This is a genomic window from Bacillus pretiosus, from assembly GCF_052947655.1.
The window spans coordinates 602,672-660,342 of the sequence record NZ_CM129593.1 but is presented as its reverse complement, the minus strand read 5'-3'; the positions used below and the strand labels follow the sequence as shown (position 1 = coordinate 660,342).

Genomic DNA, 57,671 nt, shown 5'->3' with positions numbered 1-57,671 from the left:
ACGTTATACATGCCTGTAATAATCATCATAAATGCTGTTGCTGAACAAACAAATAATGTATCAATGTAAACGGAAAATGCTTGCACTAAACCTTGTTTAGCTGGATGTGATACTTCCGCAGCTGCTGCTGCATGTGGTCCAGTTCCTTGCCCTGCTTCATTGGAATAAATACCACGTTTTACTCCCCAAGAAATTGCTAAACCGATAATACCACCGAAAGCCGCCTCTAATGCAAAAGCACTTCTTATAATTAACATAAATGCTTCTGGCAACTTTTCAATATTCATAGCAACAATAACGCAAGCTACTAAAATATAACCTACTGCCATAAACGGTACGACAACTTGTGCCACGTTAACAATTCGCTTTACTCCACCGAAGATGATAAGAGCTAATACAACAACTAATAAAGCCCCTGATACGGTAGTGTTAATTCCAAAAGCTGTTTCTAAACTTACAGCAATACTATTTGCTTGCACACCTGGTAGTAAAAGCCCTGTTGCAAGAATTGTCGCTGCAACGAATACTAATGCATACCATTTCACACCTAAACCTTTTTCAATGTAATAAGCAGGTCCACCACGAAACTGCCCTTGATGTTTCGTCTTATATATTTGTGCTAATGTAGATTCTACATAAGCTGATCCTGCTCCTAAAAAGGCCACTGCCCACATCCAAAATACAGCTCCTGGTCCACCGAATGCAACCGCTGTTGCTACCCCAGCTATATTCCCTGTCCCAACGCGCCCTGATAACGAAAGTGCTAACGCTTGGAATGAAGAAACACCAGCCTCTGATTTTTCACCTTGAAATGTCAGCTTCACCATTTCGCCTACATGCCTTACTTGTAAAAACCTCGTTCGAATGGAAAAATATAAACCTACTCCTAAACATAAATAAACAAGTGCTGGACTCCAAACAATATTATTTAACCAATTTACGAAAGCTTCCAACATTCCCCCTCCTCCTTTATAAAGAATATTCAGAATATATATAAAATTATAAGTGTATACCGAATCTATAACAATATTATTTTAATAAAACAAACATATTTTTGTATAAAAAAACAAAGCATACATTTATTCTGTATACTTTGTTTTCACAAAAATGTATTATATATTCACAATTGCTTCTCTTTTTATAATTCTTTCATATAGCTCTTCTGATAATTCTCGGAAGTTATCTGGCATATCTTTCCCCTTAAACTTCTTTTGAAGTGTACCGTATAAACCAACATCACGTAGACGTAAAAACAACGGTAACGATTCGTACCAACTATCCGCTAGTCTGTGCTCATACTCATAGCCTTTTCGTAACACTTGTAGCTGTTTACGAGCAAAGTCTGTCTTCTCTTCCGCTGTCCACGGTGTAAATAGAACAGAGTAATAGAGAACCATCGCTAAATCATGTATAAAGTAATTATAAGCCGCATCATCAAAATCAAAGATTGTTAGCTCTTTACCATCATAATGAAAATTACCGGGATGGATATCACCGTGCATAAGGCCGAACGTTTCTCTTTCGATTGGAAGAGCCTTTATTTCATCCATTAATACCGCTGCAATCTTTTTCACTTGATCATCTTCTAATTCATTAACAATCCCACTTTCGTCTTCTTCCCACGTATCACGATAGTCTGTTTTAGGATAGTTCATTGTTAGGCGATGCAGTTGGCCAATCGCTTTTCCCCATGCTTCAAAGTAAGTCTCTCCCCAATAAGGAGATTCTTCTCCTTTTACTTGCTCACCTTTTGCATATGTAAATAAGGAAGCGAAAAAGAAAGTTTCATCCTCTGCTCTAATTTCTTCTACAAGATTTTGAGACGTTGAATAAAGAGGTCCTGCTACCTTTGCCCCATTCTCCGCCACATATCGTAAAAAATCTAGTTCAGCTTCGACTCCCTTTTTAGAACGATGAGAAGAGTGAGTTAAACGTAATACGTAATCTTCACCACGATCGCCCTTCGCCTTAAAAATATAATTTTCAAAATCTCCAAGTGGCTTCTCTTCCACTGTTACATGAAACAAACTCGCTGCTCTTTTTAAAACCTCTTTTGTAAAAACACGTTCTACAGCTATTTCCATATGTATCCCTCCTATATATCTTCTTAATTCGACACAAATGTTAAAAGTACTGCTATGAAATTAAATAGTGCGTGGGCAATTATAGCTGATAAAATAGAATTTGTTTTCTCATATAACCACGCAAATACTACTCCACTTAAAAAATTCACTGGTAATGTGTTATATGTTGGAATATGAACAACGGTAAATATTATAGAACTTATAAGCACTCCATCCCATATACCATATCTATCACGAAAAAATGTATAAAAAACACCTCGATATAAAATCTCTTCATAAATTGGTGATATAACTGCTGCTCCAATTACCGCGATACAGAACGAATATATTGATTTATTATTTTGGACCGTCTCCGTTTTACTATTTTCAAAAGAAATACCCATTTTCTCCATTATCATTAATACAGCAACACTAACTACAATTAAGGTAATCAATGCTATAACTGTCCATAAAAAATCTTTCCATGAAAGCTTTCGGATTCCAATATCTTTCCAAGATAGTTGATATCTTTTTATACAAAAAAGATAAACTACAGTAGTAAATATCACTGCCATTATAAATCCCATTAATACTCCGGCATATAATGAGTTCCCTATTATTTTTAAAGCATAGTTATAAAAAAGAGATTCAACTGTTACTGGGACAATTAGAAATACGAAAACTAATAAATATAAAATTTCTTTCCATCCCCACATATTTTTCAAAATCATATACACCATCCCTCTACTCCGTATTTCCTTAAGTATAAAAGATGACGTAACGTAACTTTCAAGATTTTCCCCAAATAATCCAAGCATAAATTTCTCACAAAAAGCAAAAATTAACAGGAGTGACTTTATTCTAATAGAGGTGGAAATTATGACTGAACAGGAAAATTCACAACAAAATAATAGCAAAAAGCATATGTTTCCATCACTTCCGGAAAATATTAATTACATTGAAAATAAGCTCTGTCACTCAGATGATATAAAAAAATTAGATGTCCCTTTTCAAAACGGAAAAGGAACGATCATATATATTGAATCTTTAGCAGATCCAAATCTAATTCATCAATTAGCTCTTGAGCCATTATTAACGCGGTCGGATTTATCTTTAGATAAAGCTTTTTCTACGTTAAATATGAAAAAAGAAACGAATTTAAATTATGGGATACAACTTTTATTACAAGGTAAATCATTATATTTTCATGAACATGTCGTTAGTTTTTGTATTTTCGAAACAGCTTTATCTTTAAAGAGAGATATAGCAGAGCCTGATAATGAAGGGGTTGTGCGCGGTCCACATACTGGTTTTGTAGAGGACCTAGCAACTAATTTAACCTCTATTCGTAAACTCATTAAGAGTTCAAATTTAGTTGTTAAGTATTTTACAATTGGTGAAGAAATGCACACGAAAGTAGCAATTGCTTATATGCAAAATATAGCGAATGACGATTTAGTTACAGAAGTGAAAAGAAGATTAGAAACGATTAAAACGGATGCACTTATGCCACCAGGATACATACAAGAATTTATAGAGGATACGTCTTTCTCGCCATTTCCGCAGCAATTAAATACAGAGCGTCCAGATAGAGTCGCAGCAAATTTAATGGAAGGACGAGTTGCTATTTTATCTGACGGAGATCCAACAGTGCTCATCGTACCTGTTACGTTATTCGCTTTTTATCAATCACCAGATGATTATAATAACCGCTGGATTGTCGGTTCTTTTATCCGAATGATTCGCTTAGTAAGTTTTTTAATTGCCTTTCTCTTGCCAGCTTTTTATATTGCAACTGTCGCTTTTCATCCCGATGTGTTGCCGCTCGAACTTGTGTATACAATTAAAGCTTCATTAGAGAAAGTACCGCTTCCTCCTATTTTTGAAGCTCTCTTAATGGAATTAATCTTTGAATTGTTACGAGAAGCTGGTATTCGCTTGCCGAGCCGCGTTGGACAAACAATCGGTATTGTAGGTGGTTTAGTAATTGGTGATGCAATTGTAAAAGCTGGACTTGTTTCTTACACAATGATTATCGTTGTAGCTTTAACTGCAATTTCATCTTTTCTCGTTCCATCAAACGATATGAGTTCAGCAGTTCGAATTCTTCGTTTTCCATTAATGCTCCTTGCTGCTATATTTGGATATATTGGAATATCATTCGGTCTAATTATAACTTTCGTTCACTTATGTCAGCTTCATTCTTTTCATACACCATATCTTTCTCCTGTTGCCCCGATGCGGATTAAAGATATGAAAGATTCTTTCGTAAGACTACCAATTTGGTCATTTTGGGAACGACCACATGATCCAAAACCGAAAAAAATGCAACGACAACATGTAACGAGAGAGGATGAGGACGGTGACAAACACGCAAAGTAAAATCTCGCTAGTTCAATTTACCTTTTTCGTTATTCAATGCCAAATCGGAGTTGGTATACTTTCTCTCCCTAACCGTCTTCACCCAATTGCTAAAGGTGGTGGATGGATTTCTGCACTCATCGCTGGACTTGCAATTCAACTTATCATTTTACTTATGTGGCTTTTCTTAAAACGATTTCCTGATGCAGATATGTATGAAAGTGTTTGTATGCTATTTGGTAATAAGTTTGGAAAACTATTAGGTTTTGCTTATGTTTTTTATTTTACCCTTATCGGTATGACGGTTATGTTGAATGTTTGTAATGTCGTTAAAGTTTGGATATTACAAGCAACTCCGTGGTATGCCATTCTTATGTTATTTACAATAGCTTGTTGTTATGTAGCTTATAATACGTTTAAAGTCATGGTACGATTTTATGTCATGGCCTCTATTCTCATTTTACCTATGGCGCTTTTAATTGCCCTAGGGCTTTCCCGAGCTGATTTTTCTTATATTTTTCCCATTACAGAGGCTGGATGGTGGAATATTATTCAAGCATCGAAAGAAACAATTACAGCCATGTATGGTTTTGAAATTATTCTTATCGCTTTCCCAAAAGTAAATGGGAATTCTGTGGCAAAACTGAAGGCCATTTCTATCGCTAATGGATTTGTAACTCTTTTTTATACTTTTACTGTTTGGATTTGCTTTATCGTATTTAGTCCAAAACAAATTGAACTTATCCCAGAGCCAGTTGCTTACTTATTACGCTCCTTGCATATCGGGATTATAGACCGGACTGATTTACTATTCATTCCAATATGGATGATAACAGTTGTGGCTTCTATTGCGAGTTATTATTGCGCTGCTTCAATCGGAATTAGACATATCTTCAATCTTGCTAATCATAAAAAGGCTGTTCCAATCGTTGGTATTATTGCTTTTAGTGTAGCCCTATTTATAGATACACCTGAAGAATTAAAAGTAATTGCAACTTTCACTGATAAGTTCACCTATATTTTCATCGTTGTCCTCCCTCTTTTATTTCTACTCTATTCAGTAATAAGAAAGAAGAAAGGAGAACAGTATGTTCAAAAAAAGATTTAAATTACTTTTTATATTATGTACTAGTTCCCTCCTTTCTGGCTGTTGGGATCAAGAACCATTAAGGGAAGCAAGGTTAGCTTATAGTATTGGATCTGATATTACGGAAGAGAATAAACTCCAGCAAACAATCGAGCTCGTAAAAAGTTCGAGCGGAGAGCAATCTTCATTCGAAAATGAAATACATTCAGCAACCGGGCATAACATAAGGGATACAAGCGATGCCCTAAAAAAAAATGTGACTGGGAATATTCGCTATTTCAAATATGGTGTTCAATTACTAGGAACCAAAATTCTAAAAAAAGGTATACTACCCTATTTAGATGTCAGCTTTCGTGACCCAACAAACCCAACTGCTTTAGTAAAACTTATTGCAGTAGATGGTGAAACGTCCGAGATACTCGAAAAAAAGAAAGTAGGAAATTTACTAATTGGAGATTTTCTAAAGAAAAAAGTGAAAAGCTTAGAAGATATGAGTGTATTTCCAAAAGAAACTTTAGAAACAGCTGCTACAAAAATGTTAGATCCCGGGAAAGATTTCACCCTCCCGTCTATAAAAATAAAAGGAAAAGAAGTAATTACAAACGGGTTAGCTTTATTTAATAATGATAAATTAACTGGGCATTTACCTTTGAAACATTCTGTTTTATTCGTGTTATTAACCGGAAAAATGGGAACAAGTGCCCGTATAACCCAAAAACTTACTAGCGATGAATCAGAGAAGACATCTGATTATTTAACAATGGAAATTAGCAATCGAAAGTTAAAACGAGACTTAAAAATAACAACGGATAAAAAAGGAAATGTTTATGCTCACATTAAGCTTCAATTAAAAGTTATAGCGCTTGAAGCTCCGAGAGATAATCTTTACAAAATGGATGAAAGAGCCAAACTAAACAAAGAATTGTCTAAACAGCTTACGAAAGAAGCTAAAAAGATAACGAAAAAGTTACAAAAAGCAAATTGTGATGCTTTCGGTATTGGAAGACATCTTATCGCTTATCACCCTGACTTATGGAAGAAAAAAAATTGGAATAAAGATTATGCAAAAGTAAAATTTAAGCCTGAGGTAGAGGTAAGCATTTTGTATAGCGGTGTCTTAAAATAAAAGGTTGTATGCCACGCGGGCATACAACCTTTTATTTCGTATATCGATAGACAATTGCCTCATATGGTCTTAAGTTAAGTTTTGTAATATCCTTGCTGAAATCTTTATAATTCGACAGTAGTACTTCTTGCTTCATCCCATCTAATTGAACATGAGCTGGTACAGAGTACGTTATTTCTTCTCCATAGAAGTTATTAATAACAAGTAGCACTTCACTCTCTGTAGTACGAGTATATGCCCAAATCTTAGCATGATTTTCATCTAAAATAGCATATTCTCCTTCTGTAATTACATCATACGTTTTTCTAAGTTCTATTAACTTTTTATAATGATAAAATACAGACTCTTTATCTTCTAATGCTTTTTCTACATTAATCTCTTTATAATTCTCAGCAACTGAAATCCAAGGTGTACTTGTTGTAAAACCACTGTTCACCTTTTCATTCCACTGCATCGGAGTACGAGAGTTGTCACGAGATTTTTGTTTTAAAATCCCGATAATCTCTTCTTTTGATAATCCTTCTTCTAGCTTTATATCGTGTATATTTAACGATTCCACATCGCGATATTGCTCGATGGACTCGAATTTAGGATTCGTCATACCGATTTCTTCGCCTTGATAAATGTAAGGTGTTCCTTGCAACATATGCATAGCTGTCGCTAACATTTTCGCAGATTCATTTCGGTACTTTCTATCATCACCGAAGCGTGACACAATACGAGGCTGGTCATGATTACACCAGAACAACGCATTCCATCCTCCGCCCTTTTGCATTTCAATTTGCCAATTAGACATAATCTCTTTTAATTTAATGAAATCAAAATCAGCTTGCGTCCACTTATCTCCATTCGGATAATCTACTTTTAAATGATGGAAACTAAACGTCATACTTAATTCATTACGCTCAGGGTTTGAATATTTAATACAATTATCAATTGTCGTAGATGACATTTCTCCAACTGTAATTACATCTTTCCCTTCAAAAACCTTTCGGTTCATCTCTTGTAAATATTCATGAACGCGCGGGCCATCTGTATAATATTTACGCCCATCGCTTGTCGCCGTACTTCCGTCATCATTTAAGAACTGTTGATCTTTTGAAATTAAATTAATAACATCTAATCGGAATCCAGTTACCCCTTTATCAAGCCAAAAACGCATCATATCATATACTTCTTCACGAAGTTTTTTATTTTCCCAATTTAAATCAGCTTGTGTCTCATCAAATAGATGTAAAAAATATTGCTCTGTCTTCTCATCATATTTCCAAGCAGACCCACCAAACTTAGATTGCCAATTATTTTTTTCATCACGCCAAATATAGTAATTACGATATGGACTATTTTTATCTTCCTTTGCTTCCTTAAACCACTTATGCTCCGTAGAACTATGATTTACAACAATGTCGAGCATAATTTCAATGTTACGTGCCTTTGCTTCTTCTAAAAGCTCTTCAAACTCTTCCATCGTTCCGTAAGATGGATCAATACTGTAGTAATCACTTACATCGTATCCATTATCATTTTGTGGTGATTGGTATATCGGTGTTAACCAAATATAATCTACTCCGAGTTCTTTTAAATAATCTAGTTTCTCTGTAACTCCTTTTATATCACCGGTTTCTTTATTGTAATAGCTATTAAAGCTCTTCGGATAAATTTGATAAACTACACTTTTATGCCAATCCTTCATGTTTAACTTCCTCCTACTTCTGTTTTACTCGTTTTGCAAATAACCATGTTAACGTAAATGGGATTACAATCGCGATAATCATTCCTACAATAAACATTGGAATCGATTTCGGAATGATAGAAATAAATGCTGGTAATCCGCCAATTCCAATAGCAGGTGCTAATACACCATTTAACGTAATAAATATAGCTGCAATAGCCGATCCTATAATCGCTGCATAGAACGGGAATTTATTTCGTAAGTTTACACCAAACATAGCTGGCTCTGTAATACCGAAATATGCTGAGATTGCTGATGTAGATGCCATGCTTTTATCATTTTGATTTTTAGAAATCCAGAACATCGCAAGTGCCGCACTACCTTGCGCAATGTTAGAAAGAGCAATCATTGGCCAAATGAATGTACCACCGTGCTGTGCAATTAATTGTAAGTCGATAGCAATAAACATATGATGCATACCTGTAATTACAAGCGGTGCATATAATGCTCCAAACAATATTGCTCCAACTACTGGTACTGTTTCATATACACCTACTAATCCAGCTGTTAATAAATCTCCAATATGACGTGTAACTGGACCAATAATTCCTAATGCTAACACACCTGTTACGACAATCGTTGTAATTGGTACAACTAATAATTGAATTGCATTTGGTACATGTTTCTTTAAGAAGATTTCCACTTTACTTAATACAAATGCTGCTACTAAAACCGGTAGAATTTGACCTTGATACCCTACCTTTTCAATTTGAAATAATCCTAAAATATCGAAGTACTCAATCTTTTGTCCATCTAAACCAGTCGCTGCTTTTCCATAATCCCACGCGTTTAATAAGGCTGGATGCACAAGCATTAATCCCATAACAATCCCTAATATCGGGCTACCACCAAAACGCTTCGTTGCTGACCAACCGACAAGTGCTGGTAAGAATACGAATGCTGTATTCGCCATCATATTAATTAAATCCCAAAGCCCACTTAAGTTTGGATACACATCTAATAAATTTTTACCTTCAAAAAATAAGTCCTTTGCCCCTAATAGATTGTTAATTCCCATTAGTAAACCAGCTGTTACGATGGCTGGTAATATCGGCATAAATACATCTGAAAATACCTTTACAAACTTTTGAGCTGGATTTAACTTTTGGTTTCCAGAATCTTTTACATCAGCTACTGTCGCTTCCTTCATACCTGCAAGCGTTATCAATTCGGCATAAACTCGATCAACATCTCCTGGACCGATTACAATTTGAAATACTCCAGCGTTATGAAACGCTCCCTTCACTAATGAAACAGACTGTAATTTATCGTTATCTATTTTACTTTCATCTTTTAAAGCGATACGGAGCCTCGTTACACAATGTGCAGCTTGTTCAATATTGTCTTTTCCACCAATATACTGCAACACTTCCTCTGCTGTTTGACGATAGTCTTTCCCCATATTCCCGTCCCTCTTTTCTTTTTTTGATACCGTTTACAATTACATATTAACTCGTATATATAAGTTAGTCAACACTCGTATATACGAGTTTGTGATTTTTTTATAAAAAAAAGAGATGAAACGTTATTTCGTTCCATCTCCTTATTTTCTCCGCGCCACATCCGAAAAATGAAAAATATCTAAACGATGGCGTGATTCTGTATATTCGAACTGACTTCCATCATAAAAATGCGTAAAGTTTTTCACAACGACAACATAGTCTGTTCCATTTAAATCTAAATACTCTCTATCGTCCTCTGTACATGGCTGCACTTCAATTACCCTCTGTGAGTAACTAATATGAAGACCTAATTCTTTCTCAATGTATTTATAAATGGATTCCGCTGCAATTTCACTCGTTAATCCAGGAATATATTCCGATACAAAATGATTAATATCCAAAATTACTTTTTCTCCATCAATATTTCGTACTCGTTTAATATGATCTATTTCTGTTTTCTCTTTCACATTTAATAGCTTTGCAACTTCTTTTGTCGCTTTTACTTTCTCCATTTCCACGACTTCTGTAATACAATGGCGTCCTAAACGTTCATTTTCTTCTTGGAAACTTACAATACCACCAAAGTTGAATTCAATGTTTTTTCGCTTTAAAACAAAAACACCTTTTCCATGTATTTTTTGAACATATCCACGCTCTTGTAATAAATCTACAGCTTTTCTTACCGTACCGCGGCTTGCTTCATACTGCTTCATTAATTCAGTTTCGGATGGGATTTTGCATCCCTCTTTTAATCGCTTATTATCAATAGACTTACTGATTTCTGTATAAATTTGTTCATACTTACTCATCATCTACAATAGCCCCTTGTCACCTTCTAATTCTATATGTATTATACCATGCTACACTCTTCTGCCAATCTCTCACTTATTTTCCAGTATAGGAAAAATACAGGTAAATATTTAATCTCTAAAACGTATTTTTATAAAAATTTTTATATTTTTCTTTTCATTCAAAAAAACATGTAGTATACTAACTTCAAAATCAGAGGAGAAAGGGAGCAAAGAACTATGCTTACTTATACAACAATTGTAGTTACATTTGCACAAAAACATCATCATCATACGTAACCCTTGAAACCTAGCGGAAAAATTACGCGTAGGTACAAGGGTTATTCCCGTTGTACCTACGTTAGGCGAAGAGCCATGTAGGTATTTTTTATCTACATGGCTCTTTTTTTATTGCCAAAAAGCTAGTAAAAAATGATGTTTAAGCAAAACTTACTACAAAGGAGTTAACAAAAATGGAAACGAAAAAATGGGGATTATGGATTTTAACAGCTTTTGTAATCGGAAATATGGTTGGCGGTGGCGTATTTATGCTCCCAGCAAATTTAGCACACGTATCAGGTCCAATGGGTTCTACACTTGCATGGAGTATTACAGGTCTTGGCGTATTTATGATTGCACTCGTATTTGGAAATTTAGCAATCCGAAAACCAGAATTAAAAGCTGGACCACAAAGTTATGCTCAAGCGATGTTCCCTTCAAAAAAAGCGGGTAAAGTTGCAGGATATAGTATGGCATGGGGGTATTGGGCTGCGAACTGGGCTGCAACAGCATCTGTTATTATTTCCTTTGCTGGATATTTATCAACATTCTTTCCAGTTTTACAAAGTAAGCAAATTCTCTTTTCTACGAACGGATTTTCACTAGAACTCGGAAAAGGACTAACTTTCCTCGTATGTAGCCTTATGCTATGGGGAATTCAATATATTCTTTCTCAAAATATTGACCGAGCTGGAAATATGAATCTTCTTGCTACCATTGCAAAAATTATTGGATTTACAATGTTTATTGTAATCACATTATTCATTTTCAATGCCTCTAATTTCGGAGACGGTCAAACATTTATGAATGAAGCAGGACAATCAATTTCGTTAGGTGGACAAATCAATTCAGCTGCTATCGCAACACTTTGGGCATTTATCGGTATTGAATCTGCTGTAATGCTTTCTAACCGTGCAAAATCTCAGCGCGATGTAAAAAAAGCTACCATTTTCGGGTTGATTATCGCTCTTCTTATTTACATGTCAATTACTTTACTTACAATGGGAGCTCTCTCGCAAGATGCTTTAAAAGAATCTCAAAAACCATTAGTAGACGCATTAAATTTAGCAATTGGCAATAAAGGTGCCTATATCATGGCTTTACTTGCACTTGTATCTTTATTTGGATCTACAGTTGGCTGGATCGTTGTTAGTTCAGAAGTACCTTACCAGGCAGCCAAGAATGGACTTTTCCCTAAGTTTTTCGCGAAAACAAATAAAAAAGGTAGTCCTTCAAAATCATTATTTATTACAAATGTGATGACGCAAATTTTCTTATTCTCAACGATTTCTGGTACCGTATCAGAAGCTTATAATTTCGCTATCGTTGTAGCAACATTAGCTTATTTAATTCCATACCTTGTTTCTACGCTGTACCAATTCAAATTGGTTATTACAGGAGAAACGTATGATATAATGCCTGGCTCTCGAATAAAGGATGGGATCATTACCACATTAGCATTTGTATACTCTATTTGGGTTATCAAAACCGGAACTGCTGATTTAAAAACGTTCTTCTTAGGAATTGGATTGTTCGTATTAGGTCTTATTCTTTATCCAGTACTAATGAAAAACTCACAAAAAACGAATTAAAAAAAGAGAAGCTACCAGCTTCTCTTTTTTATTAAAAATCTGTAATTAACTTTTCTTTTAACTCTCCTACAGATAAAGGTTTCGCATAATAAAATCCTTGGACGTAATCACAGCCCATAGATTGTAATAAACTTTCTTGCTCTACTGTTTCTACTCCTTCAGCAACTACTGCTAAATTTAAGCTATGGGCAATTTCAATAACAGATTTTACAATCGTTCGCTCTGGCTGCGCGTGATCATAATGAAATTCACGAATAAAGTTACGATCAATTTTCACTATATCCAGTGGCAGTTGCTTTAAATAATATAAGGAAGAATAACCTGTTCCAAAGTCATCTAAAGCAATTAAAATACCCATATTTCTTAATTCTTGTAATGTAGCAATAATATAATCAAAATGGCGAACAGCGATACTTTCCGTTACTTCCAAAATTAAACGATTCGGTGGAAAGCCAGTTCTCCTTAAAATGCTACGTACAGATATAATAAAACGCTTTTGCATTAATTGTTGTATGGATAAATTAACAGATAACTTTAGTCCTTCTTCGTAATCTGGCAATGTTTTAAACAAGCGACATGACTTTTCTAATACCCAGTCTCCTAATTTTATAATAAGTCCAGATTCTTCAGCTACTGGAATAAATTCGCCTGGCGAAATAGGCCCTTCTTCTGTCGAACAACGTGCTAAAGCCTCAATACCGGTATATTTCTTCGTTTTCAAATCAATAATAGGCTGCAGTACCACATCTAATTCTTCATCACGGATTGCCTTTTGCAAAGCGAATTCAATTTTCATTCTACGATTTATTTTCGCACGTAACTCATCTGTAAAGAAACACGCGGCATTTCTGCCTTGTTCTTTCGCACTGTACATGGCTAAATCCGAATTTTTCAATAGAGTTTCTACATCTTGTCCGTCTTGCGGATATGCGCACAGTCCTAGACTAGCTGAAATGTATACTTCATGACCTTCAAGCATAAATGGGGCCTGAAAACATGACAACACAGATGTTGCTAACTGCCTCATTTCATCTTGTTTATGATTTTTTGTTAACAGCACAAATTCGTCGCCACCCAGCCTAGCCAGAACGTCTTTCTCTCCTAGCACATAATGCAACCGTGAAGCAACTTCGCTTAAAAGTAAATCCCCTATCATATGACCTAGCGTATCGTTTACTAATTTAAAACGATCCAAATCAAAATAAATCATACCAAATTCTTTTTTTCCTGCAATCATCTCGTTTACAGTCGTTATTAGCTGCAATCGGTTCGGTAAACTCGTTAAAGCATCATGATACGCAAGCTCCCTATAACGACTTTCACTTAACCGCAACCTCTGTTCTGCTTCTTTCCTACTACTAATATCATTTCGGATCGCGATAAATTGATACGGCTCTCCTTTTTCATTTAAAAACGGAACAATTGTTGTTTTAACCCAATAATACGTCCCATCTTTTGCTTGATTTCGAATCTCACCTCTCCATACTTTTCCGTTCAAAATGCGCTTCCATAGAATTTGAAAAAATGTTTTCGGGTGATACCCTGAATTTAAAATACGATGATCTTTCCCTATTAACTCTTCTCGTGTATATTTGGAGATTTCACAAAACTTATCATTTACATATGTAATAAGACCATTTCGGTCTGTAATCGCAACAATTGAAGACTCATCTAATGCTAACTTTAAATCTCGCAATGAAGAGTCATATAATGCATGACCTCTTTGTTCTAGCATGCGCATCTCTCCTTGCTTCCTATCTGACTAAAACACAACTTGTTTCTCTTCATAGAAATAGAGATATTTCATTTCTTAATAATAGCTATTTGCATTCATCACATTTTGAAATATGCCGATTAAAATAACATAATATTATTTGTAATAAAAAGCAATATAATACCGTTTCAATTATAAATAGTAGTTTCTTATCGCTATAATTAGCTTACTTTATTATAATTCATTCTCTTACATTCCTTTATAGCTAGCTCTATACAATGCCTATTCCCTATTAATCCCGCTCATATCTAACCTCTTTACTTTACTAGCGAAATAGAATTTCGAGCACACTATACAACTATTCACGGATAATAATATAAAAGTTAAAATTAGTATATATGTTTTTGAATTACAATAACAAAATATTAACATATTTTCACCTTTATTTTGGAAATATTTTATAAATACTTTATTAAACTAAAAAAAGAGGAAAGCCTCTTTTTTAGTTTAATACGGATATGGTATTTGCTGATACCCCGGATATGGAGTTGGATATGGTGCTGGGTATGGTGCTGGGTATGGCGCTGGATAAGTTACTGGGTACGGTGCCGGATAGTATCCTCCACTTGCTGCACCCGTTAATGCACCAGCTGTAAGTCCACCTAACACGCCTCCAGCAAAACTTCCTGGGAAAAATCCACCGCCCCATGAGCCGCCACCCCAGCCCCATCCACCTCCGTGATGGTGGTGATGATCATAGTGATTGTGCCCTCCATGATGGTGATGTCCGCCGTTATGGTTGTGCCCTCCATGAGGATGATGATTACGATAATACAATCCGTTATTTTCTATATAATTCATGTTTCCCCTCTCCTTTTCCATTTTCTCATCTTAATAGGTATTGTATGGATAGTACGGACCTTGTTAGTAACCTATATAATTAAGAAGAATCCGCGTAATAAAGATAACTATATCCTGGTCTTCATCATGCACCTGCTACAAATCCATGATATGGTTATCCCCTTTCCTATATAAAGGGCAAGGGTTTTGTCCCTCCTACACTGTTTATTAACCAGCAAATAGCTGGATAATAACGTCACAATATAATGTATGTAGGACAAATGCGGAAAGCATGGGGAAAATGTCTATATTTTGTAAAAAAAACAAAACACTTTATAATAAGAATGTCGGATTATACCTTTTTATATAAGAAGTCTATACTTAAGAAAGATTAGAGGAATTTTATAGAAATGAAGAAGCCTATCGTTCAATTACTATCAATATTTGTAATTATATCTATCGTTCTTTTCCTATTAAATACATCATTTATTTCGTTATATACATTTGTCGGCGCTCTCTGGTCCATCACAATCATAGGAATTTCATTCGTTATTTTCATCGAAAATAGGTCTCCTCAAAGCACCTTAGCGTGGTTTTTAGTATTAGCACTTCTTCCCGTTATAGGGGTGCTTTTATACTCTATTTTCGGTCGTAGCCGTTGGAGAAGAAAAAAACATCTCCATCGTTCAGAAGAACAAAGAAAATTATTCCGTGAAATATTAGAAGGAAGACGACTAGAATTAGCACTCACAGTCCCCTTACATGAACGTTCTGTACATTTAACAGAAGTCGTACAAAAATTTGGAGGCGGGCCTGCCGCAGATAGAACGACGACAAAACTTTTAACAAATGGAGATCAAACATTCTCAGAAATTTTGCAAGCTATCGAGCAAGCAAAACATCACATACATATTCAATACTATATTTATAAATCTGATGAGATTGGTACGAAAGTTCGAGATGCTTTAATAAAAAAAGCAAAATCTGGTGTTATTGTACGCTTTCTTTATGATGGACTCGGAAGTAACACTTTAAGAAGACGCTTTTTAAAACCTATGAAAGAAGCTGGGATCGAAATTGTAGAATTTGACCCTATTTTTTCAGCTTGGTTACTTGAAACAGTCAATTATCGTAACCACCGTAAAATCGTTATTGTAGATGGAGAAATCGGTTTTACTGGTGGACTCAACGTCGGTGATGAATACCTTGGTCGTTCAAAAAAATTCCCCATTTGGCGTGATAGCCATTTAAAAATAGAAGGGAAAGCGTTATATAAATTACAAGCAATCTTTCTAGAGGATTGGCTCTATGCATCTAGTGGGTTGAATACTTATTCTTGGGATCAATTTATGAATAGACAATACTTCCCAGGTAAAGAAATTTCAAATGCAGAAGGTGCTGTGCAAATTGTAGCGAGCGGACCAAGCTCAGATGATAAAAGCATTCGCAATACATTATTAGCTGTTATGGGATCTGCAAAAAAATCGATTTGGATCGCTACACCTTACTTTATTCCAGATCAAGAAACTTTAACATTATTACGTTTAAGTGCAATATCTGGCATAGATGTACGCATTTTATATCCTGGTAAAAGTGATAGTATTATTAGTGATCAAGCATCTCAGTCCTACTTCACTCCGCTTTTAAAAGCTGGTGCTTCCATTTATAGTTATAAAGATGGTTTTATGCATGCAAAAATTGTACTCGTTGATGATAAGATCGCGACAATTGGAACGGCAAATATGGACGTACGCAGCTTTGAATTAAATTATGAACTTATTAGCGTACTATATGAATCAGAAACCGTTCATGATATTAAACATGATTTTGAAGACGACTTTAAGCATTCCACTGAAATTAAATGGAACGCATTCCAAAAAAGAAGTATCAAAAAACGAATATTAGAGTCTTTCATGCGACTCATTTCTCCTTTACTGTAAGCAATCAATGTAACATTGATTGCTTTTTCTTTTCCATTTCCCCTCTCTCCTTTTCTTTGCATACCATATTAAAACAAGTTATCATAAGATGTATTACTTTATGAAAATAATGTTAGGTGGGAAATACATGTTAGAACAATTTCATATACATGCTGATTTAAAACAACAGCTCTCAACCATTCACGAAAAAAATAAACAAGAAGCTGGTGAAAATGCACATTTAATTGGAAAGAAAATATATAAAGCATCTGATAACAGCATTATTGAAGATGCTATTACAGCACTTCTTCTTGGCAAAAACATTCTATTAAAAGGGCCGACTGGTAGTGGTAAAACAGTACTAGCTGAAACTCTTTCTTCTTTATTCCAAAAACCAATGCATAGCATTAACTGTTCTGTTGACCTAGATGTAGAAGGTATTTTAGGATACAACACACTACAAACGAAAGATGGCGCATCTGAAGTTACATTCGTTAACGGCCCTCTTATGAAAGCAATGAAGAACGGTCATTTCCTATATATTGATGAAATCAATATGGCAAAACCTGAAACGTTACCACTTCTTCACGGTGCATTAGATTACCGTAAAATGATTACAAATCCATTTACACAAGAGGTTGTATATGGCGATGACGAGTATCGTGTAATTGCAGCAATTAATGAAGGTTACGTTGGAACAAGTGAACTAAACGAAGCATTAAAAAACCGTTTCGTTATTATTGAAGTTCCATACATTCAAGGTGACACATTAAAAGAACTATTACTATCTGAATCAAAATTAAATGATGTTGCAACAATTGAAAAGTTCGTTGCATTTGCAAGCGACCTTATGCCTTTAGCTCGTGACGGACGTGTAAGTGAAGAAGCAGCAAGTATTCGTGGCATTATCGACGCATGTGATTTAGGTGTATATATTCCTGTTATGCGTGCAATTGAACGTAGTATTATCGCAAAATTAAACGATGAAACAGAACAAATGACTGTCCGTGAATTAGCAGAAAGTTATTTCTTTGAGGGATAATTCATGAGACAAATTTTTAGTGACAAAAAAATTGATGCGTCGCTTTTTCTACAAATGGAAAACTTAATGTATGCTCTTCTAAAAGAAGACGATGCCTACCTTGAGTATGGCTATAAAGCATACTACGACGAAATTGAAAAAAAGGTTGTCATTAGTCACTTTTGGGATGATCGAAAAGAAGAGGATACAGTAATCGGATTAAAAAGCGAAGTGTTTTTAAAAGCACTTGGTAATAAACATTACTCGGACATGACTTTAATTCGTTCTTATGCGATTGAATTACAAGAATCACCCTTAAAAAAGTTTTTAACACAATTATTTGTTCTATTAGAAGATTTACGTGTTGAGGAAATCGTAAAAAACTTACGCCCTGGCACAAAGCATGTTTTTAAAAGAAGAAAAGAAATGTATCGCAATTACTTTGGTTCACAAAATGAAATCAATCGTGTTCGTAACTATCACGGTGATCGTCTATTTTGTCTCTGCTATCTTTCATTAACGAGCGATAAATATGAAATGTTTAATAATGAATATTTCGAGCAAATTGAAGCAATTTTGCATGAAACATTCCAAGCTCGTAATACAGAAGACATTATGTATATCGTTGAAAAAATTCGCTATCGTTTAGAAGGACTTCTTGAAAGTGATATGCTTAATAATTATTTCGGACATGCTCCGCTTTATTTATCTGTCATTGCAGACGAAAAGAACTGTCGCGTCGAAGATTTAGCAAATGATGATACGCAGCTCATAGATGACGATGAAAATAAAAACAAAATGGATGAAAGTTTCTCCACATGGCATCGTGAAAATAAAAATAACGAAAACGAGAATTTTTTACGCTTTGAATTAGAAAGCGGAACAAAAACAAACATGATGGGCGATACTGCTCGTGAATCAGAAGATGGCGACCAAGCACTTGGTTCTGTACAAGGTACTTCTCAAAAGAGTACACAATCCAACTTTGATGGCGCTGATACAGAAGAAGCAAGAGCTTCACACGCTTCTAGCCAAAACGAGGGTGCATACGGTAAGTATAACGTTGGTGCTTCTCATATATTTAAAGAAGCTCGCAAATCAAATCCTGATGAAAAAAAGGATTACCAAGCTATCAAATCAGTCGTTAATAAAGATGTAAAAGAATTAAAGAAAATTATCGAAAAAACGATTGAAAATAAAACGAATGCAAATAGTGATAAATATTACGGAAGACTTCGTAAGAAATTCCTTCGTATTTATACTGAAAAGCAGCCGCGCATGTTTTATAAAAAAGGACAAGAATCACAAGAACTTGACGTTGCATTCCAACTACTAGTGGACTGCTCTGGTTCTATGTATAACAAAATGGAAGAAACGAAAAAGAGTGTGGTCCTATTCCATGAAGCATTGAAATCTTTAAAAATCCCGCACGCCATTAGTGGATTTTGGGAAGATGCTTCTAGTGCTAAGCCTGAGGATAAGCCAAACGTTATCCATGAAGTTGTAACGTATAAAAACTCAACGTTACCAAACGTCGGTCCAGAAATTATGCAGCTTCGCGAAGAAGAAGATAACCGCGACGGATATATTATTCGTATCGTTTCTGAAAAGCTTGCAAAAAGACCAGAAAAACATAAATTCTTACTTGTCTTTACAGACGGTGAGCCTTCTGCGCTAGACTATCAACAAGACGGTATTTTAGATACGCATGAAGCTGTCAAACTTGCTCGTAAAAGTGGTATGGAAGTAATCGGAATCTTCATCGAAGAAGGCGAAGCGAAAGAAGCCACTTATCAATTAATGAAGAACATTTATAACCATCACTTCTTAGTTGCAAATCATGCTGAAGATTTACGTCTGAAGATTAAACCACTATTGAAAAAGTTACTACTGAAGACGATTGAATAGAAAAACAGGAGCGTTGTCGCTCCTGTTTTTTCTTTCAATCACTTTGTTTCTGATTGAAACTTATATGGAATGGCTACTTCTAATAATGCCTCGAATCCGCCATCGTAGAATGGGAATCGTTCATTTGCGATCGTTCGATTCACCCACTCTATTGCAGAAATTTCTTCTTCATCTCCCGCAATCAGTTCACCTTTTACTACATTTGCTCGGAATGTAAAAAGTATCGCATGATTCCCTGATTCTTCAAAGAATTTTTCATTGATCGCAACAAGTCCACCTGTCACGGCAGTTAAACCTGTCTCTTCTTTCACTTCTCTTATTAGTGCTTCCTCTAATATTTCACCTTTTTCAACAGCCCCACCCGGCAGTGACCAAACGTTTTGTTCTATATTATGTACCATTAATATTTTATCTGTTTCTTCATCATGTATTAGTGCATATACGACGTCAACTCTTTGCATAAGACTTCTCTCCCTCAAAAAATAAAGAAGAGCCAATTCCTAAGAATCGACCCTTCCTATTAATTTATCACTAACTCAGCTGTGAGCTTTTTTTTTAACTTAGCCAACATGTCAGTTGTCATTTTGTCTAAATCGTATTCTGCTTTAAAGCCCCACTCTTTCATTGCTGCTGTTGCATCAATAGAGTTTGGCCAGCTATCAGCGATTGTTTGACGAGCAGGATCTACAGCGTAATCCATTGTAAACGTCGGGATGTGTTTACGAATTGATGCTGCGATTTGCTCTGGCTCAAAGCTCATTGCTGTAATATTGAACGCATTTCTATGCACAAGCTTACTTGGATCAGCTTCCATTAATGAAATGATCGCTTGTAAAGCATCTGGCATGTACATCATATCCATGTATGTTCCTTCTGCAATGTATGAGGTGTATGTGCCTTTTTTAATCGCCTCATAATAAATTTCAACCGCATAATCAGTTGTTCCGCCTCCTGGAGGAGCTACGTAAGAAATTAAACCAGGGAAACGTACACCGCGCGTATCAACGCCAAACTTTTGATGATAATAATCACATAGTAATTCTCCTGCTACTTTGTTTACCCCATACATCGTAGTAGGACGCTGAATTGTATCTTGTGGCGTATTATCTTTCGGCGTTGATGGACCGAATGCACCGATAGAACTTGGCGTGAAAAACTTACAGTTTAATTCACGAGCTGCTTCTAATGCATTTACAAGTCCACCCATATTTAAATTCCAAGCAAATAACGGATTTTTTTCTGCTGTTGCTGAAAGTAAAGCTGCTAAATGAATAATTGTATCTACTTCATTACGCTTTGCGATATCATGTAGTTTTTGTCCATCTGTTACATCTAACGTTTCAAATGGACCAGACGTTACTACTTCACTATCTGTTTCACGAATATCTGTTGCAATAACATTTGATGCACCGTATACATCACGAAGTTTCATTACTAATTCAGAACCAATTTGCCCTAAAGAACCGGTTACTAGAATTTTTTTCATTTTCCCCACTCCTCATTTGCAAGCTATTCAAAAGATGTCTTTACTTAAATGATGCCCATTTCTTTCCCTACTTTTTCATACTTACGAATTGCTTCATCTAACATTTCTTTCGTATGAGCTGCTGTAGGCATATTACGAACGCGTCCTGTTCCTTTAGCTACAGTTGGGAACACGATAGATTTTGCATATACGCCTTCTTCATTTAGACGTTTACTAAATTCTTGTGTTAATACTTCGTCACCAATAATACAAGGTGTAATTGGCGTTTCACTTTCTCCAATGTTAAAGCCAAGTTCTTTTAACCCTTGTTTTAAATAGCGGCCATTTTCCCAGAGACAATCATGTAACTCTGTGCTTTCCATTAAAATTTCAATTGATCGCATACATGCAGCTGCATCAGCTGGTGTTAATGCTGTGGAGAATAAGAATGGACGTGAACGAACTTTTAACCAGTCAATTAAGTTTTGTTTCCCTGCTACATATCCACCAATTACCCCAATTGCTTTTGATAATGTACCAATTTGGAAATCAACTTTATCAGATAGACCGAAATGCTTTACAGTTCCTGCACCTTTTCCAAGTACCCCTGAACCGTGTGCATCGTCTACATATGTCATTAAATCTAATTCTTCTGCAATCTCAACAATCTCTGGTAATTTTGCAACATCTCCATCCATTGAGAAGACACCGTCTGTAATTACCATTAATTTATTGTAAAGACCTGATTCTTTCGCTGCGATTGCTTTTTGGCGTAAATCTTCCATATCAGAATGTTTATAAACGATGATTTTCGCTCTTGATAAACGACTACCATCAATAATAGAAGCATGGTTTAATTCGTCTGAAAGAATCGCATCATTTTTATCCATAACGGCTGAAATCGCTGCCATATTACAGTTAAATCCTGATTGGTAAGCAATTGCTGCTTCTGTATGTTTAAACTTTGCAATTGTCTCTTCTAATTTAATATGCAAATCTAAAGTACCGTTAATTGTACGAACAGCTCCTGCTCCAACGCCGTACTTATGAATTGCACCAATTGCTGCTTCTTGCAAACGGCTATCTGTTGCTAATCCAAGATAGTTGTTTGAAGATAAGTTAATATATTCTTTTCCGCCAATTGTAATGATCGGTCCATTTGAACTCTCAAGCGGATCAATTACGTTATAAAGCCCCTTTGATTTTAAATCCTCTAAATTTTCTTCTAAAAATTTTGCAAGTGTTTTACTAGACATTGTGAAGCCTCCCATCGTTCATGTAAGCGGATTATTGTCTTAATAGTTCTAATAATCCCTCTACTAGCTTAACACGTTTTTAGAATTTATTATAGAAAAATAGTTTAAAGTAACCGCTTACAATTCTAGATTATATATGATTCATTACAAGAAATCTATCATTTACTTTTCATATTTGGTAGAATAAAAAAAATATTTAAGGGGGCTTCAATCATGGCATTTACTGAATCTGATGTATATAATAACGAAGCATTTTTTGAACAATATATGAAACGAAGATACCGAGAAAATAGCCCAAATGAATCACTTGAAAAACCAGCCTTCTTTCAACTCATTGGTGATGTGAAAGGAAAGAAAATCCTCGATTTAGGCTGCGGTGACGCCAAGTTTGGCGAGGAATTATTAGAGAATGGCTGCCACTCTTACACTGGTATTGAAGGCTCCGAACTTATGTATGAAAAAGCTAAAAAACAACTAGAAAATAAAAATGGAACCGTCCATTGTTTAAACCTCAAAGACTACACATACCCTCCTTCTACTTTTGATTTAGTAACGTCTAGACTCGCCTTACATTATATTGAACATCTTCCTATCATTTTTCAAAATGTGTACGAAGCTTTAAAAACAAATGGACTCTTTACTTTTAGTGTTCAACACCCTGTTATTACTTCTTCATTTGAAAGCTTGCAAACGAGCGGAAAAAGAACAAGCTGGCTCGTCGATGATTATTTTAAAATGGGAAAACGCGTTGAACCTTGGATTGATCAAGAAGTTATTAAATATCATCGTACAACGGAAGAATATTTTACATTATTACAACAAGCTAGATTTACGATTACAAATATAAAAGAAGCTACACCAAATCAAACTTATTTTCAGAGCGAAGAAGAATATGAACGACGTTTACGAATTCCCCTCTTCCTACTATTCTCTTGCGAAAAATAAAAAAGACGATGAATCATCATCGACTTTTTTATTATCTCATTGCCTGAGCAACCTCTTTACGTACACGTCTTCCTTTTCCATGTGGAATACAAAGTGGCGTCCCAAATAACGGATCCGTACTAATTTGACATTCCATTCGGAACACATCACGTACTAGCTTCTCATCTACTACTTCTTCTGGCTTACCTTGTGCATATATTTGTTTATCTTGAATGGCTACAATATTGTCTGCATAACGGCATGCTAAATTTAAATCGTGTAATACCATAACAATTGTTCTTTGTTCTGTTTCATTTAATTCAAATAATAAATCTAGCACTTCAATTTGGTGAGTCATATCTAAATATGTAGTAGGCTCATCCAGTAAAATGATATCTGTATCTTGTGCAAGCGTCATTGCAATCCAAGCACGTTGACGTTGTCCACCTGAAAGAGCATGCACATCACGCTCAGCAAATTCTGTCATACCTGTTGCTGCAAGTGCTTTTTGTACCATTTCTTCATCTTTTTCTGACCATTGCTTCAGCCATGTTTGATATGGATAACGCCCTTGCTTTACAAGCTGCAATACTGTAAGTCCTTCTGGCGCTTGCGGTCCTTGCGGTAAAATTGCCATTTGACGAGCAATTTGCTTCGTTTGCATACTTTGAATGGCTTGATTATCTAACAAAATGTCACCAGTTGTTGGCTTTAATAATCTAGCTAGTGAACGTAATAAAGTTGATTTCCCGCAACCGTTAGAACCGATAAAGATTGTAATTTCGCCTTTTGGAATTTCTAAATTCAACTCATCAATAATAATTGTTTCACCATAAGACAACGTCAAACGTTTCGTCTCCAATGCTCTTTGCATATTCATCTCCCTTTATGAATTCCGACTTTTATAAAGTAAATAAATAAAATAAGGTGCACCAATTGCTGATGTAAATACCCCTGCTGGAATTTCAAGTGGTGTGAAAACTGTACGCCCAATTAAATCTGCAGCAAGTACTAAAATTGCACCAACAATAGCCGCAACTGGGAGTAATGCACCGTATAAAGAACCAACTAGTCTTCGTGAAATATGAGGTGCCATTAAACCGACAAACCCAATTCCTCCGGCAAAGGCAACTGCGCCACCAATTAAAGCTGTACTCAGTAATAACATGAATACGCGTGACTTCGTTAAAGGAACACCAAGTCCTACCGCAATATCATCCCCTAGCTCTTGTGCATTTAAATGTCTAGCAGCTATAAATGATATTACCGTTAAAATGAGAACCCACGGCGCAAGCACCATAACGTTTTGCCATGAAGAGCCGTAAACAGTACCTGTAATCCATACATTCGCTTGACTCGCTTGATAAATTGGCGCTAACAACATAAACAAAGTCGTTGCCGCTTTCGTTAATGCCCAAAAACCAACACCAATTAAAACAAGACTAATCGGTGATAATCCGTCATTTCTCCATGCAAATAAATATACAAAAAGTGCTACAATCGTTGCCCCAGCGAAGGCTGCTAACGGCATATAATGAATGCTTACGGTTAGCGCATTATTTTTATCACTGAATATAGCTAAAAATAATACAACTGCAACACTTGCACCACCTGTAATCCCGATGATATCAGGAGAAGCCAGTGGATTTCGAACGAGACCCTGTAAAATACATCCTGCTACAGCAAGTGCGATTCCTACAAGGATGGCAATCAAAATACGCGGCATACGAAACTTGTTTACAACCATATTTGACATTGCATCGCCATTTCCAGTAATCGCTTGCCATACATCATACGGAGGAATTTTCATGTCTCCCATACCTGCACTCGCAAAAAATACTCCTATTAAAACAACTAGTAAACTGAATAAGACGAGACAAGCTCGTTTATACATTAAAAACGAGAGCCCACCTTTTCCTATACGAAACGGAATATACTTCTTCATTTGCTAAGCCCTCTCTTACGTGCAATATAAATAAAGAATGGTGCCCCGATAAACGCTGTCATAACCCCTACTGGTACTTCTTGTGGCATAATGACATATCTTGCTGCTATATCAGCTAAGATTAATAGTATTGCACCTAACAATCCGCTATACGGTACTCTCCACCTGTGATCTACTCCAACAAGAAATCTGGCAAAATGCGGAGTAACAATACCAATAAATCCAATCGGACCAGCGACTGCAACTGAACCACCAGACAACAGGACAATAATAAATAGTACGAATGATTTCATTAAAATCGTTCTTTGTCCAAGTCCTTTTGCAACGTCTTCCCCCATCATTATTGTATTTACTTTCCCTGCCATCATAAGAGATGCGATCCAGCCTACTAATAAATATGGGAATACAGATTGTAAAATTTCTAACTTTCTTCCTTGCACAGATCCGGCAAGCCAAAACAGTACTTCTTCAAGCGCTTTTTCATTTAACACAAGTAATCCTTGCGTTAATGATGAAAATAACGCACTAATTGCGACCCCTGCTAACGTTAACTTAAGAGGCGTCGTCCCTTCTTTTCCTAAAGAACTAGAAGCAAATACGAGCACAGCTGCAATTGCTGCCCCTAAAAAGGCAATCCACGTGAAAGCTGATAATGATGTCACGGAAAAAATAACAATTGCTACAACTATGAAGAAAGCAGCACCTGAATTTAATCCAATAAAATCTGGAGAAGCAAGTGGATTCTTCGTTAAAGTTTGCATAAGACAACCGGCAATGGCTAAACTAGCACCAACACTAGCTGCAATTAATGCCCTTGGTAAACGCACATTTTGAATAATAATATGTTCATTGGAACCATTAAAATGAAAAAAAGCATCTAACGCTAATTTCCAGCTCGTATTTGTATATCCGAAAATAATACTTCCCCAAATACAAATAATGACTGCAATGATTCCAACAAATAATCCAATCCATTTTGCTTGATTTGTTTTTAATAACATGCAGCGTTTCCCCTTCAATGTATAATGATACGTTGTAAGTGTATTTCAACTTAATTCTCATTGTCAACGATAATGAGAACTATTTTCATTGATATGTATTGACAATCAAAAGATAAAAGCTTAATATCATGCTTGCTATTGAAAAAACTTCTCAGTATGTAGGGGGTACATAATGAATTTAACACGAAAGAAATCGTTTACAGTATTTGTATTTTTACTAGCCTTTTCATTACTTTTAAGTGCTTGTGGAAAATCAAATACGAAAGAGGAAACAAAAGAAGATACAAAAAAAGAAATGATTACAGTGGAACACGCAATGGGTAAAACAGAAGTTCCTGCTAATCCAAAACGTGTAGTCATTTTAACAAATGAAGGAACTGAAGCTTTACTTGAACTAGGTGTGAAACCAGTTGGGGCTGTAAAATCTTGGACTGGGGATCCATGGTATCCACATATTAAAGATAAAATGAAAGATGTAAAAGTTGTTGGTGATGAGGGACAAGTGAACGTGGAAACAATCGCTTCTTTAAAACCAGACTTAATTATCGGTAACAAAATGCGTCACGAAAAAGTGTACGAGCAACTAACAGCAATTGCACCTACTGTGTTCTCTGAGACGCTACGTGGTGAATGGAAAGATAACTTCAAATTTTATGCAAAAGCATTAAATAAAGAAAAAGAAGGTCAAAAGGTTTTAGCTGATTACGATAAAAGTATGCAAGATTTAAAAGCTAAACTAGGCGATAAAGTAAATCAAGAAATCTCTATGGTTCGCTTCATGCCTGGTGATGTTCGTATTTATCATGGTGATACATTCTCTGGTGTTATTTTAAAAGAGCTTGGATTTAAACGCCCTGGTGACCAAAATAAAGACGACTTTGCAGAGCGTAACGTGTCTAAAGAACGTATTTCTGCAATGGATGGCGACGTATTATTCTACTTCACATTCGATAAAGGAAATGAGAAAAAAGGCTCTGAATTAGAAAAAGAATATATCAATGATCCGCTATTTAAAAATTTAAATGCAGTGAAAAATGGTAAAGCATACAAAGTTGATGACGTTATTTGGAATACAGCTGGTGGTGTAATGGCTGCTAACCTACTATTAGATGATATCGAAAAACGCTTTGTTAAATAATATTTCCTTAACCAGCTCCCCTTCTATGGAGCTGGTTATTTTTCAATTCACTTAAATGTCACATTATTTCATTTTGTATTTTTATTCCCAATATGTTATATTATAAAAATAAATAGTATATATTTTCTTTATACCGAAATATATATTTTAATCTAAATTTTCTGATTAATCACTATTTTGAATTCGTTTAGAATTCAATTACTACATTTGAAAACGCTTATTATCGAGTTTTCAGGGCAAAATACAATAACGGTTGAAGGAAAATAGAACTTTTTTAGAAATTTTCTTTCTATTTCCATATAATTCTATTGACTTCTAAATATTTTGTAAATTAAAATGATTACATAAATATCCGTTATACAGGATTAGGGGGAAACAAAAATGGATGCAGCTTTAAAATTAGACAAAGCTGGAGAGCAACAATCACCAAAAAAACATCCACCAGGGTTATACTTGTTGTTCTTTACAGAGGCATGGGAAAGATTTAGCTATTACGGAATGCGTGCCTTAATAGTTCTTTATTTATCAACGAGCTTAATAAGTGGCGGTTTAGGATTTGATAAAGCAACTGCAGTACAAATTTACAGTATTTTCACAATGTTAGTATACTTCACGCCGATTATCGGCGGTTGGCTAACTGACCATTTCATATCGAAACGTCACGCCATTACTATTGGTGGTATCATTATGGCAATTGGTAACTTCGTACTATTTTCAATGAACACGAAAACTGGAGTTTTCTTAGGATTAGGATTATTAGTTATTGGTAACGGATTCTTCAAACCAAATATTTCGACTTTATTAGGTCAATTATATAGCGAAAATGATTCTCGCCGTGATAGTGCCTTCACTATCTTCTACATGGGAATTAACTTAGGGGCTCTTATTGCTCCAATCATTTGCGGTTATTTCGCAGATTATAAATATGGATTCTTAACAGCTTGTATCGGTATGGTTATTGGACAGATTATATTTAACTTATTAGCACCTCGTTACTTAGGATCAATCGGAACAACTGTTGTAGGGAAAAAATCTAAAGAAAAAAATGCAAAAGCAATTGAGAAAAAACCTTTAACAACACAAGAGAAAAAACGTACTACTGCAATTTTAATTTTAACTTGTTTCGTTGTATTCTTCTGGGCAGGATTTGAACAAGCTGGTAGTTCTTTAACACTTTACACAGATAAGTTCGTGGATCGTACAATTGGTGGATTTACAATTCCAACACCTTGGTTCCAATCTGTAAACCCACTATTCATTATCTTACTAGCATTACCTGTTTCTGCATTATGGATTAAACTTTCAAAAACGAAAAATGGTGACTTAAAAATCCCAACAAAAATGGCATTTGGTATGATTTTACTAGGGATTGGATATTTAGTTCTAACTTTAGCTGTATTAAAAACTGGTAGCGATGAAAGTAATATTGCAATGAAAGCAAACTTACTATTCATTGTATTCACTTACATGTTCCATACAATCGGTGAATTATTCTTATCACCAATCGGATTATCTATGGTAAGTGCAATCGCTCCGGTTAAATTAGCATCATTATTAATGGGTGTATGGTTAGCTGGTACTGGCTTCGCAAACTTATTAGCAGGACAATTAGCTGCCTTCACTCAATCTTTAGGCTATTTAGAAGTATTCGCAAGCATCGGTGTTATCGTAATCGTGCTAGGATTAGTACTTCTTATGTTCTCTAAGAAAATTGCACATATGATGGAATAGGAAATAAAAAGACGCTTCTAAAATTAGAAGCGTCTTTTTTATCATTTCTCCTCTAAAGCCGTCACGTTCACGTGAACGCTTTCCCCAGGATTAGATACATCATACACTTGAGCAACTCCACTCTGCTCGTCACAGCTCTCAATCCATACTGGTACGCCCTCATATGTAACGTCAATGCTACTTGAAGAAGATAAGATTTGTTTCACACGTTTTACATCCATACTACTATTCCTCCTTTTACTTACTACACTCCTTTCTATCTTTTCTTTTCCCTTTAGAATATATTCCATACAGTAGCATGTTAATTCGTAGCCTTTTCTTCCTTACATGCTAACATTTACTCTCATATCACCTTTCTGACAAATAAAAAAAGACGTATATCCCACACGTCTTTTTCCATAATATTCAAATTTTAAGAAAATAATGTTTTTACAACTTCACTTACTTTATCATTATGAATTTGATAATACACTTCTAGTCCTCGTCTTTCAAAGCGCACTACTTTATTTTGTTTTAATTTCGTTAAATGTTGCGAAACCGTTGATTGTGGAATTTCTAACACTTCCTGTAATTGTGTTACATTACAAGTTCCACGTTGCATTAGTTCCATTACTAGGCGTAAACGTAACGGATGCGCTAACGCTCTTAACATTTGTACATCTTCTTCTGAAATACGACATTCGAATTGATTTTGGCTCATAAAGTTCCCCTCATTTTCGTTTTTATTTTCTTTTTATTTATTTATATATCTGTTCTTATATTTCCTGTTACGACATAACTTTATCAACCTATAATGCTGAAAATTTTTTCCACCTTTATCAGGAAAGAATTCAGGAAAAATTCCTTGCTGATTTTGAATATTATACTATATGATATAATGAAAAAGCAAAAGTAAGGGCTATGAATACTTTGCTTACAAACGTTGTTTTATCAAGCTTTTTGTTATATTTTCACCTCACTGCAACGTACAGTAACGATATTGTAAAATACCGTCTATAATTGATAACCTATCGTAACGTATTCGGGTTATATTTAACCTCTTTGTTATGCTAAAAGGAATTTTCAGTAAAAAAAGATAATGTAATATTAAAAATTGACTTATTGTTGTTTTAATTCGTATTGTACTTGCTCAGACTGTTATTCAAAACTTCCTATTAAATGCATTTGGTTTCTCTTTCTTACTAGATCAACTCAGACCAGCATGTGACACCTATCAAATTTCAACATCCTATATACTTAATGCAAAGACGTCATCTAACATATAAGATTAATGATATACGAACAAATAAAACAATATAGAAATAACTTCAAAAAGCAAACTCAAATCTATTTGAGTTTGCTTTTTGTCTACTTTATGAACAAAGCATTTCTTTTAATACTATTATGGAATAATTATACTTTTTTACGTTGACAATAGTGTTGAAGGAGAATATACTAAGCATGTAAGTTGATTGTGAATTGTTTCACAAATAATGTGAATTTCTTCACATAAAATAGATAGGAGTTGTCATTATTATGAGTACTTGGACACAAATTTATGACCCATTAAACAATATTTGGTTATCTGCACTAATCGCAGCACTTCCAATTTTCTGCTTCATCATTTGTTTAATGGGACTGAAAATGAAAAGTTATATGGCTGGTCTTTACAGTGTGATTGTCGCTATTATTCTTGCTATATTCGTTTATAAAATGCCAGCAACCGTAGCTGTAGCATCTGCCGGATTCGGTGTTTTATCTGGATTTTATCCAATTTGTACTATCGTTATCGCAGCAATTTTCCTTTACAAATTAACTGTTAAAACAGAGCAATTCAACATCATTCGTGATAGTATTTCAAGCATTACAAATGATCAACGTTTACAAGTATTATTAATCGCTTATTCTTTCGGTGCTTTCTTAGAAGGCGCAGCTGGTTTAGGGGTTCCAGTTGCTATTACAGCTGCATTACTTGTGGGTATGGGCTTTAATCCATTAAAAGCAGCAGGTATTTGTTTAGTAGCTAACATCGCTGGTGGTGCTATGGGTGCTATGGGTATCCCAGTTACAGTACCAGCACAATTAACTGAGCTAGACGCATTAACTATCGGTCGTCAAACTGTTCTTATTTTACCATTCATTAGTATTGTTTTACCTTTCTTACTTGTTTCAATGGTTGATGGAATTAAAGGTATTAAAGAAACTTGGCAAGGTATTCTTGTAAGTGGTTTTTCTTTCGCTATAACTCAGTTCCTTGTGACTTACTTCTTAGGTGCAGAACTTACTAATATTTTCGCAGCCGTTGTAAGTATGGTTTCTCTAGCATTATTCTTACGTGTTTGGCAACCAAAATCTTCTTCTACAGAAGAAAAACAAGAAAAACAAGAATCTCATACATTCAATCAAATTTTATATGCTTGGTCTCCATTCGTATTCTTAACTGCATTCGTAACAATCTTTAATTTAAAACCAATTAAAGCTTTATTTGCTCCGGATGGCGCACTAGCAAACTTAGTATTTAACATTCAGTTCCCTGGTCTTCATAATGCTGTTATGAAAACTACACCAATTACAAAAGCTGATACACCTTTCGCGGCTGTTTTCAAGTTTGATGTATTCTCATCTACAACTACTGCAATCGTATTAGCAATTATTGTTTCACTTATCGTTTACCGCGTAAAAGGTAAAATGGTTAAAGAATTAATAGTAGAAACAATGAAAGAACTAAAAGCTCCAGTATATACAATCTGTAGCGTTATCGCTTTAGCTTACGTAGAGAACTACTCTGGTATGTCATCTACACTTGGACTGGCATTCTCTTCTACTGGTAATGCATTCCCAGTTCTTTCTCCAATCTTAGGATGGATTGGCGTATTCATTACAGGTTCAGTAGTATCAAGTGGTTCATTATTCGCACCGCTTCAAGCAGTAACTGCAGATCAATTAAACATCGTTCCTTCTACTCTTGTTGCATTAAACGTAGTAGGTGGTACAATGGCAAAAATGGTTTCACCACAATCTGTAGCCGTTGCTTGTGCAGCAGTTGGACTAGTTGGTAAAGAGTCTGCCCTATTTAAAACAGCGATGAAATACAGTTTAATCTTCTTAGCTATTATTAGCTTACTTCAATTAAACGCTGTATTTAATATCTTTTAAAAATAAAACACCGATCCAAATGGATCGGTGTTTTATTCATATTACATCTTCTTATTCTTTAATAAAGAAGCTCCAGCAATTTCAGGATGCGTCATTTCGAATGGATCTAAAATAATATCCAATTCTTCTTCTGTCAGTACACCATGTTCTAAACATAGCTCCCTAACAGATTTTCCTGTTTCAATTGCTTCACGTGCAATACGAGATGCTACTTCGTAACCAATATGAGGGTTCACCGCTGTAATAATTCCAACACTTTTCTCTACATATTGCTTCAGCAATTCTTCATTTGCTGTAATTCCTTTAATACAATATTCACGGAATACACGGAATCCGTTATTCATAATACTAATAGATTGAATTAAATTAAATACGAGTACAGGCTCCATTACGTTTAACTCTAATTGTCCTGCTTCTGATGCTAAGCAAATTGTATGATCATTACCAATTACTTGGAAAGCAACTTGATTAATTACTTCTGCCATAACAGGATTTACTTTACCTGGCATAATAGATGAACCTGGTTGGCGAGCTGGTAATTGAATTTCCGCCAATCCAACACGTGGACCAGATGCCATAATACGAAGATCATTTGCAATTTTAGACATATTCATCATACATACTTTTAATGCCGCAGATACTTCTGTGTATGCATCTGTGTTTTGCGTTGCATCAACTAAATGCTCTGCACCAACAAGTGGGAATCCGCTAAATGTTCGCAAGTGTTTAACCACTTGTTCAATGTACGTAGGGTTTGCATTTAATCCCGTACCAACAGCTGTCGCCCCCATGTTCACTTCATATAAATGTTGGCGAGACTGTTTAATTCTTTTTATATCACGTTCAAGCACTCGGCTATACGCTTCAAATTCTTGTCCAAGACGAATCGGAACAGCATCTTGTAAATGTGTACGTCCCATTTTAATGACGTGGTCGAACTCTTTTGCTTTTTCACGGAAAGCAGCATGAAGTTCTTCCATTGTAATAAGAAGTTCTTCTAACATCATAAGAGTTGCAATATGAATTCCCGTTGGAAACGCATCATTCGTTGATTGAGCCATGTTCACATGCGTGTTTGGGCTAATTTTCACATACTCGCCTTTTTCACATCCCATACGTTCTAAAGCTCGATTAGCGATTACTTCATTTGTATTCATATTAATAGAAGTTCCAGCACCGCCTTGGATTGGATCCACGATAAATTGATCATGGAATTTCCCATCAACAATTTCTTGCGCTGCCTCTGCAATTTCATATCCAATGTCTTTAGCTAAGTAACCAGTATCCATATTTGCAAGTGCCGCCGCTTTTTTCACAATTGCCATTGCCGTAATGAGTGACGGATGAATGCGATATCCTGTAATCGGGAAGTTTTCTACAGCACGTAATGTTTGTACCCCATAATAAGCTACACTCGGTACTTCCTTTTCACCTAAAAAATCTTTCTCTATACGTATATCCTTCGTTGCTATCATTTTCATCACCTATACTTTTCATTCTAAATCCTTATCTAAAAAATTCGCCTCTAAAAAAACGAGTATCATTCAGAAGAATTTTTCAGTATCCACCTTCACTATATAGTACCTTTTTTGAAAGCGCAAACATTTATTTTTCTATATATACCTTTTATAAAGTGAAACTTTAATCAGTGGGGGTTTTGTTGATCCCCCATCTAACTTCTTCGCTTTCGCTGAATTTTGAAGTAGGGGTCTTACTGCCCACAAATAGCTTGATAAAAATTTATAGAAAATCATTCTTCTACCTTCTTTATTTCCACTCGTTTAATTTGATGCATATCCTTTTCAAGAACTTTAAAAGAAAAGCCGTGTTTTTCAATAATATCTCCTTCAGCAACGATTTGCTTTTGTACCATAATCCAGCCACCAATTGTATCTACATCAGCAGCGATTAAGTGTAGGCCAAATAAATCATTTACTTCACTAATAAGCACTTTTCCCTCTACGATTTTATAGCCTTCACTTATATGCTCTATAGGCGGGTGTTCATCTTCATCGTATTCATCTCGGATTTCTCCAACAATTTCTTCTAAAATATCTTCTAGTGTAACGATCCCCGCTGTACCACCATATTCATCATATAATACAGCTAATGGAATTCGTTTTCTTTGCATTTGTAATAGCAAATCATGAATAGGAATATTTTCTAACACTTCAATAACTGGTCTTGTATATGGCTTAATCGAGCACCCCTCGTCTCGATTACCATCCATATAACGAATAAATAAATCCTTTACATTAACCATCCCAATAATTTCATCTTTATCTTCACCAAATACGGGATATCTCGTGTACTTTTCTTGTGCGATTATTTTAATATGTGTTTCAAATGGTTCGTCCTCATATAAACCTACAACTTCCGTACGAGGTACCATAATTTCCTTTGCGACTCTATTATCGAATTCAAAAATATTATTTACATATTTAAATTCCCTTTGATTAATCTCTCCGCTCTCATAACTCTCGGATAAGATTAATCGTAATTCTTCCTCCGAATGAGCAACTTCATGTTCAGAAGCCGGATGTAATCCGAATAACCCTGTCACAAGCCTTGCAGAACCATTTAAAGCCCAAATAAACGGATACATTACTCGGTAAAAGTAAATAATTGGCTTCGATAATAATAAACTAACTTGTTCTGCCCTTTGTATAGCAAGCGTCTTCGGAGCAAGTTCACCAATGACAACATGTAAAAACGTAATAACTGCAAAGGCAATAATAAATGAAACTGTACTTGCAATTGCAGGAGATAGGTGTAGTTTTAAAAACAACGGCTCGATTATATGTTTTATAGTGGGCTCTCCTAACCACCCAAGCCCTAAAGCAGTAATTGTAATACCTAACTGACATGCTGATAAATACTCATCTAAATTCGAAGTTACTTTTTTAGCTGCCAATGCTCCTCGTCGTTTCTCACTAACGAGTTGATCAATACGACTGCTACGTACCTTAATAATTGCAAACTCAACAGCTACAAAAAATGCTGTTAACGCAATAAGGATAACTACCATCAGTAATTTTAAAATATCCACATATGTCCTTTAGCTTTCTTAGCTAAAGTTACACCTCCTTTAAAAAAGAAGTTTCACTTTAGTTTCTTCATTTATTTGAAAGCAACCCTGTATAAAATTCACCAATTTCAAGCCTCATACAATTCTAAAGGCAAGCCATCAGGATCTTGGAAAAAGACAAATTTTTTATCCGTAATTTCATCCATACGTATCGCTTCAGTCTCCACACCGTATTGTTTTAAATGGTTTACAGCTTCTTCTATATTTGTAACAGCAAATGCTAAATGTCTAAGTCCAGCTGCTTCTGGAAAACTCGGGCGCTCAGGTGGACTAGGAAATGAAAATAATTCAATTTGATACTCTTCCCCTACACATAAATCTAACTTATAAGAATCTCGTTCTTTTCTATATACTTCATTTATCGCTTTAAAACCTAATATCCGAGTATAAAAATCCTTTGACAGTTCATAATTCGAACAAATAATTGCAACGTGGTGCACTCTACATATATTCATGCTCTCTCTATTCCTTTCTTTACCAAAGATGCATATTCTCCCTTGAAATGAAAAACATATATAGCAGAATATCTCTTTTAGGGGGCTTACTATGAAATTTATTACTTTTTTCGTGGGACTTATCGTTGTTTTCTTCCTTGCTTATATTGCTAGCAACAATAAGAAACATATTAAATTTAAACCAATTTTCATCATGCTTATTATACAGTTGATTTTAACCTATTTATTATTAAATACAGAAATCGGCCTCATACTTATTCGGGTCATTTCCAGTCTGTTTACAAAGCTACTCGAGTATGCTGCTGATGGTATAAACTTTGTATTTGGCGGTCTTGCCAATAAAGGTGAAATGTCATTTTTCCTTACTGTATTATTACCGATTGTCTTCATTTCCGTCTTAATTGGTATACTACAACATTTCAAAATACTACCATTTTTTATTCATTGGATCGGTTACTTCCTTAGCAAAATAAATGGTCTTGGGAAATTAGAATCTTACAACGCTATCGCCTCTGCCATTGTCGGCCAATCAGAAGTTTTTATTACAGTTAAAAAGCAATTAGCTCAAATTCCAAAACACCGTCTTTATACACTTTGTGCTTCTGCCATGTCAACCGTATCTATGTCTATCGTAGGTGCCTATATGACAATGATCGAGCCTAAATATGTAGTAACCGCACTCGTTCTCAATTTATTTAGTGGTTTTATTATCATACTCATCATCAATCCTTACGACGTGAAAGATGACGAAGATATTTTAGAAATTAAAGGCGAAAAGCAAAGCTTTTTTGAAATGCTTGGAGAATACATTCTAGATGGCTTTCGCGTAGCCATCGTTGTCGGCGCTATGCTCATCGGATTCGTCGCATTAATTAGCTGCATTAATGACCTATTCCTCATTATATTCGGCATTACTTTCCAGCAATTAATCGGCTACGTATTTGCGCCTGTTGCATTCCTTATCGGTGTACCAAGTTCTGAAATTGTCACAGCTGGTAGCATTATGGCAACGAAGCTTGTAACGAATGAATTTGTGGCAATGATGGACCTTAGTAAACTTTCTAATAGCCTTTCTCCCCGTACAGTGGGGATCATTTCTGTTTTCCTCGTTTCTTTTGCCAACTTTTCTTCTATCGGCATTATTTCAGGTGCAGTAAAAGGGTTAAACGAAGAACAAGGAAACGTCGTTGCCAGATTTGGCCTTAAATTACTATATGGAGCTACTCTCGTTAGCATTTTATCTGCAATTATCGTAAGCATTATGTTGTAATTAGGTAAAATTTTATCATTTTCTTATCCCTATCTTTTGTATACAATAACGAATAGGTGTCTTATAAATAATCAAGACATCTATTTTTTATACATGTACAATCGCTTTTATTTAGCGTACAATATTTTTTATGTGTTTGAATGCGCTTCTAGATGTATACACTTTGATAGTTTTAAAGGAGAAAAATGATGAAATCCGATATGAACAAAGACACCCGAGCCAAAAAAGGAAACTCAAAGAAAAAACGCCTACTCTGGTTCCTTCTTATTCCATTACTGATTATAGCACTTGGAGCAGGAGGTTACTCCTTCCATATATACAGTAAAGCAAAGTCTGTATTAAGTAATGCCTATTCTGAACTGGGCCGCGGGGATAAATCCAGCAAACGTGAAAAAGCTGTGAAACCTATGACTGACAACATTTCCGTACTTATTATGGGTGTTGATGAAAGTGATATTAGGGACAAGAGTTATGGAAAAGCAACTCGTACGGATGCGCTATTACTTGCAACAATTAATAAAAACGATAAATCTGTTAAACTTGTGAGTATTCCACGTGACTCACGTGTCTACATTAAATCACGTGATAAATACGATAAAATTACACATGCGCACGTATTCGGTGGTGTGGATAGCACAATTGATACAGTGGAGAAATTTTTAGATGTTCCAGTTGATTACTATGTAAAATTCAACTTTAAATCATTTATCAAAATTGTCGATTCTCTTGGTGGTATTACTGTCGATGTTCCGGTTGAGTTTTCAGAACAAAATAGTAAAGACGAAGCAGATGCTATTCATCTGAAAAAAGGACGTCAACATTTAAATGGAGAAGAGGCATTAGCGCTAGCTAGAACTCGCCATATCGACAGTGATTATATGCGCGGTCAACGACAACAGCTTGTTCTAGAAGCTATTGCTGCAAAAGCACTATCTCTTAATTCCATTAATAAAATCGGTGGCCTATTAGACGCTGTCGATAAAGACTTAAAAACAAATTTAACTTTTGATGATATGATGACAATTGCCAAAAATTCAATGGATTCCAATTTGAAAATGGACAAAATGCAAGTAGAAGGTACTGATAAATATATAGGTGGTATTTATTATTACGTTCCAAATGAAAAAAGCGTCAATAATATTTCGACAACACTACAAGAACATCTCGGTGTTACGAATAAAAATGAACATAAAAAATTATAATAAAAAGGCTGCTAGATCTTTCTAGACAGCCTTTTTATTATAATTTTCAACATATTTCTCGTACATATTGTGACAAAAAGATACAATTATTACAACAGTGTAACGTTTTTTATAAAAACATTACACACATAGTGGAAATAATAGTATACTAGTACGTACATAATGTTATTTTCATCATTTTTATACAAAAAATGTAATACATATATTTATACAAAAATTTCTGGGGGGAAATAAATGAAGCTAAGTAAAATACTGATCGGTTCTGCAATTACTGGGGGCATATTACTTTGTGTAGGCGGTGTTGGTGGATATCAATATGTATCCAAACTAAATAATCAATTAGATACTACTGCATTACCAAATACTACATTTGAAGGTATTTCTCTCGATGGAAAAAATAAAAAAGATATTCAAGCAATTATTAATCAAAAGGTAACTGAATTAGATCAAAAATCTCTTACCTACATATTCCAAAATGATAAACAAACGTACACATGGAAAGATTTAGGGATAAATTATAAGGAAAAAGATATTATTGACAAAATCTTTAAAGAACAAGAAGGAAACGCAATGAATCGTTATCAAATGCGGAAGCAGGCCGAAAACGGTGAATTAAAACGTGACTATAAATTAACAGCTCAATTAAATACAACTGCTTATGAAAGCTTTATGAAGGATAAATATAATGAAACATTAAAAAATCCTATTAATGCAGAATTAAGTGTTGAAGGCTCTACAGTAAATATTAGCCAAAGTCAAAATGGAGAAAAAATTGATAAAGGAAAATTAACTGATTTAACGCAGCAGGCCATTACTTCTGGCTCATCGGACGTTACATTACCAGTTACACTCTTAAAACCTGAGCGTTCTACAGAAGATATACAGAAAATGGGGATTAAAGAAGTAATTGCTGAATATTCAACTCCAATGGCTGGTCGGAATGGAAACCAGTCCTATAACGTAAATAAGTCAGCTAATACTTTAAGTGGAGTTATTGTCGCACCTGATGAAACGTTTAGTTTTAATGGCCGTGTTGGCGTAACGGATGCTGCCCATGGTTATAAATCCGCAGCAGTATTTTCACAAGGTAAAGTTATACAAAGTGCAGGCGGAGGCGTTTGCCAAGTTAGTAGCACTTTATATAGCGCAGCTTTAAGAGCAGATTTAGGAATTGTTTCTCGAAGCAATCATTCTATGCCCGTAAATTATTTACCACTTGGGCAAGATGCAGCAGTGGCAGATTATGGTCCGGATTTAAAATTTAAAAACAATACAGGCAATCATATTTATATTCAAGCATTTTCAAATGGCGGTAGTATTACTACTCGCATTTTTGGTACAAATACTGGTAAAAATGTTGAAGTTTCTTCTCAAGTAGTTAGTAGAACTGGTGATAAAATAACAGCGGTTACGTATAAAAAAGTAACACAAAACGGTGAAGTAGTATCAAATGGACAAATTTCAAAAAGCGTATATAAAAGTGCCCCAACACAATGAGACACCATCAAATTGGCAAACAAAAAAGGCGTGATCTATTCACGCCTTTTTTGTTTGCAATAGTAGTAAAAAAGCTTCAAGATGGTCTTTCGTTTCTTCTAAAGACCACATGCGATTTCCTTGCTTCGCAGCTAATACACACGCCTCTTCCCAAGCGTTTTTTTTCTTCATATATAATAATTCATTGCGTAATTTCAAAACAATTTCTTCATCTTCTTGCTCTATAAACTCTTCCATCACGCCTACTATTTCATCCTCATGGATACTTAACGTACAATACGATTTGAGAAAATATTGTAATGTCGTATACATATTTACTCCCCCTTCTTATTTATCAGATGGATAAGAAGTAATGATCTTATATCCTAAATCTCCTGACTTATCTCTCGCCAAAACAGTAACAGTTTTTACTAACTTGTCTTTTACATTCATATTTTTCTTTATTACCGTTTTTCCAACTGGGAATGAATGAGTTGTATTTAATACGAGACGAGCCTCTTTAGAATTTTTTAACCAATCTTGAATTTCCTTATCATGCTGCTTCAAACTATCTTTTACAGCTTTCGTCGCTGTTTCCTTATCATAGTATGTACTTGCCGCTGATACTTTATCTGTCTTCAAGCGATTCTTCAAATCCTCTTCTGATTTTCCTACATGTCTTTCAATCGTATGACCATTTTTAGGTGGCCCTTCCATTTCATCTAAAATATTATCACTAATTTTTTCTACTGATGTCGATTGATTCCCTGTTTGTTTCTCTGTTTTTTGTTCTTTTCCTGCACATCCACTTAAGATCAGCATTAATGCCAATAAACTACTCAAGAAAAGACTACTTATTCGTTTCATCATATCACCTCTTCCATGATTATTATCGTAACTTCACTAAAAGTCAATTTCACAACGAAAAAACATATACATTTTTAAAATTCCTCATCAATTTTGCCATATTACCACCCTAGTTTCATCAAACTACTATTTTGGACCCTATCCGAAATATACCCCTATATTTTTTCGATTATTTCCCGACTTAAAACACCACTTAAAACACCGAACAAACTCTGTAAATACAGGATTTATCCGGTGTTTTCCAAACCAGAAAAATATACCCCTCATTTTATATACCCTATACCTATATAAGGTATATAAACGGTGTTTTATCAACAGTTTCCTACATTATGTAAATTTGCACTTGCCTACACAATAGAAATATGGTGTAATGCAAAAAAAGATAAAGGATTTTAAACAATGGCTGAAACAATTCAAAACTTCTTAACAGACTATTATTCAATCGCAATTCCACTTAGTATCTTAATTAATATCATCATCAGTCTTTTAGGTTTTATCCCTAGTATTTTTTTGACCGCTATTAACATACAGCTCTTTGGTGTAACAAACGGGACCATTATTTCGATCGCAGGTGAGGCATTAGGGGCTATTATCTCGTTTTATATTTATCGTATAGGCCTTCAGAAATTCACTCACAACAAAGCAAATAAGTATCCAAAGGTAGAACGCCTACTTTATGTAGAAGGTAGAGAGGCCTTTCTACTCGTTCTATCGTTTCGATTCATACCTTTCATCCCATCAAGTATCGTTACTTTATTTGCCGCTCTAGGCAAAATGTCATTACTCTCTTTCAGTATTGCCAGCACAATAGGTAAAATACCGGCTTTGTTAATCGAAGTATATTCTGCCTATCATGTCATGAATGGAACGAATGAAGCGAAGTGGATTGTAACAATAGCGGGTTGTGTTGGATTGTTTTATTTGTGGAAAAAATGGAGAAAAAAATAAAGAAGGAGCATAGGCTCCTTCTTTATTTTTGAAGTATTTTATTAATAATACTCTCTTAAACCCTTAGTTTACACCAACAGCACTAAATGATTGCTTCACTGCTGCTACTTCCGCAGAAGTCGCACCATATAAATCAGCTGCAGCTTGTACTGCACCAGCACGAGCTTGGCTAAATGTAGTAGATTGCGTGAAATATTGTGTATTTGCACGGTAATAAATTGCACCTAACTTATCTTTACCAATACCAGTTACAGTTACACCAGAATGTGTACCACCATTTGCTAATAAATAAGCTTGTTTGTTAATGATACCACTGTTCGTATGAACTCCACCGTTATCACTTGAACCAGTGTAACGCTTAGAATAATGATCTGGATCACCATATTTCGCCGGATCACTCATAGAGCGAAGTGCGTCTCCTGCTTTACCAGGCGTGTAAATATCTTCACCAATCTCCCAATCTGGATTACGGTTATCATAGAACTCTACTAATGTACCAAAGATATCAGAAATTGCTTCATTTAATGCTCCTGATTCATTTTGATAAATTAAATTCGAGCTATTTTCCGTAACCGCATGCGTTAATTCATGACCAATTACATCAATTCCACCAGATAATGAAGTAAACGTTACACCATCACCATCTCCGTATACCATTTGTGATCCGTTCCAGAATGCATTATTATAATTACTTCCGTAATGAACTGTTGATTTTAACGGCGCTCCTGCATCATTAATAGAATTTCTATTAAATGTAGCTTTATAGTAATCATATGTTTTACCTGCATAGTAATGAGCATCTACCGCTGCTGCATCATACGCTGCATTGAAAACATTATCTGCATCTGCCCATAATGTTCCTGGTAATGTTGAACGATTTTTCGCATCATATGTGAAAATCGTTGCCCCGCGTGTATTATCTTGTAAGTAGTAAGATGATCCAGATAACGTTGTATTAAGCGATTTCGTATCTCCTAATACCCCTTTACCAGTTCCTACTTTATTTGTTCCTGTTACAGGCTTTACAACTGCTTTTGCATCTTGCTTAGGAGCCTCTTGTTTAACTGGTGACTTATCATCATTCGTCACATGATCGATTGTATTAAACTTATTTAATACTTTACCGCTTTCTGCTTCAATGAAATAGTAGTAGTTTCCTGGGCTTGGATCTAAGAAGTTTAGATTTACAACGTATGCATATGTTGTTTCTTCACCATTTTGATATACATATAAGTCCGCTTTTGGTTCTACCTCATACTTAGGTGTAACACCTAAATCTTTTTGCGCAATTTCAATTGCTTTTGCGCCCTCGATCTTATTTTTATTCTTCAACTTTTCTTTTTTGTCTAAATCAGGTGCAACTGTTCCAGACAATACTTTTAAAGAACCATCTTTACTTACATGAGCTACTTGAGTAGAACCCCATACAGGTACTCCTTCGTATACTTGTTGCATACGTACTACTGTTGAATCAGTTACAGCATCTTTTTTCACTTGTTTTACTTTGAAAGAATCTTGCGCACTCTTTTCCCCTAACTTATAATCACCTTTTGCTGCGTTTAAGTAATCAAACACAACAGATTCTGCTTTCTTACCAGTCGCTCCAGTTAGATCACCAGAAATAAACTCAGGTGATTGCACCGTTTCATTGTACTTCTTCGTAGAGAGCACATTTTTAGAATCCGCAAATGCAGAGCCTGTCCCTCCAAACGTTGTAACTGCCATTCCTGCCGCTAACACTAACGCTAAACTTTTCTTTTTCATGAATCTTCCCCCTAATAAATTATTTTTTGAAAAAGAGTAGTTTTATCGTAGCACTATGTTTCCACTATTAATATACTAAAAATTCAAATAATTATTTTCTCAAGTTTTGTAGAATTTTGAGGAACAAATATTGAAAAAACCCCTTTCCGATTGGAAAGGGGTTTTTATTAAGAATTTATTACTTCTATTAGTTCTTTAGCTTGACCATACATATCTCCAGTCCAAGCATATTGAGGTTCTAACACTACTAATATAGCCACTAATGCTAGTGCACCAAAAATCATTTTCTTCATATTCATCTTCCTCCCTTTTCTTCTAATAAATTAATAGTTAGTCTATAATACCGATTACTTTCTTGGAATTCTAATACTTCTTCATGATATTTTGCTAATTCTAAATATACCTTTTTTAAATCTTTTTTATTTTCCTCTTGCTTAAAAAATGTTAAAGCTTCTGTTTCTAAAAACTTTTTATACACCCCCTTCTCTTCAAAATATTTATATTGAAGTATTAAAAGTGTATATAACATACTTTTATACTTCTCATCTCTTTTCGCAACTTCTATCCCTTTATTAATCCACTCTTTTACTTCTTCAAATTCCTTCAATTCAATACATTGCAATGCAATCTCATATACAGCATCAATGTAATCTAAATCTTCTTCCTTCTTGTATTGTAAACATTGTAAATAATACTCTTTCGCTTTTGCATAATCCTTTAAATGGTAATGTAAATACCCCATGTTATTTAGAGCAATCGCTGTTATGTTATCTTTATCCGCAAAAGAATTAGCCTCTCTTAAAATATTTCTATAAATTCCTAAAGCTTCGTTATATTGTTTTTTCTGTATATAACTTAACCCTATCAATAACTGGCAATTAATCACATGACGAAATTTATATTCATTCTTAAAGCCTTCCATAGCTAAATGAGCAAAATGTAAAGCCATATGTTCTATTTCTAATTCATTATAAACAAGAGCTAAATTATAATAGATTCCAGTTTCATAATAGCCTTGTTCTTTCGCCATCACTTCAGTTTGAACTAAATAATCTAAGGCCGTTTTATATTTATGCTGTAAAAAATAATATAGACCTTTACTATACGTATATAATAATTTCTGAAATGGCGAATACTTTTTGTACATCTTTTTTAATCTCTCTAATTCTTCTTCAACAGCCAGAAAATCTCGTTTCATAATTAAATAACGCGTATACAGCAGTTTATAATAATTTATAATTTCAAAATCCAAAACATGCTTCATTTCACCTTGCAACTCTTCATATATGCGTTCTACTTGCGGCTTGTCCAAATGAACTAGTGCATTCAACCATTCATCTAGCTTCCCCTTCACATCTTCTTCTACATCTCTCAAATCCGTCACGGCAATTTCTAACCTTGTGCAGAGCAATTGTAGAATTTCTTCTGATGCCTCGATCTTTCCATTTTCGATTTTACTTAAGTATGAGACAGAACAAATGCCCTGACATAATTCTTCTTGTGTCATTTTTTGCTGTAGCCGTTTATAAAAGACTTGTTTGCCTATTTTTTCTAATGTTTGTTGCATTGTCCTCCTCCATTCTCATTACCCCCATTACTCTAATAATACATAAAATCTTGAGAAATATAAATTGATAAATGTTAATTTTCTAAAAAATATGCATTATTTCATTTTTTTCCCTCTTGACTCTACTTTCATATCCATTCTTTGCTACGAGCGGTAAAAAGTTGGTATACTATAACCAAATTATGGAGGTGTTTTCGCGATGACTTATTATAAAGACGATAGCTATGCCTTACATACAGATTTATATCAAATTAATATGGCTTATACATATTGGAAAGATGGTATTCATAATCGCCGCTCGGTGTTTGATTTATACTTTCGAAAGCTTCCATTCGAGAACGGTTATGCTGTTTTTGCTGGCCTTGAAAAGATTGTAGAGTACATAGAAAACTTCAGCTTTACCGAAAGCGATATCGCTTATTTAGCAGAATTACAATTTGAAGAAGAATTCCTTCAGTATTTACAAAATATGAAATTCACTGGGACCGTTCGAAGTATGCAAGAAGGTGAAGTTGTATTTAATAACGAGCCTTTATTACGTGTTGATGCACCGCTCGGTGAAGCACAAATTATTGAAACTGCCCTGTTAAACATTGTGAATTACCAAACATTAATTGCAACAAAAGCTGCTCGTATGAAGCACGCTGCAAATAATGATGAACTTTTAGAATTTGGTACAAGACGTGCCCACGAGTTTGATGCAGCTCTTTGGGGCACACGCGCTGCCTTTATTGGTGGTTTCTCATCTACGAGTAACGTACGAGCTGGGAAACGCTTCGGAATACCTGTAGCAGGCACACACGCTCACTCTTTCGTTCAAGCATATCGCGATGAATATGTCGCGTTTAAGAAATACGCTGAAACTCATAAAAAATGTGTCTTTCTCGTTGATACATACGACACTTTAAAATCAGGTGTTCCAAATGCAATTCGCGTCGCGAAGGAGTTTGGAGATCGTATCGATTTTTACGGCATTCGCCTTGATAGTGGTGATATGGCTTATTTATCTAAAAAGGCAAGAAAGCTACTAGATGAAGCTGGGTTTACAAATACAAAAATTATTGCTTCTAGCGATTTAGATGAATACACAATCATGCATTTGAAATCTCAAGGCGCAAAAATTGATGTATGGGGCGTTGGAACAAAATTAATTACGTCCTTTGAACAACCAGCGTTAGGGGCTGTCTATAAACTAGTTGCGATTGAAGATACTGATGGAAAGTTAAATGATACAATTAAAATTTCATCTAACCCTGAAAAAATTACCACTCCAGGACTGAAACGAATTTATCGCATTATCAATCGAGTTAACGATCATGCAGAAGGCGATTATATTGCATTAGATTCTGAAGAGCCAGGAAAAGAAGAACGTTTAAAAATGTTTCATCCTGTTCACACGTATATAAGTAAATTTGTAACAAACTTTGAAGCACGCGAACTGCATAAAGACATTTTCATTAACGGCGAAAGAACATATGAACTACCAGGTATATTAGATATTCAAAAATATAATGAACAGAGTCTCGCACTATTTTGGGAAGAATATATGCGAACTTTAAATCCCGAAGAGTACCCTGTCGATTTAAGTCAAGAATGTTGGGATCATAAAATGAATTACATTCAAACTGTTCGAGAACAAGTTGAAAAAAATATACAAAAATAAAACAGAGAAGCTTTTCCTTCTCTGTTTTTTCAATACGATATGTATCTTTGTGGAAAATATATTAAAATAGTACGACAAATATTTTTATTTATAAATTTTAATATTACGTTATTTATTTACAAAATAATATTTGTTATTATTTTATTGAGTCAATTTCAACAAAATAACCTAAAAAAGAGGACGCAGGTTGCGTCCTCTTTTTTATAAATCTTTCACTCGTAGTACACGCATTGCATTTAACACTGCAAGTAGTGTCACACCAACATCTGAGAAGACAGCTTCCCACATTGTTGCAATACCAAAAGCACCAAGTAATAAAACTAATCCTTTTACCCCTAATGCAAAGATGATATTCTGCCATACAATGCGTCGTGTGCGTTTTGCAATATTTAAGGCTGTTGCAATTTTTGAAGGCTCATCAGTCATAATAACAATGTCTGCCGCCTCAATCGCTGCATCTGATCCTAAACCACCCATCGCAATACCAACATCTGCTCTTGCTAATACCGGTGTGTCATTAATACCATCACCAACGAAAGCAACTTTTTCTTTTCCGTTCTTCGCCGCATCAATTTTTTCAATCTCTTCGACTTTTTGTTGCGGTAATAGTTCTGCGTGAACTTCATCTAAACCTAATTCTTTACCAACAGCTTCACCAACGGATTTTGCATCACCCGTTAACATGACTGTCTTCTTAATACCTAGTTCTTTTAATTTTTGAATTGCTTGTTTTGAATCTTCTTTTACCTCATCAGAGATAACGATATAACCTGCATATTCCCCATCTACAGCAACGTGAACTAATGTACCTACCGTTTCTGGTTGCTTAAATGTAATGTTTTCTTTTTTCATTAATTTAGCATTACCTGCAAAAATTTCTTTTCCTTGTACTTTTACGACTGTACCGTGACCAGAAATTTCGCTATACTCATCGATTATTTTTTCATCAATTGATTTTCCGTATGCTTTTCGAATAGATTGTGCAATTGGATGATTAGAATACACTTCAGCAAATGTTGCATACTCTAATAATTCTTCATTCGTAATACCTTCGCTTGGTTCCATTTTTGTAACTTTGAAGACACCTTTTGTTAATGTTCCTGTTTTATCAAAAACAATATATTTCACATCATTTAAAGCTTCTAAATAGTTACTTCCTTTTATTAACACACCACTTTTAGATGCACCACCAATTCCTCCAAAGAATCCAAGAGGAATAGATACAACTAACGCACATGGACAAGAGATTACTAAGAACACTAAAGCTCTATAAATCCATTCTGAGAATGTAGCTCCTTCTAAAATAAGTGGTGGAATAAACGCCATGATCGCTGCTGTAATAACTACAACCGGAGTGTAGTAACGCGCGAACTTCGTAATAAAGTTTTCTGTTGGCGCTTTTTTACTGCTTGCATTTTGAACTAAATCTAAAATTTTTGATACAGTTGATTCACCAAATTCTTTTGTAACTTCAATTGTTAATACGCCATTTTGGTTCACAAAACCACTTAATACATCATTTCCAACTTCGACTTCACGTGGTACAGATTCACCAGTCAATGCTGAAGTATCTACCATTGATGTTCCTTCAACTACTTTTCCGTCTAATGGTACTTTCTCACCAGGCTTCACGATAATATAATCGCCGATTTGTACATCTTCTGGTGATACTTGTTTCGTTTCATTTCCAACCTTCACATTCGCATAATCAGGACGGATATCCATTAATGAAGTAATTGACTTTCGGGAGCGATTGACCGCAATACTTTGGAATAGTTCCCCTACTTGATAGAATAGCATTACCGCAACAGCTTCTGAATATTGTTGAATCGCAAAAGCTCCTAGTGTTGCAATTGCCATTAAGAAGTTCTCATCGAACACTTGGCCGCGAGTTATGTTTCTTACCGCTCTCCAAACGATATCTCCGCCTATTAATAAATACGCAAGGACGAATAACGGAATTGTTATCATTTGTGGTAAGCCCGCTAATGCAGCAATTGCTGTCAAAATTCCGCCGACCACTAATCGTCCTACCATCTTTTTCACATTTGCTTCACCATGGTCGTGACTATGTCCGTGGTCATGACCACCTTTTTCTTCACGAACAACTTTTACATCTGGTTCTAACTTTTGAACGACATTTGTTATATTTGCTATAGTCGCTTCTAATTCTCTTTTATTCGCTACTTCAACTCTTAATTTCTTTGATACGAAATCAACAGTTGCTGCTGAAACAGTGGGCATTTCTTTCACTTTATTTTCAATCTTCATCGCACAGTTTGCGCAATCTAAACCTTCTAATATAAATACTTCTTTCGCTACTTTTGTGTTGTTTTCTTCTTGTACTTTAATGTGCGGTTCTAATTTTGTAACGAGTTGTTTTGCTTCTGTAACAACTTCGCTTTCTTTATTTTGTGCTGTTTCTAAAACCATTGTTTTTGTCGCGAAATTTACAGAACAAGAATTTACTCCTTCTATATTCCCAACGCCTTTTTCAATTTTCATTGCACAGTTCGCACAATCTAAACCTTCTAACACCAGTTTCTTTTTCACTAATGCTTCAGCCATCGTTCTCCCTCCTCGCGTTCTTTTTATTCTTCCTCGTTTACGTGTTCAAACGCTTGCTCGAAGATATGAATTACGTGCTGGTCAGCTAACGAATAATAAACGACCTTTCCTTCTTTACGATTCTTTACAAGTTTCGCTTGCTTTAACACACGAAGCTGATGTGAAATAGATGATTGTGTCATTCCTAATAAATACGCTAAATCACACACACACATTTCTGCTTCAAATAACGCATGTAATATTCTCGTACGTGTACGATCACCTAATACTTTAAATAGTTCTGCTACTTTACTTAAACTTTCATCAGTTGGAATTGTTTGTTTTACTTGATCAACAACTTCTTCATGAATTATCGTTTGAGAACATGTCTCTTGTGGTGTTTCTACTTTATTTCCAGCCATTATAGCTCACCTCTTCATTTGAACATATGAACAATCATTCATATATCTTATACTCTTATTATATGAGCGTCCATTCATATGTGTCAATGAAATCTCATACATTTTTCCGAACATTTTGTTCATATTTTAATAAGGCTTACACATATTTTCCACATCCATTACATCCTCATACAAAAAAGGATGTACATTTTGCACAAAAGAAAAAGCCTTGCGCGCTCCCTAGACGCACAAGGCTTACTATACTTATATCCCTTTTAATTAGCTTGTTCTAAATTATCCTGCGAACTTCCATCGTCTTTTAAATGACTATGTTTTTTCGAATAAACAAAGTATACAACTACTCCGATTGCTAACCAAACACCGAAGTATATCCATGTTTTTAACGGTAAATTTGCCATTAAGAATAGACAACATGCAACTGAAATAATCGGTAAGATCGGTACAAGTGGTACCATAAATCCACGTTGTAATTTCGGATGCGTTTTACGAAGAATGATAACAGTTACACCAACCATGGCGAATGTTAATAACGCTCCAATATTCGCTAAATTCGACAATTCTTTTAAATCGATAAATCCAGCAATTAAAGCACTACCAATTCCTGTTAACCAAACTGAAAATGTTGGAGCTTCAGTCTTCTTGTTAATTTTCGCGAAAGATTTTGGCAATAAACCGTCACGGCTCATTGCGAAGAATACACGAGTTGTTGCATAAATGTAAGCGAAAATTACAGCCATAATTCCGATTACAGCTCCAATAGCAATTACACCAGCCACTTTATCTTGTCCTACAACTTCTAACACATATGCCATAGCTTCAGGTACATCTAATTCCTTATAAGAAACCATACCTGTCATAACGAGACAAACTACAACATAAATGATTGTACAAATAACTAACGAAGCAATAATACCAATCGGTAGATCACGTTGCGGATTTTTTACTTCTTCAGCAGAAGTTGCTAATGCATCAAATCCTAAGAAAGCAAAGAATACTGCTGCTCCTCCGGCGAAAACTCCACTTATGCCGTACGGTGCAAATGGTATCCAGTTTTCTGGTTTCACGTAGAATACACCAACTGCAATGAATAAAACAACAATACCAATTTTAATTAATACCATTATGTTATTCACACGCTTACTTTCTTTCGTACCTCGTGATAATAACCAAGTTATCACCAACGTAACGATAATTGCGGGTAAGTTCACCATACCACCTTGCGATGGAATCGTTAACAAGGCTTTAGGAATTTCAAGTCCTAATCCACTAACTAAGTTATTGAAATAACCCGTCCATCCGCCAGCTACTGCGGCAGTTGTTACGACATATACGGATAACAATGTCCATCCCATTAAATGGGCAACAAACTCACCAATTGTTGCATATGAATATGTGTACACACTACCTGAAACAGGAAGTGTAGATGCAACTTCTGCATAACATAATGCTGCAAATCCACAAACAATTGCTGCTATCATGAATGAAAAAATAACTGCTGGACCAGCATCTCTTGCTGCTACTAATCCTGTTAATACTAGAACTCCTGTACCGATTATCGCACCAATCCCTAGCATTGTTAGGTCGAATGCCCCTAGCGTTTTCGTTAAAGTTTTACTTTTACTTTCCCCTAACAATTGCGTAACGGATTTCTTTTTAAATAGGTTGGCCACGATGTATGCCCCCTTTTGCCAAGAAGAGCTAAGAGATCTTCACTCTTAGCTCTTCTCATGTTGTTTTATATATTGTTCGATTTTGTTTTGTATAATGCTGCTATTAGCAAGATACTGTTTCTGCTTCTAATAATTCTTTAGCACCTTTGTACTCTACACCGTGAGCTTCTGCAACTGCTTCGAATGTTACATAGCCGTCTAATGTGTTAATACCTTTTAGTAATGCAGCGTTTCCTAGGCAAGCTTCTTTGTAGCCTTTGTTAGCAATTTGTACTGCATATGGTACTGTTACGTTTGTTAATGCAAGAGTTGATGTACGTGGAACCGCACCTGGCATGTTTGCAACTGCATAATGAACAACGCCGTGTTTTTCGTAAGTTGGGTTATCATGAGTTGTAATACGGTCAGTTGTTTCGAAAATACCACCTTGGTCAATCGCGATATCTACAACAACAGAACCTGGTTCCATTGATTTAATCATTTCTTCTGTTACAAGTTTTGGCGCTTTTGCACCTGGGATTAATACTGCACCGATTACAAGATCAGACTCTTTTACAGCTTCTGCAATATTGTAAGGATTAGACATTAAAGTTTTTACTTGGTTTCCGAAAATGTCATCTAATTGACGAAGACGTTCTGCACTTAAGTCGATGATTGTTACATCCGCACCTAGTCCAACTGCAATTTTAGCAGCATTTGTACCAGCTTGTCCACCACCGATGATTGTTACTTTACCACGTTTAACCCCTGGAACACCTGCAAGTAAGATACCTTTACCGCCTTTGTTTTTCTCAAGGAATTGTGCACCAATTTGTGCAGCCATACGACCAGCTACTTCACTCATAGGTGCAAGTAATGGTAGAGAACGGTTTTCTAATTGTACTGTTTCATATGCAATAGAAACAACTTTCTTTTCGATTAATGCTTTTGTTAATTCTGGTTCTGGAGCTAAGTGTAAGTATGTGAATAAGATTAAACCTTCGCTGAAGTGTTTGTATTCGCTTTCAACTGGTTCCTTAACTTTCATAACCATTTCCATGTTCCAAGCTTCTTCAGCTGTATCAACAATTTTTGCTCCCGCTTCAACATACTGAGCATCTGTGAAACCAGATCCTAAACCTGCACCCTTTTGAATGAATACTTCGTGATTGTTACGAATTAAATGTACAACACCTGCTGGTGTCATTGCCACACGGTTTTCGTTGTTTTTAATTTCTGCTGGTACCCCAATACGCATAATGAAATGCCCCCTTATAATTAACAGAAAAAAGAGATTCTTTTTTCTTTTTGTAATAATTAATAACTTATGTCCTTATTCTAGCATAACTTAAAAGTTATGAAAACGCTAACATACTATTTTTTTAAAGTTTATATATTTAGAATAGTGTAAATATATGGAACATTGATTCTATTAGCATCTTCATGCCATTTCATTATCTATCACTCTATTTTTATTATACGCCCTAAAAATAAGAAGTAATCATTTATTATTCGACAATAATGTAACAATGTAAGAAACCTAAGTATCGACGTATACATATACACTTATTACTGTACACAATACTTTAGAGATATATTCTTTTCCTAAAAAAACAGCTGCAGGCATTTAGCCAGCAGCTGGATAACTTATAAATAACTTGGAAAATAAATCATCTGTTGTTTCACTAATTTTATCAAACAGATCACTTTCTTCCGCTTCTTGCTCTTTTAACATCTTAATTGTTTCACGTGCATCTTCAGGATAATCGGTAATGATACCATCTACGTTTAATTTATAATATCCCTTTAAACTTTCCATATCATTTACCGTCCATACGTAAATCGGCTTGTTTAACTTTCTTGCTTCTTTTACTAATTTCTTATTTAACATGTATTCTTCTGCTACATAAAAATCAGCCTTCACATTCTTTAAGTTGGCTCTACTTGCATACAGTATATATCCTACTTTTATATTTGGATTTGCACGTTTAAACTCTTTAATAAGCGGATAGTGTAGCGTTTGAATGACACATTGTTTCTCAAATTCATTATCTTTAATCACTTTTAATACTTTGTTTACGAAATCTTTTTCGCCACCATGAAGCTTCACTTCAATATTAAGTTTGATTTTGTTCTTTGACAGCTTAATGATCTCATCAAGTGTACTGATTTGTCCTGACAATCCGTCTTGACTAAGAGTAAGCTGCCTTAACTCATCCATCGTTAAATCTGACACATGAACATTAGCATTAGCAAGACGTTTTAGCTTCAAATCATGTATAACTGCTAGTTCACCGTCTTTCGTTTGCAGTACATCAATTTCAGCATAGTCTGCTTTCGCATCAATAGCTCCCTGCACAGCTTCTTTCGTATTCTCTACACCTTTTGAAATATAACCACGATGAGCCATAATAATTGGTTCTTTATATGTGTTTGTAATAAAGGTAACAATGAAGGCAACAACCATTCCAGCAGTAATAATTCCTACAATATATACGCCAATAAATTTCCAACGATGTTTTTGGAAGAAACATTTATCTGCTTTCGTTTTCGAATAATCTAATCCTTCTTCTAATAAAACATCTTCGACCGCAACCTTTTGTAAATACAATCTTGTTAACGCCATAATATAAAACGGCGTCATAATAAAGCTAAATAGGTACAATGTACTTGTTAAGAAGACTGAAATAGTTGACTCTGCTAGTAGTGCAAATGTCCCTTCTGGGTTCGTAAATTCATACACTCCCCACAGACAAAGTAAATAAATTCCTACACATAAAAGAAAGACGATTCCTACAGATATGAAAAAACCTACTAAAAAGAACAATACTTTAAAGAAGCTTTCTTTTACTAAGTTCGCACTTTTTCGTGCTGCCGTACGGAACGGCTTCTTCTCTAAAACGATAATAGGTAAAACAAAAATCCAACGAAGATTTAAATAGGCAACTACAGCAAAGAAAGTATAATATCCAACTTGCCCCATTGTTGTCTTAAATAGTTCACCTGTAATAAAATTAGGAATTTGAATTTCAGGAATCAATGCAGATTTATATCCTATACTTAATAGTGGTAATAGTACAACTGCATACAAAACAAATCCGGGTAAGCAATATGTAAACAGGGAAGGTAAATACGTTACTGTTTTATACAAAATTGGACGTAGTCTCACCTTTTGCCTTTTATGAGCGAAGTACGAAATGATAATAAGTACTGCAAACTCTGTAAATATAAGAAACAATGCCAATATAGATAAAATTAAAATCGCCAAAATCCCGTATGGTGTTTTCAAAAATGCTAATAACTCATCATTTGTTGCGTTTGCATACCCACCAAAGTACAACAACTTATTGAAAATAATACCGAAAAGTGGGATAAACACAATCGCTGCTAACAATTTATAAGCAAGTTGGAATGTTAACACATTCCAAAAAGCAAATCTAACAGTTTGAAAGGAATGTCTCATTACTCCTGGTATAGATAGTCTTTTACGGTGTTGCATATATTCCTCCATATTCTAAAACGGTATTTGAGATGGATTCCATATTTCCATTTCTAATCCATCTTTTTAATAATAATATATTCCGCTTAACATGAACACTCTTATACATACAATGAAAAAAGTGATGGCTACGTCCCATCACTTTTTCATTTACCCTATTTTTTCTCTAATCCTTGCCCAAATGCTTTCAAGAAGCTAAAACCGAATGTAATGGCTCTATTGATATCTGGATCTTTTAACACTTTAAAGAAATCCATCACTTTTGTTTTTTTACCACTATTTAATTCATCTGTTGCAAATTGCAATCCAGTAACTAAACTCGATGTGATTTGCTTCGTTACTTCTGGGTCAACTGCAGATAGCGCTTCCCCCGCCCCCATCATATTGTTGAGTGCATTTTTAACGGGTTCACGATTTAATTGCTCCACAGCGATTTTTGAAACATCTTCCTTCGCAGCAAGTAAACTAATCGCTGCATCTAATATCCCAGCCTTCTGCAACTGTGCTAAAAGCTGCATCGTTTCTTCTACTGCTTCACGATTATTAGATAGCTCATGTAGAAGTTCATCTGCTAATTGCTGTTTCTGTTCTTCCTCTGTTACAACTTTCTTTTTAATTAACGTAATTTCTTTCGCCACTATCTCCGCCCCCTAGTCCACAAGTGATACGTATTGTTTTCTTTGCCACTTTTGCTCGATTTCAACACCATTTTGCGGATTACGCTTTTTATCTCGCGGGTTTGAAGATGGTAACGGACGATTTCCTTTTTCACGTAACACACGCATTTTCACCATCGTTTGTTTATATGCTGGTGTACACGTATAAAGGTCTGTTGCCGTCCCAGTTAAAATATTGATTGCCTCTTCATTTACTGTTGCATGCATTGGTAAATATAGCTCTTTCCCCGTTACACGATCAGTAATAAGCGCTTGTACTTTAATTTTCCCAAATGGTGATGCTAATTCTACAAGACCACCATCTTTTACATTGCGCTCTATAGCGAGTTCAGGTGAAATTTCAACGAATACTTCAGATACTTTAGATAAAATACCAGCCGACTTATTCGTCATATTCCCTTCATGGAAATGTTCTAGCATACGACCATTATTTAAAAGTAAATCATACTCATCTGGCGCTACAACCGGTGGTACCCATTCATCTAATGATAAACGAGCAAGTTTATCTGGGAAGTTAAATCCATCTACATATAATAGCGGTGTATCGCTACCATCATGACTACCCCAACATAAACTATTCCATCCTTCTAGACGGTCATACGTCGCTTGAGAGTATAACGGTGCAAGTGATGCGATTTCGTCCATAATTTCACTTGGACTTTCGTAATTCCAATCCCCGCCCAGTGCACGAGCAACTTTTTGCAAAATCCACCAGTCTGGTTTGGAATCACCAAGCGGTTTCAATACTTCATATAATCTTTGAATACGGCGCTCTGTATTCGTAAACGTTCCTTCTTTTTCTAAGCTTGGTGCTGCCGGTAAAATAACATCAGCAAAACGAGCTGTTTTTGATAAGAACATATCTTGAACAACGAGGAAGTCTAAATTTGATAAAATATGTTGCACATGGTTCGCATTTGAATCGACTAAAGCCATTTCTTCACCCATGACATACATACCGCGTAGTTTTCCTTCTTCCGCTGCAAGTAACATTGCAATATTATTTAATCCTGGTGCTTTCGGAATAGTTGTACCGTATGCTTTTTCAAATTTCGCACGAAGCGTATCATCTGATACTGCTTGATAACCAGGAAGCCAGTTTGGTAATGTTGCCATATCACAAGCACCTTGTACGTTATTATGCCCTCTTAATGGGTATGCACCTGCACCAGGACGACGATAGTTACCCGTAACAAGTAGTAAATTTGAAATTGCTGCTGATGTCGTACTTCCTCCTGTATTTTGAGTTACACCCATTCCCCAAAGTATACAAGTACCATCTGCTTCATATACCATACGGGCCATTTCTTTTAACTGAGCTTTAGAAATCCCCGTAATTTCTTCTGTGTAATCAAGCGTATACTTTTCTAACATTTTGCTATATTCATCAAAGTTCTTCACATTTTCAGCTAAAAACTTTTTATCGTGCCAATCTTGATCAATGATATATTTCGTAATACCTGCAAGCCATACGTAATCCGTTCCTTGGCGCGGATGAATAAATAGATCCGCACGCTCTGCCATTTCATGTTTACGAAGGTCTGCTACAATCAGTTTTTGCTCGTGTAATTTATGAGCACGTTTTACTCTCGTAGCAAGTACAGGATGTCCTTCTGTTGGATTCGCACCAACGATAATAACAAGGCCTGCTTCAGCTATATCTTTCACTGTTCCAGCATCCCCGCCCATACCGACAGTTTTAAATAAACCGTCTGTCGCTGGAGATTGACAATAACGAGAACAGTTGTCCACATTATTCGTTCCATATATTTGTCGGGCTAGTTTTTGCATAAGGTAATTTTCTTCATTCGTTACTTTCGATGAAGAAATGAATCCAAATGCATCGCTGCCATATTGAGATTTAATATGCTGCATGTTAGAAGCAACAACTTCTAATGCTTCTTCCCATGAAGCTTCAACAAACATATCTCCTTGGCGAATTAATGGCTTCGTAATTCGATCTTCACTATTTACAAAGTCCCATCCAAATTTACCTTTTACACATGTGGAAATACCATTAACAGGTGCATCTGAAACAGGTTGCACTTTTAATATATGGCGATCTTTTGTCCATACTTCAAAGGAACAACCGACACCACAAAATGTACAA

General features: G+C 35.2%; 47 protein-coding genes (2 of these 47 running past the window's edge). 16 read left to right on the top strand and 31 right to left on the bottom strand.

The features are described 5' to 3' along the window. From ACU8YW_RS03330 to ACU8YW_RS03320, 3 genes are all read right to left on the bottom strand, one after another. Positions 1 to 953 carry the 5' portion of an alanine/glycine:cation symporter family protein gene (locus ACU8YW_RS03330; protein ID WP_000387178.1) on the bottom strand. 508 nt of this gene lie to the left of the window's left edge, so only the first 953 of its 1,461 coding nucleotides appear in the window; it begins with the start codon at positions 951 to 953; its stop codon lies beyond the left edge, outside the window. Positions 954 to 1,112: 159 nt separating this feature from the next. Continuing rightward, positions 1,113 to 2,084 carry a phosphotransferase enzyme family protein gene (locus ACU8YW_RS03325; protein ID WP_088061850.1) on the bottom strand — a complete coding sequence of 324 codons (972 nt, stop codon included), beginning with the start codon at positions 2,082 to 2,084 and terminating at the stop codon, positions 1,113 to 1,115. A gap of 23 nt (positions 2,085 to 2,107) precedes the next feature. Further along, positions 2,108 to 2,794, bottom strand: a complete 687-nt coding sequence (locus ACU8YW_RS03320; RefSeq protein WP_088061848.1) for a CPBP family intramembrane glutamic endopeptidase — start codon at positions 2,792 to 2,794, stop codon at positions 2,108 to 2,110. 148 nt (positions 2,795 to 2,942) lie between these two features. On the opposite strand from ACU8YW_RS03320, the gene gerKA reads away from it, so the two are divergent. Genes gerKA through gerKC form a run of 3 tightly spaced genes read left to right on the top strand, consistent with a single transcriptional unit; the run spans position 2,943 to position 6,637 of the window. Continuing rightward, the gene (gene gerKA, locus ACU8YW_RS03315) at positions 2,943 to 4,445 is read left to right on the top strand and encodes a spore germination protein GerKA (protein ID WP_088061847.1); all 1,503 of its coding nucleotides are present in this window, start codon (positions 2,943 to 2,945) and stop codon (positions 4,443 to 4,445) included. Then, entirely contained in the window at positions 4,426 to 5,532 is a 1,107-nt protein-coding gene (locus ACU8YW_RS03310; protein WP_060487006.1) for a GerAB/ArcD/ProY family transporter, read from the top strand. Before gerKA ends, ACU8YW_RS03310 begins: the two co-directional genes overlap by 20 nt. Then, positions 5,513 to 6,637, top strand: a complete 1,125-nt coding sequence (gene gerKC, locus ACU8YW_RS03305; protein ID WP_000474009.1) for a spore germination protein GerKC — start codon at positions 5,513 to 5,515, stop codon at positions 6,635 to 6,637. Before ACU8YW_RS03310 ends, gerKC begins: the two co-directional genes overlap by 20 nt. A gap of 31 nt (positions 6,638 to 6,668) precedes the next feature. Here the strand turns inward: gerKC and treC are convergent, their stop codons facing one another. From treC to treR, 3 genes are all read right to left on the bottom strand, one after another. Then, the gene (gene treC, locus ACU8YW_RS03300; RefSeq protein ID WP_088061845.1) at positions 6,669 to 8,330 is read right to left on the bottom strand and encodes an alpha,alpha-phosphotrehalase; all 1,662 of its coding nucleotides are present in this window, start codon (positions 8,328 to 8,330) and stop codon (positions 6,669 to 6,671) included. A gap of 13 nt (positions 8,331 to 8,343) precedes the next feature. After that, on the bottom strand, positions 8,344 to 9,771 hold the full coding sequence (gene treP / locus ACU8YW_RS03295; RefSeq protein WP_088061844.1) for a PTS system trehalose-specific EIIBC component: 1,428 nt from the start codon (positions 9,769 to 9,771) through the stop codon (positions 8,344 to 8,346). A gap of 141 nt (positions 9,772 to 9,912) precedes the next feature. Then, positions 9,913 to 10,623, bottom strand: a complete 711-nt coding sequence (gene treR / locus ACU8YW_RS03290) for a trehalose operon repressor (RefSeq protein WP_088061842.1) — start codon at positions 10,621 to 10,623, stop codon at positions 9,913 to 9,915. A 449-nt stretch (positions 10,624 to 11,072) separates the two neighbouring features. On the opposite strand from treR, the gene ACU8YW_RS03285 reads away from it, so the two are divergent. Then, a complete protein-coding gene (locus ACU8YW_RS03285) occupies positions 11,073 to 12,470 on the top strand; it encodes an amino acid permease (RefSeq protein WP_000448430.1) in 1,398 nt (465 codons plus the stop codon). A gap of 31 nt (positions 12,471 to 12,501) precedes the next feature. Here ACU8YW_RS03285 and ACU8YW_RS03280 read toward each other — a convergent pair whose 3' ends face one another. Together ACU8YW_RS03280 and ACU8YW_RS03275 are read right to left on the bottom strand one after the other, a co-directional pair. Next, entirely contained in the window at positions 12,502 to 14,205 is a 1,704-nt protein-coding gene (locus ACU8YW_RS03280; RefSeq protein WP_087983374.1) for a putative bifunctional diguanylate cyclase/phosphodiesterase, read from the bottom strand. A 486-nt stretch (positions 14,206 to 14,691) separates the two neighbouring features. Beyond that, the gene (locus ACU8YW_RS03275) at positions 14,692 to 15,066 is read right to left on the bottom strand and encodes a cobalt transporter (RefSeq protein ID WP_141555367.1); all 375 of its coding nucleotides are present in this window, start codon (positions 15,064 to 15,066) and stop codon (positions 14,692 to 14,694) included. A 368-nt stretch (positions 15,067 to 15,434) separates the two neighbouring features. Here ACU8YW_RS03275 and ACU8YW_RS03270 point away from each other — a divergent pair, with 368 nt between their 5' ends. From ACU8YW_RS03270 to ACU8YW_RS03260, 3 genes are all read left to right on the top strand, one after another. After that, positions 15,435 to 16,964: a cardiolipin synthase gene (locus ACU8YW_RS03270; protein WP_060487013.1), complete on the top strand. Its 1,530-nt coding sequence runs from the start codon at positions 15,435 to 15,437 to the stop codon at positions 16,962 to 16,964. A 127-nt stretch (positions 16,965 to 17,091) separates the two neighbouring features. Next, positions 17,092 to 17,985, top strand: a complete 894-nt coding sequence (locus tag ACU8YW_RS03265; protein WP_000892965.1) for an ATP-binding protein — start codon at positions 17,092 to 17,094, stop codon at positions 17,983 to 17,985. Positions 17,986 to 17,988: 3 nt separating this feature from the next. Next, the gene (locus tag ACU8YW_RS03260) at positions 17,989 to 19,872 is read left to right on the top strand and encodes a vWA domain-containing protein (RefSeq protein ID WP_088608964.1); all 1,884 of its coding nucleotides are present in this window, start codon (positions 17,989 to 17,991) and stop codon (positions 19,870 to 19,872) included. A gap of 38 nt (positions 19,873 to 19,910) precedes the next feature. Here the strand turns inward: ACU8YW_RS03260 and ACU8YW_RS03255 are convergent, their stop codons facing one another. Genes ACU8YW_RS03255 through ACU8YW_RS03245 form a run of 3 tightly spaced genes read right to left on the bottom strand, consistent with a single transcriptional unit; the run spans position 19,911 to position 22,593 of the window. Next, a complete protein-coding gene (locus ACU8YW_RS03255) occupies positions 19,911 to 20,333 on the bottom strand; it encodes an NUDIX hydrolase (protein WP_149213927.1) in 423 nt (140 codons plus the stop codon). Positions 20,334 to 20,392: 59 nt separating this feature from the next. After that, positions 20,393 to 21,358 carry an L-threonine 3-dehydrogenase gene (locus ACU8YW_RS03250; RefSeq protein WP_000723138.1) on the bottom strand — a complete coding sequence of 322 codons (966 nt, stop codon included), beginning with the start codon at positions 21,356 to 21,358 and terminating at the stop codon, positions 20,393 to 20,395. 44 nt (positions 21,359 to 21,402) lie between these two features. After that, the gene (locus ACU8YW_RS03245) at positions 21,403 to 22,593 is read right to left on the bottom strand and encodes a glycine C-acetyltransferase (protein WP_098133111.1); all 1,191 of its coding nucleotides are present in this window, start codon (positions 22,591 to 22,593) and stop codon (positions 21,403 to 21,405) included. A 213-nt stretch (positions 22,594 to 22,806) separates the two neighbouring features. Here ACU8YW_RS03245 and ACU8YW_RS03240 point away from each other — a divergent pair, with 213 nt between their 5' ends. Beyond that, on the top strand, positions 22,807 to 23,538 hold the full coding sequence (locus ACU8YW_RS03240) for a class I SAM-dependent DNA methyltransferase (protein WP_149213928.1): 732 nt from the start codon (positions 22,807 to 22,809) through the stop codon (positions 23,536 to 23,538). A 31-nt stretch (positions 23,539 to 23,569) separates the two neighbouring features. Here ACU8YW_RS03240 and fpuD read toward each other — a convergent pair whose 3' ends face one another. The 3 genes from fpuD to ACU8YW_RS03225 are packed head-to-tail and all read right to left on the bottom strand — an operon-like array spanning position 23,570 to position 26,463. Then, positions 23,570 to 24,391 (bottom strand): petrobactin ABC transporter ATP-binding protein FpuD, encoded by an 822-nt coding sequence (fpuD, locus tag ACU8YW_RS03235; RefSeq protein WP_149213929.1) that lies wholly within the window; start codon positions 24,389 to 24,391, stop codon positions 23,570 to 23,572. Between the two features lie 12 nt (positions 24,392 to 24,403). After that, positions 24,404 to 25,462 (bottom strand): FecCD family ABC transporter permease, encoded by a 1,059-nt coding sequence (locus ACU8YW_RS03230; protein ID WP_088061829.1) that lies wholly within the window; start codon positions 25,460 to 25,462, stop codon positions 24,404 to 24,406. Then, positions 25,459 to 26,463: a FecCD family ABC transporter permease gene (locus ACU8YW_RS03225; protein WP_088061827.1), complete on the bottom strand. Its 1,005-nt coding sequence runs from the start codon at positions 26,461 to 26,463 to the stop codon at positions 25,459 to 25,461. Before ACU8YW_RS03225 ends, ACU8YW_RS03230 begins: the two co-directional genes overlap by 4 nt. A gap of 172 nt (positions 26,464 to 26,635) precedes the next feature. Between ACU8YW_RS03225 and ACU8YW_RS03220 the strand changes: the two genes are divergently transcribed. Both ACU8YW_RS03220 and ACU8YW_RS03215 read left to right on the top strand, forming a co-directional pair. After that, positions 26,636 to 27,601 carry an ABC transporter substrate-binding protein gene (locus ACU8YW_RS03220; RefSeq protein WP_149213930.1) on the top strand — a complete coding sequence of 322 codons (966 nt, stop codon included), beginning with the start codon at positions 26,636 to 26,638 and terminating at the stop codon, positions 27,599 to 27,601. 381 nt (positions 27,602 to 27,982) lie between these two features. Next, positions 27,983 to 29,332, top strand: a complete 1,350-nt coding sequence (locus ACU8YW_RS03215; RefSeq protein WP_149213931.1) for a peptide MFS transporter — start codon at positions 27,983 to 27,985, stop codon at positions 29,330 to 29,332. Between the two features lie 41 nt (positions 29,333 to 29,373). Here the strand turns inward: ACU8YW_RS03215 and ACU8YW_RS03210 are convergent, their stop codons facing one another. Continuing rightward, the gene (locus ACU8YW_RS03210) at positions 29,374 to 29,553 is read right to left on the bottom strand and encodes an acid-soluble spore protein H (RefSeq protein WP_000382688.1); all 180 of its coding nucleotides are present in this window, start codon (positions 29,551 to 29,553) and stop codon (positions 29,374 to 29,376) included. A gap of 191 nt (positions 29,554 to 29,744) precedes the next feature. Next, positions 29,745 to 30,032, bottom strand: a complete 288-nt coding sequence (locus ACU8YW_RS03205) for an ArsR/SmtB family transcription factor (protein ID WP_000081429.1) — start codon at positions 30,030 to 30,032, stop codon at positions 29,745 to 29,747. Between the two features lie 815 nt (positions 30,033 to 30,847). Between ACU8YW_RS03205 and ACU8YW_RS03200 the strand changes: the two genes are divergently transcribed. Next, the gene (locus tag ACU8YW_RS03200) at positions 30,848 to 32,467 is read left to right on the top strand and encodes an L-lactate permease (protein WP_000109124.1); all 1,620 of its coding nucleotides are present in this window, start codon (positions 30,848 to 30,850) and stop codon (positions 32,465 to 32,467) included. 41 nt (positions 32,468 to 32,508) lie between these two features. Here the strand turns inward: ACU8YW_RS03200 and aspA are convergent, their stop codons facing one another. The 3 genes from aspA to gloA2 all read right to left on the bottom strand — a co-directional run bounded on the left by aspA (position 32,509) and on the right by gloA2 (position 36,010). Beyond that, positions 32,509 to 33,942 (bottom strand): aspartate ammonia-lyase, encoded by a 1,434-nt coding sequence (gene aspA / locus ACU8YW_RS03195; protein ID WP_149213932.1) that lies wholly within the window; start codon positions 33,940 to 33,942, stop codon positions 32,509 to 32,511. 275 nt (positions 33,943 to 34,217) lie between these two features. Next, positions 34,218 to 35,516 (bottom strand): hemolysin family protein, encoded by a 1,299-nt coding sequence (locus tag ACU8YW_RS03190; protein ID WP_149213933.1) that lies wholly within the window; start codon positions 35,514 to 35,516, stop codon positions 34,218 to 34,220. A gap of 107 nt (positions 35,517 to 35,623) precedes the next feature. Next, complete coding sequence (gene gloA2 / locus ACU8YW_RS03185) at positions 35,624 to 36,010, bottom strand: SMU1112c/YaeR family gloxylase I-like metalloprotein (protein WP_149213934.1); 387 nt, start codon at positions 36,008 to 36,010, stop codon at positions 35,624 to 35,626. A gap of 91 nt (positions 36,011 to 36,101) precedes the next feature. Between gloA2 and ACU8YW_RS03180 the strand changes: the two genes are divergently transcribed. The 3 genes from ACU8YW_RS03180 to ACU8YW_RS03170 all read left to right on the top strand — a co-directional run bounded on the left by ACU8YW_RS03180 (position 36,102) and on the right by ACU8YW_RS03170 (position 39,979). Continuing rightward, on the top strand, positions 36,102 to 37,280 hold the full coding sequence (locus tag ACU8YW_RS03180; RefSeq protein ID WP_088121265.1) for a NupC/NupG family nucleoside CNT transporter: 1,179 nt from the start codon (positions 36,102 to 36,104) through the stop codon (positions 37,278 to 37,280). A gap of 185 nt (positions 37,281 to 37,465) precedes the next feature. After that, on the top strand, positions 37,466 to 38,482 hold the full coding sequence (locus tag ACU8YW_RS03175; RefSeq protein WP_304488583.1) for an LCP family protein: 1,017 nt from the start codon (positions 37,466 to 37,468) through the stop codon (positions 38,480 to 38,482). 234 nt (positions 38,483 to 38,716) lie between these two features. Continuing rightward, positions 38,717 to 39,979: a VanW family protein gene (locus ACU8YW_RS03170; RefSeq protein WP_088121263.1), complete on the top strand. Its 1,263-nt coding sequence runs from the start codon at positions 38,717 to 38,719 to the stop codon at positions 39,977 to 39,979. A 39-nt stretch (positions 39,980 to 40,018) separates the two neighbouring features. Here the strand turns inward: ACU8YW_RS03170 and ACU8YW_RS03165 are convergent, their stop codons facing one another. Further along, positions 40,019 to 40,291 (bottom strand): hypothetical protein, encoded by a 273-nt coding sequence (locus tag ACU8YW_RS03165; protein WP_149213936.1) that lies wholly within the window; start codon positions 40,289 to 40,291, stop codon positions 40,019 to 40,021. A 15-nt stretch (positions 40,292 to 40,306) separates the two neighbouring features. Continuing rightward, entirely contained in the window at positions 40,307 to 40,825 is a 519-nt protein-coding gene (locus ACU8YW_RS03160) for an RNase A-like domain-containing lipoprotein (protein WP_000822712.1), read from the bottom strand. A 399-nt stretch (positions 40,826 to 41,224) separates the two neighbouring features. On the opposite strand from ACU8YW_RS03160, the gene ACU8YW_RS03155 reads away from it, so the two are divergent. Continuing rightward, positions 41,225 to 41,773, top strand: a complete 549-nt coding sequence (locus ACU8YW_RS03155) for a TVP38/TMEM64 family protein (RefSeq protein WP_088061808.1) — start codon at positions 41,225 to 41,227, stop codon at positions 41,771 to 41,773. Positions 41,774 to 41,836: 63 nt separating this feature from the next. On the opposite strand, the gene ACU8YW_RS03150 is transcribed toward ACU8YW_RS03155, so the two are convergent. The 3 genes from ACU8YW_RS03150 to ACU8YW_RS03140 form a co-directional block, all read right to left on the bottom strand. Continuing rightward, positions 41,837 to 43,537 (bottom strand): M4 family metallopeptidase, encoded by a 1,701-nt coding sequence (locus ACU8YW_RS03150; RefSeq protein ID WP_088061807.1) that lies wholly within the window; start codon positions 43,535 to 43,537, stop codon positions 41,837 to 41,839. A 167-nt stretch (positions 43,538 to 43,704) separates the two neighbouring features. Next, positions 43,705 to 43,830: an NprX family peptide pheromone gene (locus ACU8YW_RS03145; protein ID WP_131933998.1), complete on the bottom strand. Its 126-nt coding sequence runs from the start codon at positions 43,828 to 43,830 to the stop codon at positions 43,705 to 43,707. Positions 43,831 to 43,832: 2 nt separating this feature from the next. After that, positions 43,833 to 45,104 carry a helix-turn-helix domain-containing protein gene (locus tag ACU8YW_RS03140; RefSeq protein WP_088061805.1) on the bottom strand — a complete coding sequence of 424 codons (1,272 nt, stop codon included), beginning with the start codon at positions 45,102 to 45,104 and terminating at the stop codon, positions 43,833 to 43,835. Positions 45,105 to 45,303: 199 nt separating this feature from the next. Between ACU8YW_RS03140 and ACU8YW_RS03135 the strand changes: the two genes are divergently transcribed. After that, positions 45,304 to 46,767, top strand: coding sequence for a nicotinate phosphoribosyltransferase (locus tag ACU8YW_RS03135; RefSeq protein ID WP_149213937.1), 1,464 nt, complete (start codon positions 45,304 to 45,306; stop codon positions 46,765 to 46,767). Positions 46,768 to 46,968: 201 nt separating this feature from the next. Here the strand turns inward: ACU8YW_RS03135 and ACU8YW_RS03130 are convergent, their stop codons facing one another. From ACU8YW_RS03130 to fdhF, 7 genes are all read right to left on the bottom strand, one after another. Then, entirely contained in the window at positions 46,969 to 49,335 is a 2,367-nt protein-coding gene (locus ACU8YW_RS03130; RefSeq protein WP_048541649.1) for a heavy metal translocating P-type ATPase, read from the bottom strand. Positions 49,336 to 49,358: 23 nt separating this feature from the next. Then, positions 49,359 to 49,736, bottom strand: a complete 378-nt coding sequence (locus ACU8YW_RS03125) for an ArsR/SmtB family transcription factor (protein WP_000918377.1) — start codon at positions 49,734 to 49,736, stop codon at positions 49,359 to 49,361. A gap of 254 nt (positions 49,737 to 49,990) precedes the next feature. After that, the gene (locus tag ACU8YW_RS03120; protein ID WP_098133106.1) at positions 49,991 to 51,406 is read right to left on the bottom strand and encodes an amino acid permease; all 1,416 of its coding nucleotides are present in this window, start codon (positions 51,404 to 51,406) and stop codon (positions 49,991 to 49,993) included. 103 nt (positions 51,407 to 51,509) lie between these two features. Next, on the bottom strand, positions 51,510 to 52,643 hold the full coding sequence (gene ald / locus ACU8YW_RS03115; RefSeq protein WP_048541645.1) for an alanine dehydrogenase: 1,134 nt from the start codon (positions 52,641 to 52,643) through the stop codon (positions 51,510 to 51,512). A gap of 369 nt (positions 52,644 to 53,012) precedes the next feature. Beyond that, entirely contained in the window at positions 53,013 to 54,884 is a 1,872-nt protein-coding gene (locus ACU8YW_RS03110; RefSeq protein WP_426934360.1) for a glycerophosphodiester phosphodiesterase, read from the bottom strand. A 155-nt stretch (positions 54,885 to 55,039) separates the two neighbouring features. After that, on the bottom strand, positions 55,040 to 55,522 hold the full coding sequence (locus tag ACU8YW_RS03105; protein ID WP_048541641.1) for a helical membrane plugin domain-containing protein: 483 nt from the start codon (positions 55,520 to 55,522) through the stop codon (positions 55,040 to 55,042). 12 nt (positions 55,523 to 55,534) lie between these two features. Beyond that, on the bottom strand, positions 55,535 to 57,671 hold the 3' portion of the coding sequence (fdhF, locus tag ACU8YW_RS03100; RefSeq protein ID WP_000840694.1) for a formate dehydrogenase subunit alpha. 800 nt of this gene lie beyond the right edge of the window; the window shows 2,137 of its 2,937 coding nt (coding positions 801–2,937); its start codon lies beyond the right edge, outside the window — the gene reads right to left on this strand; the stop codon is at positions 55,535 to 55,537.

Bases quoted from the DNA above. Each gene is read 5' to 3' on its own strand.
- ACU8YW_RS03325 (WP_088061850.1), bottom strand. From the start codon at position 2,084: ATGGAAATAGCTGTAGAACGTGTTTTTACAAAAGAGGTTTTAAAAAGA.
- ACU8YW_RS03320 (WP_088061848.1), bottom strand. From the start codon at position 2,794: ATGATTTTGAAAAATATGTGGGGATGGAAAGAAATTTTATATTTATTA.
- gerKA (WP_088061847.1), top strand. From the start codon at position 2,943: ATGACTGAACAGGAAAATTCACAACAAAATAATAGCAAAAAGCATATG.
- gerKC (WP_000474009.1), top strand. From the start codon at position 5,513: ATGTTCAAAAAAAGATTTAAATTACTTTTTATATTATGTACTAGTTCC.
- treC (WP_088061845.1), bottom strand. From the start codon at position 8,330: ATGAAGGATTGGCATAAAAGTGTAGTTTATCAAATTTATCCGAAGAGC.
- treP (WP_088061844.1), bottom strand. From the start codon at position 9,771: ATGGGGAAAGACTATCGTCAAACAGCAGAGGAAGTGTTGCAGTATATT.
- treR (WP_088061842.1), bottom strand. From the start codon at position 10,623: ATGATGAGTAAGTATGAACAAATTTATACAGAAATCAGTAAGTCTATT.
- ACU8YW_RS03285 (WP_000448430.1), top strand. From the start codon at position 11,073: ATGGAAACGAAAAAATGGGGATTATGGATTTTAACAGCTTTTGTAATC.
- ACU8YW_RS03280 (WP_087983374.1), bottom strand. From the start codon at position 14,205: ATGCTAGAACAAAGAGGTCATGCATTATATGACTCTTCATTGCGAGAT.
- ACU8YW_RS03275 (WP_141555367.1), bottom strand. From the start codon at position 15,066: ATGGAAAAGGAGAGGGGAAACATGAATTATATAGAAAATAACGGATTG.
- ACU8YW_RS03270 (WP_060487013.1), top strand. From the start codon at position 15,435: ATGAAGAAGCCTATCGTTCAATTACTATCAATATTTGTAATTATATCT.
- ACU8YW_RS03265 (WP_000892965.1), top strand. From the start codon at position 17,092: ATGTTAGAACAATTTCATATACATGCTGATTTAAAACAACAGCTCTCA.
- ACU8YW_RS03260 (WP_088608964.1), top strand. From the start codon at position 17,989: ATGAGACAAATTTTTAGTGACAAAAAAATTGATGCGTCGCTTTTTCTA.
- ACU8YW_RS03255 (WP_149213927.1), bottom strand. From the start codon at position 20,333: ATGCAAAGAGTTGACGTCGTATATGCACTAATACATGATGAAGAAACA.
- ACU8YW_RS03250 (WP_000723138.1), bottom strand. From the start codon at position 21,358: ATGAAAAAAATTCTAGTAACCGGTTCTTTAGGGCAAATTGGTTCTGAA.
- ACU8YW_RS03245 (WP_098133111.1), bottom strand. From the start codon at position 22,593: ATGTCTAGTAAAACACTTGCAAAATTTTTAGAAGAAAATTTAGAGGAT.
- ACU8YW_RS03240 (WP_149213928.1), top strand. From the start codon at position 22,807: ATGGCATTTACTGAATCTGATGTATATAATAACGAAGCATTTTTTGAA.
- fpuD (WP_149213929.1), bottom strand. From the start codon at position 24,391: ATGCAAAGAGCATTGGAGACGAAACGTTTGACGTTGTCTTATGGTGAA.
- ACU8YW_RS03230 (WP_088061829.1), bottom strand. From the start codon at position 25,462: ATGAAGAAGTATATTCCGTTTCGTATAGGAAAAGGTGGGCTCTCGTTT.
- ACU8YW_RS03225 (WP_088061827.1), bottom strand. From the start codon at position 26,463: ATGTTATTAAAAACAAATCAAGCAAAATGGATTGGATTATTTGTTGGA.
- ACU8YW_RS03220 (WP_149213930.1), top strand. From the start codon at position 26,636: ATGAATTTAACACGAAAGAAATCGTTTACAGTATTTGTATTTTTACTA.
- ACU8YW_RS03215 (WP_149213931.1), top strand. From the start codon at position 27,983: ATGGATGCAGCTTTAAAATTAGACAAAGCTGGAGAGCAACAATCACCA.
- ACU8YW_RS03210 (WP_000382688.1), bottom strand. From the start codon at position 29,553: ATGGATGTAAAACGTGTGAAACAAATCTTATCTTCTTCAAGTAGCATT.
- ACU8YW_RS03205 (WP_000081429.1), bottom strand. From the start codon at position 30,032: ATGAGCCAAAATCAATTCGAATGTCGTATTTCAGAAGAAGATGTACAA.
- ACU8YW_RS03200 (WP_000109124.1), top strand. From the start codon at position 30,848: ATGAGTACTTGGACACAAATTTATGACCCATTAAACAATATTTGGTTA.
- aspA (WP_149213932.1), bottom strand. From the start codon at position 33,942: ATGATAGCAACGAAGGATATACGTATAGAGAAAGATTTTTTAGGTGAA.
- gloA2 (WP_149213934.1), bottom strand. From the start codon at position 36,010: ATGAATATATGTAGAGTGCACCACGTTGCAATTATTTGTTCGAATTAT.
- ACU8YW_RS03180 (WP_088121265.1), top strand. From the start codon at position 36,102: ATGAAATTTATTACTTTTTTCGTGGGACTTATCGTTGTTTTCTTCCTT.
- ACU8YW_RS03175 (WP_304488583.1), top strand. From the start codon at position 37,466: ATGATGAAATCCGATATGAACAAAGACACCCGAGCCAAAAAAGGAAAC.
- ACU8YW_RS03170 (WP_088121263.1), top strand. From the start codon at position 38,717: ATGAAGCTAAGTAAAATACTGATCGGTTCTGCAATTACTGGGGGCATA.
- ACU8YW_RS03165 (WP_149213936.1), bottom strand. From the start codon at position 40,291: ATGTATACGACATTACAATATTTTCTCAAATCGTATTGTACGTTAAGT.
- ACU8YW_RS03160 (WP_000822712.1), bottom strand. From the start codon at position 40,825: ATGAAACGAATAAGTAGTCTTTTCTTGAGTAGTTTATTGGCATTAATG.
- ACU8YW_RS03155 (WP_088061808.1), top strand. From the start codon at position 41,225: ATGGCTGAAACAATTCAAAACTTCTTAACAGACTATTATTCAATCGCA.
- ACU8YW_RS03150 (WP_088061807.1), bottom strand. From the start codon at position 43,537: ATGAAAAAGAAAAGTTTAGCGTTAGTGTTAGCGGCAGGAATGGCAGTT.
- ACU8YW_RS03145 (WP_131933998.1), bottom strand. From the start codon at position 43,830: ATGAAGAAAATGATTTTTGGTGCACTAGCATTAGTGGCTATATTAGTA.
- ACU8YW_RS03140 (WP_088061805.1), bottom strand. From the start codon at position 45,104: ATGCAACAAACATTAGAAAAAATAGGCAAACAAGTCTTTTATAAACGG.
- ACU8YW_RS03135 (WP_149213937.1), top strand. From the start codon at position 45,304: ATGACTTATTATAAAGACGATAGCTATGCCTTACATACAGATTTATAT.
- ACU8YW_RS03130 (WP_048541649.1), bottom strand. From the start codon at position 49,335: ATGGCTGAAGCATTAGTGAAAAAGAAACTGGTGTTAGAAGGTTTAGAT.
- ACU8YW_RS03125 (WP_000918377.1), bottom strand. From the start codon at position 49,736: ATGGCTGGAAATAAAGTAGAAACACCACAAGAGACATGTTCTCAAACG.
- ald (WP_048541645.1), bottom strand. From the start codon at position 52,643: ATGCGTATTGGGGTACCAGCAGAAATTAAAAACAACGAAAACCGTGTG.
- ACU8YW_RS03110 (WP_426934360.1), bottom strand. From the start codon at position 54,884: ATGCAACACCGTAAAAGACTATCTATACCAGGAGTAATGAGACATTCC.